Annotated in this window: 48 protein-coding genes and 1 pseudogene (1 of these 49 cut by a window edge); 25 read left to right on the top strand and 24 right to left on the bottom strand. The window is 69.0% G+C overall.

Going from position 1 to position 52773, the window contains the following annotated elements:
* Both ACNQQL_RS21410 and ACNQQL_RS21405 read right to left on the bottom strand, forming a co-directional pair.
* A pseudogene (locus tag ACNQQL_RS21410) lies at positions 1–878 on the bottom strand (DNA translocase FtsK); the annotation flags it as partial.
* Between the two features lie 170 nt (positions 879–1048).
* Positions 1049–1594, bottom strand: coding sequence for an META domain-containing protein (locus tag ACNQQL_RS21405; protein WP_072440796.1), 546 nt, complete (start codon positions 1592–1594; stop codon positions 1049–1051).
* A gap of 212 nt (positions 1595–1806) precedes the next feature.
* Between ACNQQL_RS21405 and purT the strand changes: the two genes are divergently transcribed.
* The 4 genes from purT to ACNQQL_RS21385 all read left to right on the top strand — a co-directional run bounded on the left by purT (position 1807) and on the right by ACNQQL_RS21385 (position 5616).
* The gene (purT, locus tag ACNQQL_RS21400; RefSeq protein WP_072440794.1) at positions 1807–3021 is read left to right on the top strand and encodes a formate-dependent phosphoribosylglycinamide formyltransferase; all 1215 of its coding nucleotides are present in this window, start codon (positions 1807–1809) and stop codon (positions 3019–3021) included.
* Between the two features lie 18 nt (positions 3022–3039).
* Positions 3040–3225 (top strand): DUF6726 family protein, encoded by a 186-nt coding sequence (locus tag ACNQQL_RS21395; RefSeq protein WP_072440792.1) that lies wholly within the window; start codon positions 3040–3042, stop codon positions 3223–3225.
* A gap of 79 nt (positions 3226–3304) precedes the next feature.
* Positions 3305–3685: an MliC family protein gene (locus tag ACNQQL_RS21390; RefSeq protein ID WP_072440790.1), complete on the top strand. Its 381-nt coding sequence runs from the start codon at positions 3305–3307 to the stop codon at positions 3683–3685.
* A 395-nt stretch (positions 3686–4080) separates the two neighbouring features.
* Positions 4081–5616 carry a DEAD/DEAH box helicase gene (locus tag ACNQQL_RS21385; RefSeq protein ID WP_347065487.1) on the top strand — a complete coding sequence of 512 codons (1536 nt, stop codon included), beginning with the start codon at positions 4081–4083 and terminating at the stop codon, positions 5614–5616.
* Between the two features lie 171 nt (positions 5617–5787).
* Here ACNQQL_RS21385 and gluQRS read toward each other — a convergent pair whose 3' ends face one another.
* Both gluQRS and ACNQQL_RS21375 read right to left on the bottom strand, forming a co-directional pair.
* Positions 5788–6681, bottom strand: a complete 894-nt coding sequence (gene gluQRS, locus ACNQQL_RS21380; protein ID WP_347065485.1) for a tRNA glutamyl-Q(34) synthetase GluQRS — start codon at positions 6679–6681, stop codon at positions 5788–5790.
* Between the two features lie 19 nt (positions 6682–6700).
* Positions 6701–7555 carry a sulfurtransferase gene (locus ACNQQL_RS21375; protein WP_347065482.1) on the bottom strand — a complete coding sequence of 285 codons (855 nt, stop codon included), beginning with the start codon at positions 7553–7555 and terminating at the stop codon, positions 6701–6703.
* A 216-nt stretch (positions 7556–7771) separates the two neighbouring features.
* Between ACNQQL_RS21375 and dnaE the strand changes: the two genes are divergently transcribed.
* The 3 genes from dnaE (at position 7772) to ACNQQL_RS21360 (ending at position 14023) form a co-directional block, all read left to right on the top strand.
* A complete protein-coding gene (gene dnaE, locus ACNQQL_RS21370; RefSeq protein WP_347065480.1) occupies positions 7772–11305 on the top strand; it encodes a DNA polymerase III subunit alpha in 3534 nt (1177 codons plus the stop codon).
* A 272-nt stretch (positions 11306–11577) separates the two neighbouring features.
* On the top strand, positions 11578–12666 hold the full coding sequence (locus ACNQQL_RS21365; protein ID WP_347065497.1) for a glycosyltransferase family 9 protein: 1089 nt from the start codon (positions 11578–11580) through the stop codon (positions 12664–12666).
* Positions 12667–12844: 178 nt separating this feature from the next.
* Positions 12845–14023: a glycosyltransferase family 9 protein gene (locus ACNQQL_RS21360; RefSeq protein ID WP_347065478.1), complete on the top strand. Its 1179-nt coding sequence runs from the start codon at positions 12845–12847 to the stop codon at positions 14021–14023.
* Between the two features lie 147 nt (positions 14024–14170).
* On the opposite strand, the gene ACNQQL_RS21355 is transcribed toward ACNQQL_RS21360, so the two are convergent.
* The 3 genes from ACNQQL_RS21355 to ACNQQL_RS21345 form a co-directional block, all read right to left on the bottom strand.
* On the bottom strand, positions 14171–15451 hold the full coding sequence (locus tag ACNQQL_RS21355; RefSeq protein WP_347065476.1) for an O-antigen ligase family protein: 1281 nt from the start codon (positions 15449–15451) through the stop codon (positions 14171–14173).
* Positions 15452–15583: 132 nt separating this feature from the next.
* On the bottom strand, positions 15584–16426 hold the full coding sequence (locus ACNQQL_RS21350; protein ID WP_072440777.1) for a glycosyltransferase family 2 protein: 843 nt from the start codon (positions 16424–16426) through the stop codon (positions 15584–15586).
* Positions 16427–16558: 132 nt separating this feature from the next.
* Entirely contained in the window at positions 16559–17311 is a 753-nt protein-coding gene (locus tag ACNQQL_RS21345; RefSeq protein WP_072440776.1) for a glycosyltransferase family 2 protein, read from the bottom strand.
* Positions 17312–17536: 225 nt separating this feature from the next.
* On the opposite strand from ACNQQL_RS21345, the gene msbA reads away from it, so the two are divergent.
* Entirely contained in the window at positions 17537–19288 is a 1752-nt protein-coding gene (gene msbA / locus ACNQQL_RS21340) for a lipid A export permease/ATP-binding protein MsbA (protein ID WP_347065495.1), read from the top strand.
* A gap of 92 nt (positions 19289–19380) precedes the next feature.
* A complete protein-coding gene (locus ACNQQL_RS21335; protein WP_347065473.1) occupies positions 19381–19755 on the top strand; it encodes an RcnB family protein in 375 nt (124 codons plus the stop codon).
* 48 nt (positions 19756–19803) lie between these two features.
* Here the strand turns inward: ACNQQL_RS21335 and ACNQQL_RS21330 are convergent, their stop codons facing one another.
* From ACNQQL_RS21330 to upp, 13 genes are all read right to left on the bottom strand, one after another.
* Positions 19804–20370: an FUSC family protein gene (locus ACNQQL_RS21330; RefSeq protein WP_034184836.1), complete on the bottom strand. Its 567-nt coding sequence runs from the start codon at positions 20368–20370 to the stop codon at positions 19804–19806.
* 41 nt (positions 20371–20411) lie between these two features.
* Positions 20412–21680: an MFS transporter gene (locus tag ACNQQL_RS21325; RefSeq protein ID WP_347065471.1), complete on the bottom strand. Its 1269-nt coding sequence runs from the start codon at positions 21678–21680 to the stop codon at positions 20412–20414.
* Positions 21677–22645: a PRC-barrel domain-containing protein gene (locus ACNQQL_RS21320; protein WP_347065469.1), complete on the bottom strand. Its 969-nt coding sequence runs from the start codon at positions 22643–22645 to the stop codon at positions 21677–21679. Before ACNQQL_RS21320 ends, ACNQQL_RS21325 begins: the two co-directional genes overlap by 4 nt.
* Before the next feature lie 398 nt (positions 22646–23043).
* Entirely contained in the window at positions 23044–23379 is a 336-nt protein-coding gene (locus tag ACNQQL_RS21315; RefSeq protein WP_034184839.1) for a YggL family protein, read from the bottom strand.
* 126 nt (positions 23380–23505) lie between these two features.
* Positions 23506–24975, bottom strand: a complete 1470-nt coding sequence (rng, locus tag ACNQQL_RS21310) for a ribonuclease G (protein ID WP_072440765.1) — start codon at positions 24973–24975, stop codon at positions 23506–23508.
* 8 nt (positions 24976–24983) lie between these two features.
* Entirely contained in the window at positions 24984–25616 is a 633-nt protein-coding gene (locus ACNQQL_RS21305) for a Maf family protein (protein WP_347065466.1), read from the bottom strand.
* 51 nt (positions 25617–25667) lie between these two features.
* Positions 25668–26138, bottom strand: coding sequence for a 23S rRNA (pseudouridine(1915)-N(3))-methyltransferase RlmH (rlmH, locus tag ACNQQL_RS21300; RefSeq protein ID WP_006484265.1), 471 nt, complete (start codon positions 26136–26138; stop codon positions 25668–25670).
* 19 nt (positions 26139–26157) lie between these two features.
* Entirely contained in the window at positions 26158–26607 is a 450-nt protein-coding gene (gene rsfS, locus ACNQQL_RS21295; RefSeq protein WP_034184843.1) for a ribosome silencing factor, read from the bottom strand.
* 4 nt (positions 26608–26611) lie between these two features.
* Entirely contained in the window at positions 26612–27340 is a 729-nt protein-coding gene (locus ACNQQL_RS21290) for a nicotinate-nucleotide adenylyltransferase (protein ID WP_347065493.1), read from the bottom strand.
* Positions 27341–27351: 11 nt separating this feature from the next.
* Positions 27352–28275 carry an oxygen-dependent coproporphyrinogen oxidase gene (gene hemF, locus ACNQQL_RS21285; protein ID WP_034184845.1) on the bottom strand — a complete coding sequence of 308 codons (924 nt, stop codon included), beginning with the start codon at positions 28273–28275 and terminating at the stop codon, positions 27352–27354.
* Positions 28276–28391: 116 nt separating this feature from the next.
* Entirely contained in the window at positions 28392–29672 is a 1281-nt protein-coding gene (gene purD / locus ACNQQL_RS21280) for a phosphoribosylamine--glycine ligase (protein WP_034184846.1), read from the bottom strand.
* 104 nt (positions 29673–29776) lie between these two features.
* A complete protein-coding gene (locus ACNQQL_RS21275) occupies positions 29777–30505 on the bottom strand; it encodes a YebC/PmpR family DNA-binding transcriptional regulator (RefSeq protein WP_034184847.1) in 729 nt (242 codons plus the stop codon).
* A gap of 221 nt (positions 30506–30726) precedes the next feature.
* A complete protein-coding gene (gene upp, locus ACNQQL_RS21270) occupies positions 30727–31377 on the bottom strand; it encodes a uracil phosphoribosyltransferase (RefSeq protein WP_034184848.1) in 651 nt (216 codons plus the stop codon).
* A 209-nt stretch (positions 31378–31586) separates the two neighbouring features.
* On the opposite strand from upp, the gene ACNQQL_RS21265 reads away from it, so the two are divergent.
* From ACNQQL_RS21265 to ACNQQL_RS21190, 16 genes are all read left to right on the top strand, one after another.
* Entirely contained in the window at positions 31587–32366 is a 780-nt protein-coding gene (locus tag ACNQQL_RS21265) for an SDR family oxidoreductase (protein WP_347065461.1), read from the top strand.
* Between the two features lie 55 nt (positions 32367–32421).
* On the top strand, positions 32422–32814 hold the full coding sequence (locus tag ACNQQL_RS21260) for a methylglyoxal synthase (protein WP_152856404.1): 393 nt from the start codon (positions 32422–32424) through the stop codon (positions 32812–32814).
* A 176-nt stretch (positions 32815–32990) separates the two neighbouring features.
* The gene (locus tag ACNQQL_RS21255) at positions 32991–33965 is read left to right on the top strand and encodes a quinone oxidoreductase (protein WP_347065459.1); all 975 of its coding nucleotides are present in this window, start codon (positions 32991–32993) and stop codon (positions 33963–33965) included.
* A 299-nt stretch (positions 33966–34264) separates the two neighbouring features.
* A complete protein-coding gene (kdpF, locus tag ACNQQL_RS21250) occupies positions 34265–34357 on the top strand; it encodes a K(+)-transporting ATPase subunit F (RefSeq protein ID WP_006752209.1) in 93 nt (30 codons plus the stop codon).
* Entirely contained in the window at positions 34354–36159 is a 1806-nt protein-coding gene (kdpA, locus tag ACNQQL_RS21245) for a potassium-transporting ATPase subunit KdpA (protein WP_347065457.1), read from the top strand. Before kdpF ends, kdpA begins: the two co-directional genes overlap by 4 nt.
* Positions 36160–36213: 54 nt before the next feature.
* Complete coding sequence (gene kdpB, locus ACNQQL_RS21240) at positions 36214–38298, top strand: potassium-transporting ATPase subunit KdpB (protein WP_347065454.1); 2085 nt, start codon at positions 36214–36216, stop codon at positions 38296–38298.
* Positions 38299–38316: 18 nt separating this feature from the next.
* On the top strand, positions 38317–38898 hold the full coding sequence (kdpC, locus tag ACNQQL_RS21235; protein WP_072440746.1) for a potassium-transporting ATPase subunit KdpC: 582 nt from the start codon (positions 38317–38319) through the stop codon (positions 38896–38898).
* Between the two features lie 164 nt (positions 38899–39062).
* The gene (locus ACNQQL_RS21230) at positions 39063–41918 is read left to right on the top strand and encodes a DUF4118 domain-containing protein (protein ID WP_072440743.1); all 2856 of its coding nucleotides are present in this window, start codon (positions 39063–39065) and stop codon (positions 41916–41918) included.
* Positions 41911–42609: a two-component system response regulator KdpE gene (kdpE, locus tag ACNQQL_RS21225; protein WP_072440742.1), complete on the top strand. Its 699-nt coding sequence runs from the start codon at positions 41911–41913 to the stop codon at positions 42607–42609. Before ACNQQL_RS21230 ends, kdpE begins: the two co-directional genes overlap by 8 nt.
* Positions 42610–42765: 156 nt before the next feature.
* On the top strand, positions 42766–43047 hold the full coding sequence (locus tag ACNQQL_RS21220) for a DUF333 domain-containing protein (protein ID WP_072440740.1): 282 nt from the start codon (positions 42766–42768) through the stop codon (positions 43045–43047).
* Between the two features lie 165 nt (positions 43048–43212).
* A complete protein-coding gene (gene sugE, locus ACNQQL_RS21215) occupies positions 43213–43533 on the top strand; it encodes a quaternary ammonium compound efflux SMR transporter SugE (protein ID WP_034184858.1) in 321 nt (106 codons plus the stop codon).
* Positions 43534–43744: 211 nt separating this feature from the next.
* Positions 43745–44362, top strand: a complete 618-nt coding sequence (locus ACNQQL_RS21210) for a DUF4126 domain-containing protein (protein WP_072440937.1) — start codon at positions 43745–43747, stop codon at positions 44360–44362.
* Positions 44359–46974 carry an ABC transporter permease gene (locus tag ACNQQL_RS21205; RefSeq protein ID WP_347065449.1) on the top strand — a complete coding sequence of 872 codons (2616 nt, stop codon included), beginning with the start codon at positions 44359–44361 and terminating at the stop codon, positions 46972–46974. Before ACNQQL_RS21210 ends, ACNQQL_RS21205 begins: the two co-directional genes overlap by 4 nt.
* A 43-nt stretch (positions 46975–47017) precedes the next feature.
* The gene (locus ACNQQL_RS21200; protein ID WP_017331548.1) at positions 47018–47428 is read left to right on the top strand and encodes a group II truncated hemoglobin; all 411 of its coding nucleotides are present in this window, start codon (positions 47018–47020) and stop codon (positions 47426–47428) included.
* A gap of 105 nt (positions 47429–47533) precedes the next feature.
* Positions 47534–48265, top strand: coding sequence for an alanyl-tRNA editing protein (locus tag ACNQQL_RS21195; RefSeq protein WP_347065446.1), 732 nt, complete (start codon positions 47534–47536; stop codon positions 48263–48265).
* On the top strand, positions 48262–48879 hold the full coding sequence (locus ACNQQL_RS21190) for a DUF924 family protein (protein WP_175962874.1): 618 nt from the start codon (positions 48262–48264) through the stop codon (positions 48877–48879). Before ACNQQL_RS21195 ends, ACNQQL_RS21190 begins: the two co-directional genes overlap by 4 nt.
* A gap of 162 nt (positions 48880–49041) precedes the next feature.
* On the opposite strand, the gene ACNQQL_RS21185 is transcribed toward ACNQQL_RS21190, so the two are convergent.
* From ACNQQL_RS21185 to ACNQQL_RS21170, 4 genes are all read right to left on the bottom strand, one after another.
* Complete coding sequence (locus ACNQQL_RS21185; protein ID WP_347065444.1) at positions 49042–50934, bottom strand: glycosyl transferase; 1893 nt, start codon at positions 50932–50934, stop codon at positions 49042–49044.
* A 229-nt stretch (positions 50935–51163) separates the two neighbouring features.
* On the bottom strand, positions 51164–51925 hold the full coding sequence (locus tag ACNQQL_RS21180; protein ID WP_034184864.1) for an SDR family oxidoreductase: 762 nt from the start codon (positions 51923–51925) through the stop codon (positions 51164–51166).
* Positions 51926–51947: 22 nt separating this feature from the next.
* The gene (locus ACNQQL_RS21175; protein ID WP_034184865.1) at positions 51948–52529 is read right to left on the bottom strand and encodes a TIGR00730 family Rossman fold protein; all 582 of its coding nucleotides are present in this window, start codon (positions 52527–52529) and stop codon (positions 51948–51950) included.
* On the bottom strand, positions 52526–52773 hold the 3' end of the coding sequence (locus ACNQQL_RS21170) for a TetR/AcrR family transcriptional regulator (RefSeq protein WP_072440730.1). 511 nt of this gene lie beyond the right edge of the window; 248 of the gene's 759 nt are visible here — the last part of the coding sequence; the start codon falls outside the window, past its right edge; its stop codon occupies positions 52526–52528. Before ACNQQL_RS21170 ends, ACNQQL_RS21175 begins: the two co-directional genes overlap by 4 nt.

Below are 52773 nucleotides of genomic sequence, written 5' to 3'. Positions count from 1 at the left end.
GGCGGGCGCGGCGGTAGTGCGCTGGCCGGCCGCGGCGTGACCGCGGTGTGCGGAGCGGCTTGTTTCAGCGCAGCGGTGGCCGGTCGTGCAGCCGTCGGCCGCGGCCGGACGGGTTCGAATCCGACCGGAAGCGGGGCGGGATCGGGGCGCGGCACTTGCGAGTTCGCCGCCGCACGCGCGAGGCTGGCGGTGCTGCCGGTCGTCGGGGGCGGCATCGCGCTGGCCGGCATCGGCGCGGGCGGCGCCGGCATGCTGCGACCGGTCGCGGTCGGCTTCAGCCAGCCCGACGGCGCGACGGGTTCCGTGTGCGGACGCGGAGGCGTCTTGCTGCGCGGCTTCGGCCGCGCCTGCGGGTCGGGTTTCCACAGCGTCGGGCGCGAATACCGGCCATTCTGGCGCGGCGCCATCGAGTTGACGGTATGCGCGGTGGTCGGCTGCACGACATCGTCGTCGCGATGCAGCGCGCTGCGCGGCAGGTCGGCGATACCGCGGGCATCGTCGTCGTCGCGCTCGCGCGACAGCTTGACGCCGAACGACGTGTCGACCCATGCGGCGAACTGGCGCCAGCCGATGCCGGTCAGCCAGGGCAACCCGGCGAAAAACAGCACGACCATCGCGACCGGCGTGCCGATCGGACCGAGCACATGGGCGAAGCCCGCGGAGAACGCGTGGCCGAGCGCGTTCGTGTCGGGGCCCGACAGCGCGCTCGTCAGCGTGCAGCTTGCGACGAACACCGCGGCGAAGCCGAGCCACAGGCGGATCGAGCCGCGGCCGGCGAGGCCGCCGCCGCCGGGCAGCATCGCCTGCACGAGACGCCAGAAGAGAAGGAGGAACCAGACGGCGGAGATGCCGAACCAGCCGAAGACAACCGTGTGCATGCTTTGAAACAGGAGTGGGGAGGGGCGCGCGGGGCGCGACCCGCCGAGTTTAACCGGCCGGCGAACAAGATTCTAAGGCGGCGTGAATTCGTTTCACGCCGTGCTGCGCGTGCGTCCGGCACGCGCGCGCAACGCGAAGGCGGTCGGCCGGCCTTCGCGTGCGCGGTGCATCAGGGGCTCCGGTGCGTGAAGGTCAGCGTTGCGCCGGCATTGGTCACGATCTGCAGTTGCTTGGGTTCGCGCATCTGCACGCCGGTCTTCTCGATATGGGCGAGCGCGTCGAGGTACGCGTGTTCGAGCTGGCCGCCGAGCGTATTCGGGCAGGCCATCCGCGTGCCGGCGAGCGGCCCGAAGCTCAGCAGGCCGTTCTTGATCGCGTAGGTGCCCATGTAGCGGTTGCAGCCCGAGAACCCGCTGGCGCGCCGGATGCCCGAATCGGTCGACAGCGCGAGCTTGATCGGCTCGCCGTTGTCGCCGTGCGGGATCGTGCGCTGCGTGCCGTCGGCGTTCAGCCAGCTGGTGAGCTCCCAGCTCGTGTCGTCGAGCAACTGGACGGCGGCCGGGTTGTACGGGTCGGGGGCGGGGGCGGCGGAATCGGGGTGGGTCGGCATCGCGCAGGCGGCGAGAAGCGTGGCAAGCGTCAACGCGCAGAGCGGCGCGCGCAACGGACGAAGCAGGCCGGTGCGGGCGCGTGCGGCTGCGAACAGGTGGGACATGAGCCTCGTTCCTCATCGGATTCTGATCAAGGCGTAAGAGTAACGCACCCGCCCCGCGGCAGGCGAGCCGACACTTCACGCGTGAAAACGTTCGCAGCCTGCCCGCGCGCGGCGCACGGCCGGGCAGCGGCACGGCGAAACCGCCAAACCGGCGTCGTGGCGCGTGTTAACATCGGAGCCGTTTTCGTCCTCCACCAGAAGCGGGAAATCACATGCAGATCGGTCAGCGGCTCGGTACGCCGCTTTCACCCTCGGCCACGCGCGTCATGCTGCTCGGCGCCGGCGAACTCGGCAAGGAAGTCATCATCGCGTTGCAGCGGCTCGGTGTAGAAGTCATCGCGGTCGACCGCTATCCGGACGCACCGGGCCATCAGGTCGCGCATCGCGCGCACGTGATCGACATGACGGACGCAGCCGCGCTGCGGGCGATCGTCGAGGCCGAGCGCCCGCACCTGATCGTGCCGGAGATCGAGGCGATCGCGACCGACGCGCTCGCGGCGATCGAGGCGGCCGGCCTCGCCGAGGTGATCCCGACCGCACGGGCGACGCAACTCACGATGAACCGCGAAGGGATCCGCCGGCTCGCGGCCGAGGAGCTCGGGCTGCCGACGTCGCCGTATGCGTTCGCGGAATCGTTCGAGGCCTTCAGCGCGGCGGTCGCGAAGATCGGCATGCCGTGCGTCGTGAAGCCGGTGATGTCGTCGTCGGGCAAGGGGCAGTCGGTCGTGAAGACCGAAGCCGACGTGAAGCCCGCGTGGGACTACGCGATGGCGGGCGGGCGCGTGAACCACGGCCGCGTGATCGTCGAGGGCTTCATCGATTTCGAATACGAGATCACGCAACTGACCGTGCGCGCGATCGACCCGGCGACGCTCGGCACGCGCACCTACTTCTGCGAACCGGTCGGCCACGTGCAGGTCGCGGGCGACTACGTCGAATCGTGGCAGCCGCAGCCGATGAGCGCGGTGGCGCTCGAGAAGTCGCGCGAGATCGCGCACAAGGTCACCGAGGCGCTCGGCGGGCGCGGGCTGTTCGGCGTCGAGCTGTTCGTGCGCGGCGACGACGTGTGGTTCTCCGAGGTGAGCCCGCGGCCGCACGATACGGGCCTCGTCACGCTCGCGTCGCAGCGTCAGTCGGAATTCGAGCTGCACGCGCGCGCGATTCTCGGGCTGCCGGTCGATCCGGCGCTCGGAACGCCGGCCGCGTCGGCCGTGATCTACGGCGGGCTCGACGAGCGCGGGATCGCGTTCGAAGGCGTGCGCGACGCGCTCGCGGTGCCGGGCGCCGACCTGCGCCTGTTCGGCAAGCCGGAAAGTTTTGCGAAGAGGCGCATGGGCGTCGCGCTGGCGACCGGCGCGACCGTCGACGAAGCCCGCGAACGCGCGAAGCGCGCCGCCGCGGCCGTCCGGCCCGTGTCGGCCCGCTGACGGAACGAGGAGAGGGCGATGGCGCCGATCTGGCTGCGTATCGGAAAGCTGGGTGCCGCGCTGGCGCTTGCCGCGAGTCTCGCGGGTTGCGGCCTCGCGGCCGCGCCGTGCCGGGTGGCATCGGCCGGGCTCAAGATCGTGCCGCTCGTCGGCCATGTCGCGGCCGCGCCGACCGACGCGTGCGCCGACGTCATCGATCCCTGACGACGATAACCGGTGCGATAACCAACAATAACCGCGCCCCGCGAGGGCGCGTTTCCACCCGTCTCGCGAGAGGACCTGCATGATTCGCCAAACCGTCGCCGCACTCGCGCTCGCCGGCACCGCCGTTTCCGTCGCGCATGCCGCGCAACTGACCGTCGAAGAGATCGACGCCGATTCGCGCCAGCAGACCTTCTACCAGTGCGCGAACCAGAAGCAGCCCGTGCGCGTGTCGTACTGGCTCGCGGGCAACGGCCAGAGCTTCGCGCTCGTGCCGGTCAACGGGCGGCAATTGCTGTTCGTCGATACCGTGTCGGCCTCGGGCGCGCGCTATCAGGCCGGCCGCTATACGTGGTGGACGAAGGGCAAGGAAGCGACGCTGCGCGACGAGATCGCCGACCCGAAGTCGCCGCCGCTGCTTGGCGACTGCGTGCAGGTCGAGAAGAAAAAGAAGAAGGGCTGAGCGCCGGGCGCGATCGTGGATCGTGTCCGCCAGGCGCCAGCGCCAGCCGGCTGCCGGACCTGAAGGTTCGGCGCTCAGGCCTGCCGCGGACGCCTGGGCAACGCCATTCTTGATCGGGCCCCTGATGTCGCTCGACGACCGATCGGGATAGCCCGACCGGGCCGTTCGCCGGCCGTGCGGCGCTGTCCGGGCTCGCCGCGCGAACTGCCGCTGCGGCCGTTCGCGGCGTTGTCGCGGACAGATGGCCGCGCAGTGCTACAATACGGCCCTTTCCGCCGGCATTCGCGCCGAACGGAGTCCGCACGGCCTGGTGTCCAGCGTTCGCATTGAACCGGTCCCAAGCGCCAGAGCGGCGCCGCGCGGCGCGCCGCGGCTCCGTCTATTTCCGAATTGTGATGAGCGCAGGCCCGGCTGGCCTGACGCACGATGTCCCCGCCGCGCCTTTTGAGCGAAACGCCACCATGTCCGATTCTGTCGCCAAGCCCGTCGACGCAACCTTCGACCAATTCGGCCTTGCCGCCGATATCCTGAAAGCCATTGTGGAGCAGGGCTATACGACGCCGACGCCGATCCAGGCGCAGGCCATTCCGGTCGTGCTCGCCGGCCGCGACGTCATGGGCGCCGCGCAAACAGGCACCGGCAAGACCGCGAGCTTCTCGCTGCCGATCATCCAGCGCCTGCTGCCCCAGGCCAACACGAGCGCATCGCCCGCACGCCACCCGGTGCGCGCGCTGATTCTGACGCCGACCCGCGAACTGGCCGACCAGGTCGCCGCGAACGTGCATGCGTACGGGAAGCACACGCCGCTGCGCAGCGCGGTCGTGTTCGGCGGCGTCGACATGAACCCGCAGATGGCCGAGTTGCGCCGCGGCGTCGAGATCCTGATCGCGACGCCGGGTCGCCTGCTCGACCATGTGCAGCAGAAGACCGCGAACCTCGGGCAGGTGCAGATGCTCGTGCTCGACGAGGCCGACCGGATGCTCGACATGGGCTTCCTGCCGGACCTGCAGCGGATCCTGAACCTGCTGCCGAAGGAGCGCCAGACGCTGTTGTTCTCGGCCACCTTCTCGCCGGAAATCAAGAAGCTCGCGTCGACCTACCTGCGCAACCCGCAGACGATCGAGGTCGCGCGCAGCAACTCGACGAACGCGAACGTCACGCAGATCGTCTACGACGTCGCCGAAGGCGACAAGCAGGCGGCCGTCGTGCAGTTGCTGCGCAGTCGCGGGCTCAAGCAGGTGCTCGTGTTCTGCAACAGCAAGATCGGCGCGAGCCGGCTCGCGCGCAACCTCGAGCGCGACGGTGTCGTCGCGTCGGCGATCCACGGCGACAAGACGCAGATCGAGCGGATGCAGGCGCTCGACGCGTTCAAGCGCGGCGAAATCGAGGCGCTGGTCGCGACCGACGTGGCCGCGCGCGGCCTCGACATCGCCGAACTGCCGGCCGTGATCAACTTCGACCTGCCGTTCAGCGCGGAAGACTACGTGCACCGGATCGGCCGTACGGGCCGCGCGGGCGCGACCGGCGACGCGCTGTCGCTGTGCAGCCCGAACGAGCGCAAGCAACTCGCCGATATCGAGAAGCTGATCAAGCGTCCGCTCGAAGTGCAGACGCTCGCGCTCGACAAGCCGGCGCGCCATCGTCAGGACGACCGTGGCGGCGACCGCAGCAGCGAACGCGGTGGCCGGCGCGAACGCGACGAGCATCGCGGTGCATCGGCGCGCCGCTCGGCCGGTTCCGAGCGTAGTGGTCATCACCGTCGCCACGAAGCGCCGGTCGACGATTTCTTCCTGAAGCCGTATGAGCCGTCGGCGGCGGCGAAGCAGTCGGACGACGCACAGCCCGCGCAGCAGCCCGAGAAGAAAGGGCCGAAGCGCCAGGTCGCCGCGCTGCTCGGCGGGTTCGGGATGCCGCGCAAGCCGTCGGCGTAAGCTCGACGGACGTGGCGGTGCGGCGCGTGAGCGCTGCCGGAAAAGCGGGTGCATGTGATGAGCATGTGCCCGTTTTTTATTGGAGCCGTGGTTGGACGGGGGCGGGACGTGGGTTGGCGGCGAGCGATGCAACCGGCACTTGATCGGCGCGAGACCGGCTTGCCGGGCGCTTCAGCCGGCCAGCGGCCCGAAGCGTTGCGCCCACACGGCCGTTGCGGCCGCATGGAACGCATCCAGCGTCGTGCCAGCGAGCGCGCCATCGGGCGCGAGGCCCAGATGCGCGGCCGCGGCCTGCAGTGCCGGCAGCGGATCGTCGCGCTCGAGCGCGGTCGCGCCTGTCTGCTTGCTGAGCTTCTCGCCGTTTGCATCGACGACGACGGGTACGTGCAGATACCGCGGCGTCGGTACGCCGAGGCAGTGTTGCAGATGGATCTGGCGCGCGGTCGAATCGAGCAGGTCGGCGCCGCGCACGACGTGCGTGATGCGCGCATCGGCATCGTCGACGACGACCGCGAGCTGATAGGCCCATTGCCCGTCCGCGCGCTTCAACACGAAATCGCCGACTTCGGTCGCAAGATTTTGCGATTGCGCGTGCTGCCAGCGGTCGTCGAACGTGACGATCGCCGCGTCGCCGTCCGGTACGCGCAGCCGCCATGCGCGCGCAGGCTTGCCATGCAGACCGGTGCGGCAGGTGCCCGGGTACGCGAGCGTCGTGTGGCGCTCGTGCGCGGCGCGCAGCGAATCGGCGATTTCCTTGCGCGTGCAGCCGCACGGATAGACGAGCCCCGCTGCGACGAGCTGCTCGAGCGCGGACGTATACGCGGCATCGCGCGTGCTTTGCCATACGGGCGGCTCGTCGGGCGTCATGCCGAAATGCGCGAGCGTCGCGAGGATGTCATCGGCCGCGCCGGGCACCGTGCGCGGGCCGTCGAGATCCTCGATTCGCACGAGCCATGCGCCGCCGTGCGCGCGCGCGTCGAGCCAGCTCGCGAGCGCGCCGACCAGCGAGCCGAAGTGCAGCGGCCCGGTGGGCGACGGCGCGAAGCGGCCGCGATAGCCGTTCATTTGAGCGCGGGGCGCGCGCTTACGCGGCGCTGGCTGCCTGCGCGCAGGCCGGGCACGACTTGCCGGGCACGTAGCCCGGCGACTGTTGCGCTTGCGGCGTGACGACCGCGCGGCACGCGAAGCACGTGACGTTCTCGGTAGGCTGGAGTTGCGGGTTCAGCGCGGTGCGGTAGTCGAACACGAAGCAGTCGCCGTGATAATGGGCGCCGCCGACTTCCTCGAAATACTTCAGGATCCCGCCTTCGAGCTGGTACACGTTCTCGATGCCGATTTCCTTCATGTGGATCGCGGCCTTCTCGCAGCGGATGCCGCCCGTGCAGAACGACACGACCGTCTTGCCGTCGAGATCGGCACGGTTTGCATCGATCACTTCCGGGAATTCGCTGAACTTGTCGATCCGGTAGTCGAGCGCATCGTCGAACGTGCCGACGTCGACCTCGAACGCATTGCGCGTGTCGAGCATCACGACCGGGCGGCCCGTGTCGTCATGGCCGCGGTCGAGCCATGCCTTCAGCGTGCGCGCGTCGACGGACGGCGCGCGGCCGAGCTCGGGCTTGATCGCCGGCTTCTTCATCGTGATGATCTCGCGCTTCAGGCGCACGAGCATGCGGCGGAACGGCTGCGAGTCGGACAGGCTTTCCTTGAACTGCAGCGTCGCGAACTTGCCCTCGAACAGCGGATCGTGGCGAAGATAGTCGACGAACGCGTCGGCCGCTTCGCGCGTGCCGGCGATGAACAGGTTGATGCCTTCCGGCGCGAGCAGGATCGTGCCGCGCAGGTCGAGTTCGTTGCAGCGGGCGGTGACGAGCGGGCGCCATTGCTCGTTCGCGTCGAGCGACACGAAGTGGTAGGCGGCGAGGTTGACGATGGTCATGATGGTCCGACGGGGAAACGGCCGCACGGCGGCTCGCAAAAAAGGGTGCGAAGCCGTGGCGATGATTCGAAAAACCGTATTATCCCGCAAACCGCGTGCGCTTCGGCATCTGGCCGTTGGGCAGGCAGCGCGACGCGGCGTCGCGTGCATCGGCCGAACGGCCAGTGCGGGGATTTTTTGGGCAGCCTGCGCGGCGACGCGGCTACAATAACGCCCATGTCAGATCCCCGCTTCGTTCATCTTCGCGTTCACTCCGAATTCTCGATTGCCGACGGCATCGTGCGTCTCGACGACATCGTCAAGGCGGCGGCCGCGGACGGCCAGGGCGCGCTCGCGCTCACCGATCTCGGCAACGCATTCGGCCTCGTCCGTTTCTACCAGGAAGCCCGCGGCAAGGGCATCAAGCCGATCGCCGGCTGCGACGTCTGGATCGCCAATCCGGACGATCGCGACAAGCCGTCGCGGCTGCTGCTGCTGGTGAAGGACAAGGTCGGTTACCTGAATCTCTGCGAGCTGCTGTCGAAGGCATGGCTCACGAACCAGTATCGCGGCCGCGCGGAACTCGACGCGAGCTGGCTCGACGGCGAGCTCGCGCAGGGGCTGCTCGCGCTGTCGGGCGCGCAGCAGGGCGATATCGGGCTCGCGCTCGCGGCCGGCAACGAAGAAGCAGCGCGCCGTCATGCCGAGCGCTGGGCGAAGGTGTTTCCGGGCGGCTTCTACATCGAGCTGCAGCGGTACGGCCAGCCGGGCGCCGAGGCATACATCCAGCAGGCCGCGACGCTCGCCGCGTCGCTGAAGCTGCCGGTCGTCGCGACGCACCCGACGCAGTTCATGACCGACGACGATTTCACCGCGCACGAGGCGCGCGTGTGCATCTCGGAAGGCGACATCCTCGCGAACCCGCGGCGCCAGAAGCGCTTCACGACCGACCAGTATTTCCGCACGCAGGACGACATGGTCGCGCTGTTTGCCGACCTGCCGTCGGCGGTCGCGAACACGGTCGAGATCGCGAAACGATGCAACCTGAAGCTCGAGCTCGGCAAGCCGAAGCTGCCGCTGTTCCCGACGCCGGACGGCATGTCGCTCGACGACTACCTGGTCCAGCTGTCGAAGGAAGGGCTCGAGACACGGCTCGTGCAGCTCTATCCGGCCGAAGCCGAACGCGACGCGCAGCGCGACACGTACTACAAGCGCCTCGAATTCGAGTGCGGGACCATCACGAAGATGGGCTTCCCCGGCTACTTCCTGATCGTCGCGGACTTCATCAACTGGGCGAAGAACAACGGCGTGCCGGTCGGCCCGGGCCGCGGCTCCGGCGCCGGTTCGCTGGTCGCGTACGCGCTCGGCATTACCGACCTCGACCCGCTGCGCTACAACCTGCTGTTCGAGCGCTTCCTGAACCCGGAACGCGTGTCGATGCCCGACTTCGACATCGACTTCTGCCAGCACGGCCGCGACCGCGTGATCCAGTACGTGAAGGAGAAGTACGGCGCGGACGCCGTGTCGCAGATCGCCACCTTCGGCACGATGGCTGCGAAGGCGGCCGTGCGCGACATCGGCCGCGTGCTCGACCTCGGCTACATGTTCACCGACGGCGTTGCGAAGCTGATCCCGTTCAAGCCGGGCAAGCACGTGACGATCGCCGACGCGATGAAGGAAGAGCCGCAGCTGCAGGAGCGCTACGACCACGAGGACGAAGTCCACCAGCTGCTCGATCTCGCGCAGCGCGTCGAGGGCCTCACGCGTAACGTCGGGATGCACGCGGGCGGCGTGCTGATCGCGCCCGGCAAGCTGACCGATTTCTGTCCGCTGTACACGCAGGGCGACGACGGCGGCGTCGTCAGCCAGTACGACAAGGACGACGTCGAAGCCGTCGGCCTCGTGAAGTTCGACTTTCTGGGCCTCACGACGCTGACGATCCTCGACTGGGCCGAGCGCTACATTCGCCGCCTCGATCCGTCGAAGGCCGACTGGTCGCTCGCGCAGGTGCCGCTCGACGATCCGGCTTCGTTCCAGATACTGAAGAAGGCCAACACGGTCGCGGTGTTCCAGCTGGAAAGCCGCGGGATGCAGGGCATGCTGAAGGATGCGCAGCCCGACCGCTTCGAGGACATCATCGCGCTGGTGTCGTTGTACCGCCCGGGCCCGATGGACCTGATCCCGAGCTTCTGCGCACGGAAACACGGCCGCGAGAAGGTCGACTATCCGGATCCGCGCGTCGAACCCGTCCTGAAAGAGACCTACGGCATCATGGTCTATCAGGAGCAGGTGATGCAGATGGCGCAGATCATCGGCGGCTACTCGCTCGGCGGCGCCGACTTGCTGCGTCGCGCGATGGGCAAGAAGAAGCCCGAGGAGATGGCCCAGCACCGCGAGATCTTCGCCGAGGGTGCGGCGAAGAACGGCCTCACGCGCGAGAAGTCCGACGAGATCTTCGACCTGATGGAGAAGTTCGCGGGCTACGGCTTCAACAAGTCGCACGCGGCCGCGTACGCACTGCTCGCGTATTACACCGCGTGGCTGAAGGCGCACCATCCGGCCGAATTCATGGCGGCCAACATGACGCTCGCGATGGACGACACCGACAAGGTGAAGATCCTGTTCGACGACTGCGTCGTGAACAACCTCGCCGTGTTGCCGCCCGACATCAACCAGTCGCATTACCGGTTCGAGCCCGTTGCCGAAGCCGACGGCAAGCGCTCGCGCACGATCCGCTACGGCCTCGGCGCGGTGAAGGGCAGCGGCCAGAACGCGATCGAGGAAATCCTGCGCGCCCGCGAGGAAAAGGCGTTCACCGACCTGTTCGACTTCTGCGAACGGATCGACAGGCGCGTCGTCAACCGCCGCACGGTCGAGGCGCTGATCCGCGCCGGCGCGTTCGATTCGCTGAACGCGAACCGCGCGCAGATGCTCGCGTCGGTACCGCTCGCGATGGAAGCGGCCGACCAGGCCGAGGCGAACGCGATGCAGGCCGGCCTGTTCGACATGGGCGCCGAGTCGCCGCACGCGCATGCGCTCGTCGATGAACCGGCGTGGGACGACAAGCGTCGCCTGCAGGAAGAAAAGGGCGCGCTCGGCTTCTACCTGTCCGGCCACCTGTTCGACGCGTATCGCGACGAGGTGCGCCGCTTCGTGCGGCAAAAGGTCGGCGACCTGAAGGAAGGGCGCGACAAGCTCGTCGCGGGCATCATCGCATCGCTGCGCACGCAGATGACCCAGCGCGGCAAGATGCTGATCGCGCTGCTCGACGACGGTTCGGGCCAGTGCGAGATCACGATCTTCAACGAGCAGTTCGAGGCGAACAAGGCGCTGTTCAAGGAAGACGAACTGCTGATCGTGCAGGGGCAGGCGCGCAACGACGCATTCACGGGCGGCATCCGTTTCACGACCGATACCGTGATGGATCTCGAACGCGCGCGCAGCCGCTATGCGCAGGCCGTGCGGCTGACGATGAACGGCAACGCCGACGCAGCGGCGCTGCGCCGCGTGCTCGAGCCGCACGTGTCGAAGGACGATCAGGCCGCCGCGCACGCGGTCGAAGCGCCCGCGCCGCGCGGCGGCGGGCGTGACGGCGGCCGTCGCCCGCAGGCGCCGTTGCCGAACGGCCTCGCGGTCCAGATCCACTACAGCAACGCGCGGGCGCAAGGCGAAATGCGTCTCGGCGACGCGTGGCGCGTGAAGCCGAGCGACATGCTGCTCGCGGAACTGCGCGCGGCGTTCGACGGCAGTGTCGTCGAAATCACGTACTGACCGCATCCCGACCACCGGGCGGCTGTCGCGATACGCGGCCCGTCGCATCGCCATCGTGCGGTGCGGCGGGCCGTTTTTACATCTTCGGGTACCCGGGTCTTGGGCCGGCCATCCGGACGCTATACAATCCGGCGCAGTCGCGCTCGCACGCGCGCACACAAACGGGGGCGGATCCATGCGGCGAGCGGCAACGCGCGACAGGGCCGTCTCTGAACAGGATACCGGGGCATCAGCCCGTCGCGACGATAAAAACTGACAGTCACCACATGACCATGGCCAACGGGAACCCGACGGGGCGAATCCTCGTGATCCGGATTGATTTTCTGGGCGACATGCTGTGCACGACCGCGTTCCTCGGTGCGCTGAAGGAGCGCTGGCCGGGCGCGGAACTGCATGTGGTCGCGAACCGCTACAACGCGGCCGCGCTGGCCGGCAACCCGGACGTGCACGCGGTTCACACGTACGTGTACAGCCGCCAATGCGAACGCAACGACCGTCCCGGGCGGATGCGCGCGTTCTTCGACCGGCTGCGGCTCGTGCGCCGCCTGCGTCGCCTGCGGTTCGACCTCGTGGTCGTGCCGAACGGCGGCATGCATCGCAGCAGCATGCAGTTCGCGCGCCAGCTCGGCGCGAAGGACTGCCGCTGGCACGATGCCGAGACCGAATTCGACGATCGCAAGCCCGAACACATCGCGCAGCGGTCGATGTGCCACGAGGCGCTGTCGGGGTTCCGGCTCGTGCCCGAACTCGGTCGTGTCGATCTCGACCGCCTCGAGCTGTCGGTTCATCCCGATCGCACGTTGCAGGACGCGTGGTATCGCCTGCTCGGCGAGCGTACGAAGCCGCGCGTCGGTTTGTTCGTGTCGAACAAGGCGGCCGAGCGCCGCTGGCCCGCGGATCGCTGGCGCGACCTCGGCGAGCGGCTCGCGCCGTTCGCCGACGTGATCGTGTTTCGCGATCCGGCCATCTGCAATACCGCCGAGGACGACGCGTGGCGCGACATGAGCGCGCGCCATGTCGCGCCGTCGTCGGTCGCCGATCTGGTGGCTGCCGCGAGCCTGCTCGATACGATCGTGTCGGCCGACAGCGCACCCGTGCATCTCGCGTCGGCGCTCGGCGTGCCGGTTGCGGCACTGTTCGAGGACCGTCCCGAGAAATACCTGCGCTGGCATCCGCTCGGCGTGCCGCATGTGATCCTGCGCGCCGGCGCGACCGTCGACGCGATCGGTGTCGACGCGGTCGAGCGCGCCGTGCGTCATCTGCTGCCGCAGGCCGGCCCTTGCGGCGAGCCGGTGGCGGATGCGGCACGCGCACGGCCGACGGCCGCCGCGACATCCGCGGTCCTGACCATCACTTCATAGCGCCGGAAGCACCGCACACGGTGCAAGTGCCGGCGCCTGCCGCACCGCGCCCGCAGGCAGGGTCGCATCAGGGGTCGCATCAGCGCGTCCTGCACGGCCGGTTCGCGATGCCGCGCCGGCTGCTGCAAAATCCTGTACATTGCCAGCCTTGTTCAGCCAGCTAGACAGACCGATCGCCGTGGCCCTGTTTTCCTCCGCCCGCCCGCCCAGAACCATCCTCGTTGCCGCGCCGCGCCGTATCGGCGACGTGCTGCTGACGACGCCGCTCGTGCGTTCGCTGAAGGCCCGCTGGCCCGATGCGCAGATCGACATGCTGGTGTTTCGCGGCACCGAGGGCGTGCTCGAGCACAATCCGGACGTGCGGCGCGTGATCGTCGTCGCGCAGCGCGCGGGATTCCGCGAGCGGCTGCGCGACGCGCTGTCGATGTGGCGCCGCTACGATCTCGCGTGCGCGGCGCTGAGTTCCGACCGGCCGCGCTTCTATAGCTGGTTCGCGGGTCGCAAACGGGTCGGCCTCGTCGATCCCGACCGCGTCACGTGGCTCACGCGGATGATGCTGAACGGCATCGCGATCAATCACCATGAATCCGCGCATACGGTCGTCAGCACGCTTGCGCTCGCACCCGTGATCGGCATCGAGCCGGTGTCCGAGGTCGTCGCACCCGGCATCGGCGACGATCCCGCGCGGCGCGCGCGCTTCGACGCATGGCTCGCGGAGTCGCCGGCGATCCGCGACGGCAAGCCGCTGGTCGTCCTGCATCCGTATCCGATGTTCCGCTACAAGCAATGGCGGCTCGAAGGCTGGGTCGATATGATCGGCTGGCTGCGCGAGCGCGGCTTTGCGGTCGCGTTGTCGGGCGGTCCAGCCGATCGCGAGCGCGAGTATGCGGAGCAGGTCGCGGCCGAAGCGGGCGGCGACGTGCTCAATCTGGTCGGCCGCCTCACGTTCGGCGAGAGCGCGGAGCTCGTGCGGCGCGCGCGGCTCTTCATCGGGCCCGACACCGGCGCGACGCACGTCGCGGCTGCGACGGGCACCGACACGATCGCGCTGTTCGGCCCGTCCGACCCCGTGCGCTGGGGGCCGTGGCCGCAGCACTGGCCCGCGACTGAGAATCCGTGGCCGCTGCGCGGCTCGGGGCGGCACGGGAACGTGTGGCTGCTGCAGGGGGAGGGCGATTGCGTGCCGTGCCGGCACGAGGGCTGCGAGCGCAAGGTCGACAGCCGCAGCGATTGCCTCGCCAATCTCGGCGCGCAGCGCGTGAAAGCCGCGGCGGCCGAGATGCTCGGGCTGAATCCGCCGGGCCCGGCCGAGGCCGCCGTCGATACGTCGCGACTGCATCGCGCCGGATCCGACTGACGACTGACGCGCGGGAGACGCGCGTTTTTGCTTCATTACAGGCGGCTTGTTTCGCGACGAGCCGCGCAGCCCGCTCGCTTTGACGGCGGGCCTCCGCTGCCGCCGAAGCCGGCTGGCGGCAGCGCGGATGCCGTTGCGCGTTGCGCGTTACGCGCTGCGCCGGACCGCCGACGTCTCGCGCGGCAGCGCCTCGCCGCGCTCGCCGCAACCGAGCAGGATGCCGGCCAGCAGCACGATCAGGTGACCTTCGGCGAAATCGAGCAGCAGCGAATTCGCAAGGCTGCCGATCGCGAAGATGGCGAGCCACGCGAGCAGCAAATGCTGCGAGCGCGGATCGAGCGTGCGGCTGCCGCGCGCGATCTGCACGATCAGGTTGATGAACAGCAGCAGGCCGAGTGAGCCGAGCTGCACGGCCATCAGCAGGTATTCGTTGTGCGGGTTCGACGTGAGCTGGCCTTCGGCGGCCGTCTTGCCGGCCGTGAGCTTCTCGAATTCGGATTCGAGGCCGCCCGCGCCGTAACCGATCACCGGGCGCTGACGAAACAGCTCGAGCCCCTTCTTGTACCACTCGAGGCGCAACCCGGTCGACGTGGCCGCGTCGCTCTGCCGGTATTGCTGCACTTCGGACACGACCTTCACGAGGCGGCCGTTGTGAACCGTGCAGGCGGCTACCACGAGCGCGACACCGGACAGGACGAGCACGCCGGCGGCGAGCCCCGCGCGCAGCGCCGATTGCCGGCGCAGCAGCAGCACGAAACGCGCGGCGACGACGAGGATCAGCAGCAGCGCGATGACCTGCCCCGTGCGTCCCTGCAGCATCACGAACACGTTAACGAGCGACCACGCGGCGACGCCCGCATACGCGGTGCGGGACAGCGCCGTGCGGGCGGCAAGCGCGAGATCGGCCGCCTGGTAGAACAGCAGCGCGCCGAACATGCCGGCGGCGATGTGGTTCTTGAACACCCAGGCGCGCGACAGCGGCAGTTGGGTCGCATACGCGGGCCCGATCGCGGTCAGCCCGAGATAGTTGGTCGTCGACAGCAGAAGGATCACGCACAACGTGCCGAACCAGCAGCGCCGCACGATCGGTGCCCAGTTCGAATGACGGAACGCGAGCACGGCGAAGGGCAGCAGCAGCAGCTTGTCGTACTTGGCGACCCAGTTCCACGCCTTGTTGTGCGGTGCGACCGTATACGCGACGCTGGCAGTCAGCGCGGCGAGGATCAGCAGCGCCGCGAGCGAAGCCGGGTCGGTCACGAACGAGCGCAGGTCGCGCCAGAATTCGGGGGAGATCACGAGCGCGGCGGCGAACAGCCCGCAGAAGACGTTGGTCAGCGCGGTCGAGACGGGCACCATGCAGAGCGCGGCGACGGCGAATGCACGGGCGGCGGTCAGGCGCCGCGTGGCGGGAGCGGAAAACGAAAGCATCGGAACCTGTCGAATGGACGAATGCGGCTTGCGGACATCGTGCTCGCGCCGCGCGTCCCGGCGGGAGCTCCGGGACGAACGGCGCAGTATACGCGAAGCAAGCAGCGTTTCTGTGCCGTTTTCGGGGCCCGATCAGCTGAACGCGCGCTTGATCCGCGAGCGCAGCAGCGCGCGCTTCAGGCGCCCAGCAACTGCCGGCGTATCGAGCGCGATGCGCGTGCCGGCCGGCTCGCCGCGATGCAGGTAGTAGCGGTCGAACGTCGCCTGGGTCATGCCCCATTTGTTCAGGAACTGGCGGCGGCCGTCGTTCTTGACGATCTTGCCCGTGCTCTTCTGCTGGAAGTGGTAGACGAGGCTGTCGCCGACACCGAGGAAGATCCGGCAGCCGGCGTCCCAGAATTTCATCGAGAAGTCGTTGTCGCTGCTCATGCCGGGCGACAGCTCGCTGCTGTAGCCGCCGATGCGGTTCCACCAGTCGCGGTGCACGAGCGTCGGCGGCCAGGTCGAGCCGAGCCAGTCCGCGCGCGCGAGCCGTGGGGTCGCATCGACGAGGCCCGCCGCGTCGAAATGTTCGGCGTCGCGGCCGAAATTGCTGACGACGACGCACGGGTTGCGCGTGTCGACCGGCTCGATCATCGTGCCCGACAGCATGAAAAGGTCGGTCGGCATCTGTTCGATGCGGCGCACGAGCGCCGCGTCCCAGCCGGGGCAGCAGAACATGTCGTCGTTCATGTAGACGACGTAGTCGCGCGTCGCGCGCGCGGCGGCCAGGTTCACCGCATGGCAGATGCCGATGTTGGTCGGCGACGCGGTGTGCTCGATTCCTTCGCTGCGCACCCAGTCGAGCGTGCCGTCCGAGCCGTCGTTCACGTGCACGATGATCTGGTGATCGTACGCGGAGTGGCGGCGCAGGCTGTCGACGACGAGCTTGAGGTACGGCAGGTTGTTCCAGGTCGGGATGATGATGGAGAACATGGAGGTCGGATTCGGTGGTCGTCGTGGCGGGCGGCACGCGGTGCAGCCGTCTGGGCGGGCACGCGCAGCGCGGGCAGCCTGGCATTGTAACGCCGGGCCGGCCGCTTGCCGGCGGCGCGCAGGGGCGGGCGCTCAGCGCACCGGTTCGTGGCCGAGTTTCAGGAAGCGGTAATACACGGTCTCCGCGTTGAACACGGCGATCATGAAGCCCGCGCGGCCGTCGAGGAACCCGCGCCGCAGCACGTAGGTGCGCACGAACGCCCAGGCGCCGCGCGCGAGCGCCTTGCCGAAGCCGCCGCGCTGGCCGGCCGCGCGGCGCTGGCGCGCGCCGGCCGTCGAATATGCGTCGAGCTTGCGCACGACGGTTTCGAAATCCTCGTACGAGTAGTGCATCAGCTTGCCGGGCAGGCGCTGCGCGGCGGTATCGAACACGAGGCGCTCGTGCACGAGATCGTCCGAGAAACGCGCGGCGCCGCGCCGGAACAGGCGCGGCACCCAGTCTGGATACCAGCCGCTGTGATGGATCCACTGGCCGCAGAAGCTCGACAGCCGGTCCAGCGCATAGACCTGCGCGGCCGGCGCGCGGATCGCGTCGCGGATCGACCGCGCGAGCTCAGGGCTGACGATTTCGTCGGTATCGAGCGATAGGATCCAGTCGGTGCCGAGCGCATCGAGCGCGCGGTTCTTCTGCGGGCCGAAGCCCGGCCAGTCGCGCTCGACGATCACGCGCGCGCCGTGCGCCTGCGCGATCGCGACGGTATCGTCGGTGCTGCCGCCGTCGATGACGACGACATCGTCGGCGAACGACAGCGCATCGAGGCACTGGGCGAGCCGCGCGGACGCGTTGAGGGCGATGAGGGCGACGCCGAGGGAGGGTTCAGCCATGAAATCGTCGGAAGGGCGGAGAAAACGGTGAGCGGCAGTATACCCGCGGCCCGGCCGCCGGCCGCATCGGCCATGACCGTGCCGGCGAGGGCGGTGCGGCTATAATGTTGAGCCCTTTTCGGCACCCGCCCGACAGGGGCGAAATCCCGGGCGGCCACGCGCCGGGCGCCGCATCGCGGCTCAAGAAGGATTGCCTTGGAAACCCAGAACACTCTTCGCAAACCGATGGACGGCACCGGCACCTCGCCGGTCACGGTCCTCAAGCGCCTGTGGCCGTACATCCGGCCGCTCATCGGCATCGTGGTGCTCGCCGTGATGACGATGGGCGTCGTCGCGGCCACCGAAGCCGGCATTCCTGCGCTGCTCAAGCCGCTCCTCGACCACGGTTTCGGCGTGCACGGCAGCGACCGCGCGAAATGGTACGTGCCGATCGCGGTGATCGGCCTCGCGCTCGTGCGCGGCGTATCGCAGTACGCATCGAATTACCTGCTCAACTACGTTTCGAACCGCATCCTGCTGCAACTGCGGCTCGAGATGTTCCAGCGGATGATCCATACCGGCGCGTCGTTCTTCCAGCGCGAAACCGCGAGCACGGTGATCAACGCGATCGTGTTCGAGGTCAACCAGATCCTGTCGGTGCTGACGGGCGTGATGGTCACGCTCGTGCGCGATTCGCTGACGGTGATCTTCCTGCTCGGCTACCTGTTCTACCTGAACTGGCGGCTCACGCTGATCGTCGCGGTGATCCTGCCCGGCATCGGCTGGCTCGTCAGCAAGATCAACCGCCGCCTGCGCCGCCTGAACCGTGAGCACCAGACGCTGACCAACGAGCTGTCGTACATCGTCGAGGAGACGGTCGGCGGCTACAAGGTCGTCAAGGTGCACAACGGCGAAGCGTACGAGATGGACCGCTTCGCGTCGATGAGCAAGCGCCTGCGCGGCTACGCGATGCGCATGACGATCTCGGGCGGTCTCGCGCAGCCGCTCACGCAGTTCCTCGCGTCGATCGCGCTCGCGGTCGTGATCACGATCGCGGTCGTGCAGTCGACCAACGACCAGACGACGGTCGGCGGCTTCGTCGCGTTCGTCACGTCGATGCTGCTGGTGATTTCTCCGCTCAAGCACCTGATCGACGTCAACCAGCCGCTGCAGCGCGGGATGACGGCCGCCGAGCTGATCTTCGGGCTGATCGACGAGCCGGCCGAGCCCCAGGGCGGCGGGCGGCTGCTGCCGCACGCGCGCGGCGAGATCGAGTTTCGCGGCGTGTCGTTCGACTACGGCGCGGCCGAGCGGCCGACGCTCGACCGCATTTCGTTCAAGGTCGCGCCGGGCGAGATGATTGCGCTCGCCGGCCCGTCCGGCAGCGGCAAGACGACGCTCGTGAACCTGCTGCCGCGCTTCTTCGACCCGACGGACGGCGCGATCCTGGTCGACGGCGTGCCGGTTGCCGACTATGACCTCCACGCGCTGCGCGGCCAGATGGCGATGGTCAGCCAGGACGTCGTGCTGTTCAACGACACGATCGCCGCGAACGTCGCATACGGGCAGACGCCCGACCGCGCGCGCGTGCAGGCCGCGCTCGAGGCCGCGAACCTCGCCGACGCGGTCGCCGCGATGCCCGACGGGCTCGACACGCTCGTCGGCGGCAACGGGATGCGGCTGTCCGGCGGCCAGCGCCAGCGGCTCGCGATCGCGCGCGCGATCTACAAGGACGCGCCGATCCTGATCCTCGACGAAGCGACGTCGGCGCTCGATTCGGAATCGGAGCGCCACGTGCAGGCCGCGCTCGAACGGCTGATGGAAGGCCGTTCGACGCTCGTGATCGCGCACCGGCTGTCGACGATCGAGCGCGCGGATCGCATCCTCGTGCTCGAGGCCGGCAAGATCGTCGAAGAGGGCAGCCACGACGAACTGCTGCGCCACGGCGGCCTCTATGCGCACCTGCACCGGATCCAGTACCAGCAGCAGGCGGCGTGACGCGCGTTCCGTTCGCGTCAAACCGGTGTGCTAGTCTTGATTGGGCAGGCCCGGTCGTTTGCTACGACGTGACAACACGGAGGGAAGGCACGATGAAGAAGATGCACTGCATGATGCTGGCCGCGCTGATCGCGGCGGGTTTTGCCGCGCCGGCCGCGATGGCGCAGGATCACGGCAACCACGACAACCACGGCATGCATCGCGGCCATGGCCCGAAACACATGCCGCCCGGCCAGGCGATGCACCGCGAGGACGACGTACCGCCGCGCTGGGCCGACCAGCCGCGCCGCGACTGGCACAAGGGCGACCGGCTGCCCAGCGAATTCCGCGACCGCCAGTACGTGATCGACGACTGGCGCGGCTACCACCTGAGCCCGCCGCCGCGCGGCTATCACTGGGTCGGCGTGGGTGGCGATCACCTGCTCGTGCAGATCGGCTCGGGCATCGTGCTGCAGATCGGCGAGTAACGTTTCCCGCCGTTCATCCGGTTGCCGGGCGCGGGCCCGGCAGCCGCGTCATTTTGCCGCCGCACGGCGGAACCAGCGCCGCTCGATTCTCGACATCCCCCAGCACACGCCCAGCGCACACACGGTGCCGAGCGTCACCTCGCCGAGCCGCATCAGCGGAATGTCCCACAGCGGGCCGTTGCCCGGAAACAGCAGCACGATCGTCGCGGTCACGCCGCCGAGCCGTGCCGCGCTGCCGACGTTCAGACACCAGCAGCAGACGATCGTGAGCGCGACCGCGAGCGCATAGGCGACGAGGCGATCGCCGCCGAGCGCGGCGCCCGCGAAGCCGAGCACGCCGCCGATCATCGCGCCGACGAACTGGTCGCGCGACAGCGACATCGTGTCCGAGTAGTTGTGCTGCGTGACGGCGATCGCGGTGACCGCTGCCCACACGGCCTGCTCGGTGTGCAGCGCACGTCCGATCGTGTACGCGAGGCACGCGCCGCAGACGGCCTGGATGGCCATCAGCACGCCTTGCACGAAACGCTCGCCGAAGGTCAGCCCCTTGAACAGATCGAAGACCGACTGCTGGATCTGCTGACGGGCTTCGTTGAGTGTCCTGATCGTATCCATCATGAGTTGGCCAAGAAGCGGGTAACGGCGGCGCGCCGCTCTCAGTGCGCCTGTTCGGGCGATGCGGCGGCCGGCTCGTCGGCCGCTGCATCGCCGTTCTCGACGCGCGTTTCGGGCATCACGAGCCAGACCAGCAGCACCGCGAGCGCACCCGCGCCCGCGAGCCCGAAGAAGCTGACCGTGTTGCCGAAGTGATCGGCGACGTAGCCGGCCGCGGCCGTGCTGAGCGTCGCGCCGATCCCGGCCGCGAGCCCGAAGAGCCCGATGCACAGGTTATAGCGGCCCTTGCCGCCCGCGACGTCGGCCGCGATCAGCGGCAGCATCACGCCGAACACGGCCGCGCTGATGCCGTCGAGCATCTGCACGGGCACGAGCAGGTACGGGCTGCTCACGCCGGCGAACAGCAGCGCGCGCACCGGCAGCGCGGAGAAGCCGAGCAGCAGGATCGGCCGGCGTCCCCAGCGTTGCGCGGAGCGGCCGACCCACGGCGACAGCATCGCGACGATCGCCTGCGGCACGATGATGCACGCGGCGATCACGAGCTGCACGTTCTCGCCCATCCCGGCTGTGACTTCGCCGGCCGCGAGGTTCAGCATCGCCGCGTTCGACAGGTGGAACAGCACGACGCACGCCGCGAAGATCAGCATCCGGCGGTCGCGCAACAGTTCGAGCAGCGTTTCGCGCTCGCCGGCTTCGTCGTGATCGCCGTGGTCGTCGGGCTTCGACGACTGCGGAATCACCTCGTGCGTCGGCTGGATCATCGCGAGCGCGAACAGCGCGGGCAGCGCCAGCACCGCGGTCAACCAGAACACCGCGCGCGCGGAGAAGTATTCGCCGGTGAGCCCCATCAGGCCCGCCGCGACCGCGCTGCCGATCGACGCCCAGCGCGCATTGCGGCCGAGCCGGTCGCCGAGATCGGCGCGGCCGACGAGCGAGAACGAGATCGCGGCCATCGCCGGCACGAGCATGCAGCTCGCGAAACCGTGGAACACCTCGGCGGCGATCACCGGCACGATCGTCGGGCTCGACGCGAGCAGCACCGCGGACAGGATGATGGCCGCGATCGCCCACGCGGCCGCGCCTTTCTTGTTCTTCAGCGCATCGACGGCCGCGCCGCCCGGCACCTGGCTGACCATCGCGCTGATCGTGCCGATCGACAGCACCATGCCGATCTCGCCCTGTGTCCACTTGTGCGACGCGAGGTAGGACGCAATGAACGGACCGAACCCGGTTTGAACGTTTGCAACGAAAAAGTTGAGCCAGTCGAGAGACCGCAGACTGCGAACGCTGACGGAATGCTTGATCGTCATCGGGTGGCACTCGCAGACGAAGCCGGCGCGGGGGCGGCAGGGGGCGGCGGCGAGACCGCGACGATCGGCTTGTCGGCCGCGTAGGGCGGCGACGCCTTGATCTGCGCGTCGTTCAGGTCGAGCTGCGGATGCAGCGCCTTGTCGCGCGTGACGAAGCGCAGCGCGGCCCAGTTCGCGGCGATCGAGCGGCGGTCGGTATTGACGAGCCCGCCGAGGTCGAGCACGACGGCCTGCGGTTGCGCGGCGCGGTCGATCAGCACGTCGACGATGCGGCCGATCTTCGTGCCGTTCGGGCGCTCGACATCGCTGTCGAGCATCGGCAGCCGCGTCGCGGGCGATGCCGCGGCGGAGCCCGTCAGCGGCACGGCCTTCGGCCGCGCGGCCGGCGGCAGGTCGCCCGACGGCACGTCGAGCACGATCGGCTCCTGTTTGCCGCCAGGCGTGAAGCGGAACACGTTCCACGGGAAGATGACCTTACGGTCGCCGACGCCCATGAAGCCCTGCAGGTTGACGATCATCTCGCGCGGCTTGCCGCTCGCGTCGGTGACCATGTCGACCGCGCGGCCGATCACCTTGCCGTTGCGGCGCGCGACTTCGCTGTCGAGCAGCGCATGGATCTGGGTGCGGTCGAGCGCGCGCGTTGCGACGAGCGGCGCGGGCGGCGGAGGCGGCGGCGTCGGCGATTCGGGGCGCTGTACCGGCTTCGGCCGCGTCACCTCGCGGTGAGGCTTCTTCGGCGCTTCCGGTTCCTCCGGCTGCGTCGGCGCCGGTACGGGCGGCATCGTCAGCGGCTCGCCGGCGGTTTCCTCGACGGGCTCGACGAGCGCCTCGCTGATCGGCGCGGGCGGATTCTGGGTCGGCAGCAGCCCGCAGCCGGACAGCAGCACGGCGGCAGCGAGAATCAGGAAGACCGTCGATGACGGAAACGACTTGCGGGATGCGGGAAACGGAAATCCGCCGCTCATTGACACTCACTCCATGGGTCGGGGGCGGCCCGAGGGCACGCGGCTGGCGATGGATGGCGGGTGCGGGCGGCGCACCACGCGAGGTGAGAGTTTAACGTGTCTTGCTTTCAGGACCGATTTCGATGGCCGATTGGAGGCGGACTGTCGGGAAAAGGAAGGGATCGAGGGCGGGGCGGGGGACGCCGAATAACGGTTGAGGTCGAGGTTGCGGCGCCCGATTAGGGGTATTCACGGTCGACGCGGCGCGAATCGTGTGAGTCGGTGCCGGTCGAGCGAGTGTCGGGCGACGGGGGAAGGGAGGGGACCGAAAGAGGAGGCGGTACACACAGGCGCCGGCCCGGCCCGCCGTCATGGCGGGCAGGCGCGGGCGCTGCCCGATGCAGGGCGAAACCGGAAAGTCAGGCGTCCGGATACCACGCATCGGTGAATTCGCTGACCTTGACGTCGGTCAGTTCCGGCCGTGCGGCCAGCCAGCCGCGCACGATCTCGCGATCGGCGTCGGTCGTCGTGCCGCGCGGCGCGCCGGAGATCACGTAGGCGCCGATGCCTTCGTCCGCGGACGCAACGGTCAGCAGGCCGTTCGCTTCGACGAAGTCGATGAATGCGTCGATCAGTTCGCCGCGCTCGAGGTCGGTCATCTCGTTGCGGTAATGCGCGGTCGCGTTGAACGCGAGTTCCTGGAATTCGCCGATGTGGAGTTTCTTGCGCTGACGGCGGTTGTGGCCTTGGCTCATGGTGCGTGATGAATGCGAAAAGGGTAAGTGAAAGGGCGGCGGCGGGCGCTGGCGCGGGATGCGCGAGCGGCCCGGGCGCCGCATCGAAGCGCCGCGCGGCGATGCCGGCGGCGGATGGGCGGAACCTTACATCAGCACGATATCGTACTGCTCCTGGCTCAGGTTCGATTCGACCTGCAGCGACACCGGTTTGCCGATGAAGTCGATCAGCATCGCGAGATGCTGCGACTCCTCGTCGAGGAACAAATCGATCACCTGCTGCGCGGCGATCACGCGGAATTCGCGCGGATTGAACTGCCGCGATTCGCGCAGGATCTCGCGCAGGATGTCGTAGCACACGGTGCGCGAGGTCTTTACCTGCCCCTTGCCCTGGCAGGTCGGGCACGGCTCGCACAGCACGTGCGCGAGCGATTCGCGCGTACGCTTGCGCGTCATCTCGACGAGCCCGAGCTGCGAGAAAGTATTGACCGTCACGCGCGTGCGGTCGCGCGACAGCGCCTTCTTCAGCTCGGACAGCACCGCGTCGCGATGCTCGGCGTTCTCCATGTCGATGAAGTCGATGATGATGATCCCGCCGAGGTTGCGCAGCCGCAGTTGCCGCGCGATCGTGTGCGCGGCCTCGAGGTTGGTCTTGAAGATCGTGTCGTCGAAGTTGCGCGCGCCGACATAACCGCCGGTGTTCACGTCGATCGTCGTCATCGCCTCGGTCTGGTCGATCATCAGGTAGCCGCCCGACTTCAGGTCGACGCGGCGCGACAGCGCGCGCTGGATCTCCGTCTCGATGTTGTACAGGTCGAACAGCGGCCGCTCGCCCGTGTAGTGGTGCAGCTTCGGGCTCACGGCCGGCGTGAACTCGGCTGCGAATTCCGCGAGGCGCTGGTACGTCTCGCGCGAATCTACCTGGATGCGCGTCGTGTCGTCGTTCGCGAAATCGCGCAGCACGCGTTGTGCGAGATCGAGATCCTGGTACAGCAGGCTCGTCGCCGGCAGCCGCTGCGCCTGCGCGACGATCGTCGCCCATGTCTTGCGCAGGTAGGCGACGTCGCCGGCGAGCTCGTCGGAGGTCGCATCCTCGGCGATCGTGCGCACGATGTAGCCGCCTTTCTCGTCCGGCGGGATCACGGCCGTCAGGCGCGCGCGCACGGCCTCGCGCTCGGCCTCGCTCTCGATCTTCTGCGAGATGCCGATATGCGGTTCCTGCGGCAGGTAGACGAGCGTGCGGCCCGCGATGCTGACTTGCGTCGACAGCCGCGCGCCCTTCGTGCCGATCGGATCCTTGATCACCTGGACCATCAGCGTCTGGCCTTCGAACACGGTCTTCTCGATCGGCTGGTGCGGCGTGTTCGACTGCGGCTCGCCCGCGAGGCGCGGATGCCAGATGTCGGCCACATGCAGGAACGCCGCGCGCTCGAGGCCGATGTCGATGAACGCCGACTGCATGCCGGGCAGCACGCGCACGACCTTGCCGAGATAGATGTTGCCGACCCGCCCGCGCGACAGCGTGCGCTCGACGTGAAGCTCCTGCACCGCGCCTTGCTGGACGAGTGCGACCCGCGTTTCCTGCGGCGTGAGGTTGATCAGGATTTCTTCGTTCATGGTGGGATTCAGAAGGCGACACGCGCGGCACGCAACAGCGCCGCGGTCTCAAAAAGGGGCAGACCCATGATACCCGAATGGGAACCGTCGATCCGCTCGATGAATTCGGCCGCGCGCCCCTGGATCGCGTACGCGCCGGCCTTGCCGAACGGCTCGCCCGTTTCGACGTAGCGCGCATATGCGTCGCGCGATGCCGCCGCGAAGCGCACCGACGAGCGCGACAGCGCGGGCGGCAGCAGTTCGCCGCGCGCGTCGATCACGGCGACGGCGGTCAGGACTTCGTGTTCGCGGCCCGCGAGGCGCGTCAGCATCGCGAGCGCGTCATCGGCGCCGGCCGGCTTGCCGAGGATCGCGCCGTCGATCGTGACGGTCGTATCGGCAACCAGCACCGGCGCGGCCGGCTTGCCGCTCGCGACGAGACGCGCACGCGCGGCTTCGGCCTTCGCGACGGTCACGCGCCGCACGTACGCATCGGCGGCTTCGCCGGGCAGTTCGGCTTCGAGCGCCTCGGCGTCCTCGTCGGGGCGCGGCAGCAGCAGCTCGAAGCGTACGCCGATCTGCTGCAGCAGCTCCTGGCGGCGCGGGCTTTGCGAAGCGAGGTAAAGGATCGGGAAAAGCGCGGGGGACGTGCTGGACGGCATGGTGTCGTTATCTCGGTGGGCGCGCGCGGCGCGCGTCTCGAGGACGACACGTCATGCGCGGTGGTAGGGGTGATTCTGCGTGATGCTCCACGCCCGGTAAAGCTGTTCGGCGAGCAGCACGCGCACCATCCCGTGCGGCAGCGTCATGCTCGAGATGCGCAGCAGCACGTCGGCGCGTGCTTTCAGTTCCGGATCGAGCCCGTCTGCGCCGCCGATCACGAACGCGACGTCGCGGCCGTCCTGCTGCCAGCCGGGCAGCGCCTGCGCGAGCTGCATCGTGGTCCAGTCGCGGCCGCGCTCGTCGAGCGCGACGAGGCGTGCGCCCTTCGGCAGTGCGGCCTCGATCTTCTGCCGCTCGGCCGCCATCACGCTTTCGGCGCTACGGCCGCCCGAACGCAGTTCGGGCTTGATCTCGCGCAGCTCGATGCGCAGCTCGGGCGGCATCCGCTTCGTGTATTCGTCGAAGCCGGATGCGATCCAGCCCGGCATCTTGTGGCCGACCGCGAGGATGAAAAGCTTCATCGGGACGATTCGTAACGACTTAACGGCGGCGTGCGGCCGTCTTGCGTGCCGGGCGGGCCGGCGCGGCTTCTTCCTCGTCTTCGTCGTCTTCGCTGGCCGTCGCGAAGCCATTCTGGCCCTTGCCGCCGCCGAGCTTCATCCGCACGGGCTTGTCGCCCCAGATTTCCTCGAGGTTGTAGTACTGGCGCAGGGCCGGCTGCAGGATGTGCACGACGGCGTCGCCGCAGTCGACGAGCACCCATTCGCCGGTTTCCTCGCCCTCGGAGCTGACGATGTCGCCGCCGGCTTCCTTGACCTTGTCGCGCACGCTCGATGCGAGGGCCTTGGTCTGGCGGTTGGAGGTGCCCGATGCGACGACCACGCGGTCGAACAGTTCGGTCAGGTGGCTGGTGTTGAACACCTTGATGTCTTGCGCCTTGACGTCTTCGAGGGCGTCGACGATCACGCGCTGCAGTTTGCGAATATCCATGGAATCAGGTGTGGTAGAGGCGATGTTGAAGAATATAGGCCCATACGGCGGCCGGTACATGCTCGGCCGACGCATCAGGCATTTGCGCATGGCGCGCGATGCATTCGCGCAGGTGCGCGCGGATGTCGGTCGCGGCGATGTCGAACGCGAGGGTCGTGTCGATCAGCAGGCGGCCGGCCGGCGTGGCCTTCAGCACGTCGGCGCCGGCCTGCCGCGCGGCGATTTCCCGCGTAACCTCCGGCGGCGCCGCGCCGAGCTCGAAGCCCGGGCGCGTCGACGCGCAGATGTGCGCGTAGTCGAACAGCTTGCGCCAGTCGCGCCACGTATCGAGGCGCACGAGCTGGTCGGCGCCGATCAGCAGCGACAGCGACGCGTCGGGGCCGATCCGCTCGCGCCAGCGCGCGAGCGTGTCGACCGTGTAGGTCGGGCCGGCGTGCTCGATCTCGTCGGTCGCGACGGTCACGGTCACGCCCGGCAGCACGAGCGAATCCGCGGCCGCGCGCGTCATCGCGAGCCGATGCTCGGCGGCCGACACGTCGCGCTTCTGGTACGGCTGCCCGGCGGGCAGCAGCACGAGCTCGGTCAGGCCGAGCAGCTCGGCGAACCGGCGCGCGAGCGCGAGATGGCCGTCGTGGATCGGGTCGAAAGTGCCGCCCAGCAAGCCGATACGACGCGGCAGCGGGGCGGGGCGGGCGGTGGTGTCCAGAAACGCGTCCTTTTCTTGGGGCAGCAGGGCGCGCGGGCTCAGACCCAGTCGCGCGGCACGATGAAGTCGCTGTACAGGCGCGCCTCAGGCGTTCCCGGTTCGGGCTGCCAGTTGTAGCGCCAGTTCGCGACCGGCGGCATCGACATCAGGATCGACTCGGTCCGGCCGCCGCTTTGCAGGCCGAACAGCGTGCCACGGTCGAACACGAGGTTGAATTCGACGTAACGGCCGCGGCGGTAGGCCTGGAAGTCGCGCTCGCGCTCGCCGTACGGCAGGTCGGCGCGGCGCTCGACGATCGGCAGGTAGGCTTGCAGGAACGCATCGCCGACGCTTTGCATCATGTCAAACGAACGTTCGAAACCGGGTTCGGAGAAATCGTCGAAGAAGATCCCGCCGATGCCGCGCATCTCGTTGCGGTGCTTCAGGAAGAAATACTCGTCGCACCATTTCTTGAAGCGCGGGTAGAGCTCGGCCCCGAACGGGTCGAGCGCATCCTTGCAGGTCTGGTGGAAATGGCGCGCGTCGTCCTCGAAACCGTAAACCGGTGTCAGATCCATGCCGCCGCCGAACCAGAACACGGGATCCTCGCCCGGTTTCGTCGCGATCAGCATCCGCACGTTCATGTGCACGGTCGGGCAGTACGGATTGCGCGGGTGCAGCACGAGCGACACGCCGAGCGCCTCGAAGCCGCGGCCCGCGAGCTGTGGGCGCGCCGCGCTCGCCGACGGCGGCAGTGCGTCGCCGGCGACGTCGGAAAAGCCGATTCCCGCGCGTTCGAACACGCGACCGCCTTCGAGAATCCGCGTGCAGCCGCCGCCGCGCAGGCGCTCGGCCGGCCCGCGCTGCCAGGCGTCGGTCGCGAGCGGCGTGCCGTCGAGCGCGCCGAGCGCGTCGGCGATGCGTGCCTGCAGGCCCTGGAGGTACGTGCGCACGCGCGCCACGTCGTAGGTCGAATCGGTCATGTCTGGACTGGGTGCCCCCGCCCGAAGCGGGGGCCGTAAAAAAGGCATCTGCCGGGCATTCTATCGAACCCCGGCAGAGAGGCCGCCGCGCGAGGGCGGGGCGGCGGTTGCGATCGTCACACGCTCTTGCGGTTGAGTGCGCGGAAACCGATGTCGCGGCGGTACTGCATGCCTTCGAAATTGATCTGGTTGATCGTGTCGTACGCATGCTGCTGCGCTTCGCGCACCGAATCGGCGAGGCCGACCACGCACAGCACGCGGCCGCCGGACGTCACGAGCTTGTCGCCGTCGCCGAGCGTCGTGCCCGCATGGAACGTGACGGCCTGTTCGGTCTCGGCCGGGATCCCGTTGATGCGGTCGCCCTTGCGCGGCGCGTCCGGGTAGCCGTGCGCGGCCAGCACGACGCCGAGCGCGGTGCGGCGGTCCCAGTCGAGCTCGACCGTGTCGAGCGTGCCCGCGATCGCCTGCTCGACGACCTTCGAGAAATCGCTCTTCAGGCGCGCCATGATCGGCTGCGTTTCCGGGTCGCCCATCCGGCAGTTGAACTCGAGCGTGCGCGGATTGCCTTCCTTGTCGATCATCAGGCCCGCATACAGGAAGCCCGTGAAGCGGATGCCGTCCTTCTCCATCCCGCGCACGGTCGGCATGATGATTTCGCGCATCACGCGTGCGTGCATCTGCGGCGTGACGATCGGCGCGGGCGAATACGCGCCCATGCCGCCGGTGTTCGGGCCGCGGTCCTCGTCGAGCAGGCGCTTGTGGTCCTGGCTGGAAGCCAGCGCCAGCGCATGCTTGCCGTCGACCATCACGATGAAGCTCGCTTCCTCGCCGTCGAGGAATTCCTCGATCACGACGCGCGCGCCGGCGTCTCCAAGCTTGTTGCCCGACAGCATCATGTCGACGGCGGCGTGTGCCTCTTCGAGCGTCATCGCGACGACGACACCCTTGCCGGCCGCGAGGCCGTCGGCCTTCACGACGATCGGCGCACCCTTCGCGTCGATGTACGCATGTGCTGCTGCGGCATCGGAGAAGGTTTCGTAGTCGGCCGTCGGGATGCCGTGACGCTTCATGAACGCCTTCGCGAAATCCTTCGAGCTTTCGAGCTGCGCGGCTTCCCGGGTCGGGCCGAACACCTTCAGGCCGCGCGCGCGGAACAGGTTGACGATGCCGGCCGCGAGCGGCGCTTCCGGCCCGACGAGCGTGAACGCGACGCCTTCGCTTTCCGCGAAATCGGCGAGTTCGTCGAGCGACGTGATGTCGACGTTCTTCAGACGCTCGTCCTGCGCCGTGCCGCCATTGCCGGGTGCGACGTAGACCATCTGGACGCGCGGCGACTGCGCGAGCTTCCACGCCAGCGCATGTTCGCGGCCGCCGGAACCGACGACGAGTAGTTTCATGGGATTCCCCGCAGACTAGAAAACAGGGCGGCCGGCACGCTCAGGCGCGCCGGCCGCGGATTCGGTCAGGCCGCCGCCGCGACAGGAGCACGGCGGCCGGCATCTCATTCCTCGACGATGACGGCGTTCGTATACACGTCCTGCACGTCGTCGAGGTTCTCGAGCGCGTCCAGGAGCTTTTGCATCTTCGCCGCGTCGTCGCCGGTGAATTCGACTTCGTTCTGCGGCTTCATCGTCACTTCGGCGAGTTCGGCCTTGAAGCCGGCGGCTTCGAGCGCGTCCTTCACCTTCGAGAATTCCTGCCAGTCGCACAGCACTTCGATCGAGCCGTCGTCGTTCGTGTTCACGTCGTTCGCGCCGGCTTCGAGCGCGGCTTCCATCAGCGCGTCTTCCGACGTGCCGGGCGCGAACAGGAACTGGCCGACGTGATCGAACATGAACGCGACCGAGCCGTCGGTGCCCATGTTGCCGCCGAACTTCGAGAACGCGTGGCGGACTTCCGCGACCGTGCGGGTGCGGTTGTCGGTCAGCGTATCGACGATGATCGCCGCGCCGCTGATGCCGTAGCCTTCGTAACGGATTTCCTCGTAGTTCGCGCCGTCCGCGCCGCCGACGCCGCGGTCGATCGCGCGCTTGACGTTGTCCTTCGGCATGTTCGCGTCGGCCGCCTTGTCGACCGCGAGACGCAGGCGCGGGTTCGAGTTGACGTCGCCGCCGCCGAGGCGGGCCGCGACCTGGATTTCCTTGATCAGGCGGGTCCAGATCTTGCCGCGCTTCGCGTCGGCCGCTGCCTTTTTATGCTTGATGTTGGCCCATTTCGAATGACCAGCCATACCTTTCTCCGTGCCCGGGCGCGCTGCGCGGGCGATTGTGCCAATGTGTCGTTGAATCGGCGGCCGTTTCGGCGGGCATGAAGCCGCGGGGCCGCGCGTGTCGAGTGGATCGAGATTTTATCACGCGGCGACCGTCGGATCGGGGCCGCCGCGCATGGCCGAACGGCCGGGCAGGCTGCCGCGGGACACCCGACGGCGCGCCGCGCGGCCGCGCAGGCACGTCAGTTCTTGGTGCCGAACAGGCGGTCGCCCGCGTCGCCGAGGCCCGGCACGATGTACGCGTGCTCGTTCAGGTGCGAATCGAGCGAAGCCACATACAGCTTCACGTCCGGGTGCGCGTCCTGGAACACCTGCACGCCCTCGGGCGCGGCGACGAGCGCGACGAACATGATGTTCGCGGCCGGCACGTTGCGGCGCTTGAGCACGTCGACCGCATGCACGGCCGAATAGCCGGTCGCGACCATCGGGTCGCACAGGATGAAGATGCGGTCCTCGAGGTCGGGCAGGCGCACGAGGTATTCGACCGGGCGGTGGTCTTCGGCGCGGTACACGCCGATGTGGCCGACGCGCGCGGACGGGACCAGGTCGAGCAGGCCGTCCGACATCCCGATGCCCGCGCGCAGCACGGGCACGATCGCGAGCTTCTTGCCCGCGATCACGGGCGCGTCGACCTCGACGAGCGGGGTTTCGACCCGTCTGGTCGTGATCGGCAGGTTGCGGGTGATCTCATAGCCCATCAGCAGCGTGATCTCGCGCAGCAGCTCGCGGAACGTGCGCGTCGACGTGTCCTTGTCGCGCATGTGGGTGAGCTTGTGCTGGATCAGCGGGTGATCGAGGATGAAGAGATTCGGGAAACGGCTGTCCTGTTTCATGACGGGGGTGCCCTGGCGGCAAAAGGGGATCGGTGCGGTGGCGGGCGCAAGCCGGCCGCCGCTTATGGCCGCAATTTTACCAAGGCGCGTCGCATGATCCGGATATTATCGACGTCTCACGACAATCCGCGTGCCGCGCACGCCCGTTCGCCCGCCCGCCGGCGCGACTCGGGGCCGCATCGGCGCGCGTCGCCACCAGGGAATCGACGATGGATCTCGGCATCGCAGGAAAGACCGCGCTCGTGTGCGCGGCAAGCAAGGGCCTCGGGCGCGGCTGCGCGGAAGCGCTGGCCGCCGAGGGCGTGAACCTCGTGATCGTCGCGCGCACGCGCGACACGCTCGAAGCTACCGCCGACGCGATCCGCGCGGCGTCGGGCGTGTCGGTCACGGCGGTCGCGTGCGACATCACGACGCCGGACGGACGCGCGGCCGCGCTCGCCGCGTGCCCGCAGCCGGACATTCTCGTGACGAATGCCGGCGGCCCGCCGCCCGGCGACTTCCGCGACTTCTCGCACGACGACTGGATCCGCGCGCTCGAGTCGAACATGCTGACGCCGATCGAGCTGATCCGCGCGACCGTCGACGGGATGATCGCGCGCGGCTTCGGCCGGATCGTCAACATCACGAGTTCGGCCGTGAAGGCGCCGATTGACGTGCTGGCGCTGTCGAACGGTGCGCGCTCGGGTCTGACCGGCTTCGTCGCGGGGCTGTCGCGCAAGGTCGCGGGGCAGGGCGTCACCATCAACAACCTGCTGCCGGGGCTGTTCGACACCGACCGGATCGCGACGACGCTCGCGGCGTCGGCGCGGGCGCAGGGTGTGACGGTCGACGAAATGCGCGCGCGGCGCACGAAGGACATCCCGGCCGGCCGCCTCGGCACGCGCGAGGAATTCGGCGCGGCGTGCGCGTTCCTGTGCAGCGTACATGCCGGCTATATCACCGGGCAGAACTGGCTGCTCGACGGCGGCGCGTATCCGGGCACGTTCTGACGCGAGCCCGCCGAATCACGATCACGACAAAAACCAAACGACAAAGGAACCGGAGATGAGCAAACCCCGCATCGCACTGATTGCGCACGACGCGAAGAAGGACGAGATCGTCGCGCTCGCGGGTCAATTTCGCGAGACGCTGGCGCAATGCCGGCTGGTCGCGACGGGCACGACGGGCGGCCGCATCGCGGCCGCGCACGGGCTGGAGGTCGAGCGCAAGCTGTCGGGGCCGCTCGGCGGCGACCTGCAGATCGGCGCGGAGCTGGCCGACGGCCGCATCGACATCGTCGTGTTCCTGCGCGACCCGATGACCGCTCAGCCGCACGATCCCGACATCACCGCGCTCGTGCGCGCATGCGACGTGCACGACGTGCCGGTCGCGACCAACGTCGCGACCGCGCGGATGCTGCTCGACGATCTGGCGCGGAACATGCAGGACGTTTGCTAGGCGCTTGCTGCGCCCGATTGCCCCTGCCGGCGGCAGGGCCATGCATGGACGGCGGCGACGCGCGAGAATCGTGCGTCGCGACGCGCACCTGCCGCCCGGTTCCCGCATGAATCGGCCGACCCGCGCATCGGCGACCCGGATTTTTCCTGACCGATTGACAGACGAGGAGCGAAACGATGCCGAAAGCAATCCGATACGACCAGCCGGGCGGCCCCGACGTGATGAAGTGGGTCGATGTCGAGGTCGGCGCGCCGAAGGCGGGCGAAGTCCGCATCCGGCAGCACGCGGTCGGGCTCAACTACATCGACGTGTATTTCCGCACGGGCCTCTATCCGCAGCCGCTGCCCGGCGGCCTCGGGATGGAGGCCGCGGGCGAGGTGACGGCCGTCGGCGACGGCGTGACCGCGCTCAAGGTCGGCGACCGCGTCGCCTATGTCGGGCAGCTGCCGGGCGCGTATGCGCAGGAGCGCGTGATGCCGGCCGAGCGGCTCGTGAAGCTGCCGGACGGCATCAGCTACGACGACGCGGCGTCGGTGATGCTGCAAGGCCTGACCGCGCACTACCTGCTACGCCGCACCTATCCGGTGAAGGCCGGCGACACGATCCTGATCCACGCGGCGGCCGGCGGCGTCGGCCTGCTCGTGTGCCAGTGGGCGAAGGCGCTCGGCGCGACCGTGATCGGCACGGTCGGCTCCGACGAGAAAGCCGCGCTGGCGAAGGCGCACGGCTGCGACCACCCGGTCGTCTACACGCGCGAGAACTTCACGCAGCGCGTGAAGGAGATCACGAACGGCGCGGGTGTGCCGGTCGTCTACGATTCGATCGGCAAGGACACCTACATCGGCTCGCTCGACAGCCTCGCGCCGCTCGGGCTGTTCGTCAGCTTCGGCAACGCGTCGGGCCCGCTGCCGCCGATCGACTCGAAGGAGTTCTCGTCGCGCGGCTCGCTGTTCTTCACGCGGCCGACGCTGTTCTCGTACATCGCGAAGCGCGCCGATCTCGAAGCCGCGGCCGCCGAGCTGTTCGACGTGATCCTGTCGGGCAAGGTGAAGACGAGCATCAACCAGCGCTATCCGCTCGCGGAAGTCGGCCGCGCGCATGAAGATCTCGAAGCGCGCAAGACCACCGGCTCGACGATCCTCGTTCCCTGACCGTTCCTTTCGTGCCGGCGCCACGCCGGCACGCGCCTTCGCGGGCGGCGCTGCGGCGCCGCCCGTCCCGCGTCCGTTTTTCTCCCGCCTCGCGTTTACACGTTTTTTATATCCGCCCCGATACCTTTGACCCGTCCTTTACGTGCGTTCCCATAAGGTTCTAGTCGTCTGATTTCGACGACGGAGAACACAAAAATGGATGGGGTATTCATCGGCGCCCTGGTGCTTTTCACCGTGCTGATCCTCGGTTTGGTTGCCGGTTGCGAGAAGCTCGTGCAATACGGTCGCGGGGGGCGAGCATGACCTGGATGCTTTGGCTGGCGGGCGCATCGACAGCCCTGCTGTTCGCGTATCTCGTCTTTGCGCTGCTGCGCGCGGAGGACATCGAATGAACGCGAACAACCTGTTGCAGATGCTGCTGTTCATCGTCGTGCTGCTGGCGGCGGCCGTACCGGTCGCGCGCTACCTGACGGCCGTGATGGACGGCAGCTCGCGCGTCGTGCGCGTGTTCGGGCCGCTCGAACGCGCGCTGTACCGCATCGCCGGCGTTGACGCCGGCAGCGAGATGAGCTGGAAGCAGTACGCGATCGCGACGATCGCATTCAACGCGCTCGGCGCATTGTTCCTCTACGGCCTGCTGCGCCTGCAGGGCTTCCTGCCCGGCAACCCGCAGCAGTTCGGCGCGATGACGGTCGACGGCGCGTTCAACACGGCCGTCAGCTTCGTCACCAACACGAACTGGCAGGACTACACGCCGGAGCAGACCGTCAGCTACCTGACGCAGATGCTCGGCCTGACCGTGCAGAACTTCCTGTCGGCGGCGACCGGCATCGTCGTTGTGATCGCGCTGGTCCGCGGCTTCGCGCGCCACACCGCGCAGACCATCGGCAACTTCTGGGTCGACCTCACGCGCGTGACGATGTACGTGCTCGTGCCGATGTCGATGATCGTCGCCGCGCTGCTGATGAGCCAGGGCGTGATCCAGAACATGAAGGCGTACCAGGACGTGCCGGTGCTGCAGGCGAGCACCTATGCGGCGCCGAAGCTCGACGCGCAGGGCAACCCGGTGAAGGACGACAAGGGCGCTCCGGTGACGGTGCCGACCCCGCTCACGAAGCAGACGCTCGCGATGGGCCCGGTTGCGTCGCAGGAAGCGATCAAGATGCTCGGCACCAACGGCGGCGGCTTCTTCAACGCGAACTCCGCGCACCCGTACGAGAATCCGACGCCGTTCGCGAACTTCATCCAGATCTTCGCGATCCTGATCATCCCGGCCGCGCTGTGCCTCGTGTTCGGCCGCGTGATCGGCGACCGCCGGCAGGGCATCGCCGTGCTCGCGGCGATGACGGTCGCGTTCGCGGTCGCGGTCGGCGTCGAGGTGAGCGCCGAGCAGGGCGGCAACCCGACGCTCGCCGCGCTGCACGTCGACCAGTCGGCGAGCGCGCTGCAGTCGGGCGGCAACATGGAAGGCAAGGAAACCCGCTTCGGGATCGCGCAGACCGGCATCTTCACGGTCGCGACGACGGCCGCGTCGTGCGGCGCGGTCGACACGATGCACGATTCGCTGACGCCGCTCGGCGGCCTCGTGCCGATGCTGCTGATGCAGCTCGGCGAGGTGGTCTACGGCGGGGTCGGCTCGGGCCTCTACGGGATGCTCGTGTTCGCGCTGCTCGCGGTGTTCGTCGCCGGCCTGATGATCGGCCGCACGCCGGAATACGTCGGCAAGAAGATCGAGTCGTACGAGATGAAGATGGTGTCGATCGTCGTGCTGCTCACGCCGCTGCTGGTGCTGGTCGGCACGTCGATCGCCGTGCTCGCCGATGCAGGCAAGGCCGGCATCGCGAACCCGGGCCCGCACGGCTTCTCGGAAATCCTGTACGCGTTCAGCTCGGCCGCGAACAACAACGGCAGCGCGTTCGCGGGCCTGACGGTCGGCACGCCGTTCTATAACTGGATGACCGCGATCGCGATGTGGTTCGGCCGCTTCGGCACGATCGTGCCGGTGCTGGCGATCGCCGGCTCGCTCGCCGCGAAGAAGCGCATCGCGGTGACGAGCGGCACGCTGCCGACACACGGTCCGCTGTTCGTCGTGCTGCTGCTCGGCACCGTGCTGCTGGTGGGCGCGCTGACCTACGTGCCGGCGCTTGCGCTCGGCCCTGGCGTCGAGCACCTGATGATGTGGCTGGGCGCGTGACGCGCGCCCGCATGGTCACACATTGAAAAGACTGAAGAGATTGAAGAGATCGCAATGACTCAACATTCCGCAACACGGTCCATGTTCGATCCGGCGCTGCTGCGCCCGGCGATCGTGGATTCGTTCAAGAAACTCACGCCGCGCACGCAGTTCCGCAACCCGGTGATGTTCTGCGTATACGTCGGCAGCATCCTGACCACGATTCTGTGGATCGCGGCGCTTGCCGGCCAGGCCGAGGCGCCCGCGGGCTTCATCCTCGCGATCGCGCTGTGGCTGTGGTTCACGGTGCTGTTCGCGAACTTCGCCGAAGCGCTCGCCGAAGGGCGCTCGAAGGCGCAGGCCGCATCGCTGCGCAGCGCGAAGAAGGACGTGATGGCGAAGAAGCTCAACGAGCCGCATCCGAAGTCGCCGATCCGCGTCACGACCGCATCCGACCTGCGCCGTGGCGACATCGTGCTCGTCGAGACCGGCGACGTGATCCCGGCCGACGGCGAGGTCGTCGACGGCGTTGCGTCGGTCGACGAATCGGCGATCACCGGCGAATCCGCGCCGGTGATCCGCGAATCGGGCGGCGACTTCTCGTCGGTAACGGGCGGCACGCGCGTGCTGTCCGACTGGATCGTCGTGAAGGTCACGGCGAACCCCGGCGAGGCGTTCCTCGACCGGATGATCGCGATGGTCGAAGGCGCGAAGCGCAAGAAGACGCCGAACGAGATCGCGCTGACGATCCTGCTCGTCGCGCTGACGATCGTGATGCTGCTCGCGACCGCGACGCTGCTGCCGTTCTCGACGTTCGCGGTCGACGCGATGAAGGCCGGCCACGTGGTGACGATCACCGCGCTCGTCGCGCTGCTCGTGTGCCTGATCCCGACGACGATCGGCGGGCTGCTGTCCGCGATCGGCGTGGCAGGGATGAGCCGGATGATGCAGGCGAACGTGATCGCGACGTCGGGCCGCGCGGTGGAAGCGGCCGGCGACGTCGACGTGCTGCTGCTCGACAAGACCGGCACGATCACGCTCGGCAACCGCCAGGCGTCGATGTTCGTGCCCGCGCCGGGCGTGACCGAGGAAGCGCTGGCCGACGCCGCGCAACTGTCGTCGCTCGCCGACGAAACGCCGGAAGGCCGCAGCATCGTCGTGCTCGCGAAGGAGCGCTTCAACATTCGCCAGCGCGACATGGGGCAACTCCATGCGACGTTCCTCGGCTTCTCCGCGCAGACGCGGATGAGCGGCGTCGACCTGCCCGGCCGCGAGATCCGCAAGGGCGCGGCCGACGCGATCCGCCGCTATGTCGAGACGCACGGCAGCCGCTTCCCGGAAGAAGTGCGCCGCGCGGTCGACGACGTCGCGCGCCGCGGCAGCACGCCGCTCGTCGTGGCCGACCTGCATGAAGGGGCGGCGCGCGTGCTCGGCGTGATCGAGCTGAAGGACATCGTGAAGGGCGGCATCAAGGAGCGCTTCGCGGAACTGCGCAAGATGGGCATCAAGACCGTGATGGTGACGGGCGACAACCGGCTGACGGCCGCGGCGATCGCGGCGGAAGCGGGCGTCGACGATTTCCTCGCGGAAGCGACGCCGGAAACCAAGCTCGCGACGATCCGCGAGCATCAGGCGGCGGGGCGCCTCGTCGCGATGACGGGCGACGGCACCAACGACGCGCCGGCGCTCGCGCAGGCCGACGTGGCGGTCGCGATGAACACGGGCACGCAGGCCGCGAAGGAAGCGGGCAACATGGTCGACCTCGATTCCAACCCGACGAAGCTGATCGAGATCGTCGAGATCGGCAAGCAGATGCTGATGACGCGCGGCTCGCTGACGACGTTCTCGATCGCGAACGACATCGCGAAGTACTTCGCGATCATCCCGGCCGCGTTCGTGACCACGTACCCGCAGTTGCGCGTGCTCGACATCATGCACTTGACGTCGCCGGCATCCGCGATCCTGTCGGCGGTGATCTTCAACGCGCTGATCATCGTCGCGCTGATCCCGCTCGCGCTGAAGGGCGTCACGTACCGGCCGCTCGGCGCCGCATCGCTGCTGCGCCGCAACCTGCTGGTCTACGGCCTCGGCGGCGTGCTGCTGCCGTTCCCGTTCATCAAGCTGATCGACATGACGCTCGCCGCACTCGGCTGGGCCTGAGGTCTTGAAGGAAACATCATGAAAACGTTGATTCGTCCGCTCGTCGTGCTCTTTGTCGTGCTTGCCGCGGTGACGGGGCTCGCGTATCCGGCCGTGATGACCGTGTTCGGCCAGGCCGTGTTCCCGTCGCAGGCGAACGGCAGCCTGATCGAGAAGGACGGCAAGGCGGTCGGCTCCGCGCTGATCGGCCAGCCGTTCGATGCGCCGAAGTACTTCTGGGGCCGGCTGTCGGCCACGGCGCCGATGCCGTACAACGCGACCGGTTCCGGCGGCTCGAACCTCGGCCCGCTGAATCCGTCGCTCGCCGACCAGGTGAAGGGGCGCATCGCCGCGCTGCGCGATGCCGGCACCGACATGTCGAAGCCCGTGCCGGTCGATCTCGTGACGGCGTCGGCGAGCGGCCTCGATCCGGAGATCACGCCGGCCGCCGCCGCATACCAGGTCGAGCGGGTCGCAAAGGCGCGCAACCTGGCGCCCGACGCGGTCGCGCAGCTCGTTGCCGCGAACACGAAGGGCCGCCAGTTCGGCGTGCTCGGCGAGCCGCGCGTGAACGTGCTGAAGCTTAACCTCGCGCTCGACGCGGCGCAGGCCGCGCACTGATCGTGCATCCGGGCTTCAGGCCCGGCAACCGGTGCCCGGCACGGCTCGAGCCGCGCCGGACGCGCATTTTCCCGACGGCGCATGCGCCGTCTTTGCCTTTTGCGGCGATTTGGAACAACAATGCTCGTACTCGCGCGCATCCGGGCGCTCCGCTTTCCTGACGCATGAACCGTCCCGATCCAGACCAACTCCTCGACAAGCTGCAGCGAGACGAAGAAAAGCAGCGGCGCGGCCAGCTCAAGATCTTCTTCGGCGCATCGGCCGGCGTCGGCAAGACCTACGCGATGCTGCAGGCCGCGCGCCAGCGCCTGCAGGACGGCGTCGACGTCGTCGTCGGCATCGTCGAAACCCACGGCCGAGGCGAAACCGCCGCACTGCTCGACGGCCTCGACGTGCTGCCGCTCGCGCGCATCGACTATCGCGGCCGCACGCTCGCCGAATTCGATCTCGATGGCGCGCTCGCGCGCCAGCCGCAACTGATCCTGGTCGACGAACTCGCGCATTCGAACGTGCAGGGCGCACGGCACCTGAAGCGCTGGCAGGACGTCTACGAACTGCTCGACGCGGGCATCGACGTCTATACGACCGTCAATGTCCAGCACCTCGAAAGCCTGAACGACGTGGTCGGCGCGATCACCGGCATCCGCGTGTGGGAGACGGTGCCCGACCGCGTGTTCGACGCGGCCGACGAAGTCACGCTCGTCGACCTGCCGGCCGAGGAACTGCTCGAGCGGATGCGCGACGGCAAGGTCTATCTCGCGCAGCAGGCCGAGCGCGCGGTGCGCAACTTCTTCCGCAAGGGCAACCTGATCGCGTTGCGCGAACTGGCGCTGCGGCGCACGGCCGATCGCGTCGATGCGCAGATGCGCGAATACCGCGCCGACCGTTCGATCCAGCGCATCTGGCAGGCGCGCGAGCGGCTGCTCGTGTGCGTCGGCCCGGGCGCCGAAGCGCCGACGCTCGTGCGCGCGGCCGCGCGGCTCGCCGCGAGCCTGAAGGCCGACTGGATCGCCGTGTATGTCGAGACGCCGCGCCTGCAGCGGCTGCCCGACGCGCAGCGGCAGCGCACGCTCGACGCGCTGAAGCTCGCGGCCGAACTCGGCGCGGAAACGGCCACGCTCGCCGGCGGCGACGCGGTCGCCGCGCTGATCGGCTATGCGAAGGTGCGCAACGTGTCGAAGATCGTCGCGGGCGGCTCGCCGAAGGTCGGGCTCATGCGCCGCTTCGCGCGGCCGTTCGGCGAGCAGCTCGCCGAACGCGCGGGCGACGTCGACCTGATGCTGATCCGCGCGTCCGCGAGCGACGAGGCGCGCGCGGCGCCGCTCGACCCGCGTGCGCGCGACTGGCGCGATGCGTTCGCGAAGTTCGGCACGCACCGTTCGCCGCCGCGGCACTACGTGTACGCGGCCGCGATCTGCGCGGCGATCACCGTCGTCGCAAACGTCGTGTCCGAGCGGCTCGACCTCACGAACCTCGTGATGCTGTACCTGCTCGGCGTCGTGTTCTCGGCCGTGCGGCTCGGGCGCGGCCCGGGCGTGCTGCAGTCGTTCCTGTCGGTGGCCGCATTCGATTTCTTCTTCGTGCCGCCGCGCATGTCGTTCTCGGTCAGCGATACGCAATACCTGCTGACCTTCTTCGGGATGCTGCTGACGTCGCTCGTGATCAGCCACCTGACGTCGACGCTGACGCGCGAGGCGAGCATCGCGCAGCGCCGCGAGCGCCGCACCGGCGCGATCTACGCGATGGCGCGCGAGCTGGGCGCGGCGCTGACGACCGAGCAGATCGTCGAGATCGGCAGCCGCCACGTGGGCGAGGTGTTCCGCGCGCGTGTCGCGTTCCTGCTGCCCGACAGCGCGGACAAGGTGCGCCAGAAGATCGAGGAGCCCGACGCGGCCGTCACGCTGACGGGCGCCGATCTCGACAGCGACGTCGGCCAGTGGGTGTACGACCAGCAGAAGCCGGCCGGCCGCGGCACCGACACGCTGCCCGCGACGGCCGCGCTGTACCTGCCGCTGAAGGCGCCGATGCGCACGCGCGGCGTGCTCGCGGTCGTGTCGCGCGAGCCGCGCGAGCTCGAGGTGCCCGAACAGCTGCGGATGCTCGACGCATTCGCCGCGCAGATCGCGCTCGCGCTGGAACGCGTGCACTACGTCGAGATCGCGCGCGACGCGCTCGTCAATATGGAATCCGAGCGGCTGCGCAACTCGCTGCTGTCGGCGATCTCGCACGACCTGCGCACGCCGCTCACGACGATCGTCGGCTTCTCGTCGATGCTCGCGAACGGGCGCGCGGCCGCGCAGGGCGGCGACGCCGCGGCGGCCGAACGCTTCGCGCAGCGCGAGGGAGAGCTCGTCGACGCGATCCACGACGAGGCGCTGCGGATGACGGGCATCGTCACGAACCTGCTCGACATGGCGCGGCTGCAGGCCGGCAGCCTGCAGCTCAAGCGCCAGTGGTCGCTGCTCGAGGAAACCGTCGGCGCCGCGCTCGCCGCGTGCAAGCGCGTGCTCGCGCGCCATCCCGCGCGCGTGTCGCTGCCGGCCGACCTGCCGCTGCTGCAGATGGACGCGGTGCTGATGGAACGCCTGTTCACCAACCTGTTCGAGAACGCGGCGAAGTACACGCCGCCCGACACGCCGCTCGATATCGGCGCGGAGCGCGTGACCGACGATGGGCTGCCCTACGGGAACCCGTTCGTGCGCGTGCACGTCGACGATTACGGCCCGGGCCTGCCGGCCGGCATGGAAACGCGGATCTTCGACAAGTTCACGCGCGGCGAGAAGGAATCGGCGACGCCGGGCATCGGGCTCGGCCTCGCGATCTGCCGTGCGATCGTCGAGGCGCACGGCGGTAGAATCGGCGCGCTCAACCGCACCGCGCCCGACGGCCGCGTGACGGGCGCGCGCTTCTGGTTCACGCTGCCGGTCGAGACGCCGCCGGCCGCGCCCGCCGTGCCCGACGACGAATCCGACGTGCCGGGCGCATCGTCCCCATCCGAGCCATTGCCAGATCATGAGTGAACCCAGCCTGACCGTTGTCCTGATCGAGGACGAAAAGCAGATCCGCCGCTTCGTGCGTGCCGCGCTCGAGGAGGAGGACATCGCCGTGTTCGAGGCCGAGACGGGCAAGCAGGGGCTGATCGACGCGGCGACGCGCAAGCCCGATCTCGTGATCGTTGACCTCGGCCTGCCCGATACCGATGGCCTCGACGTGATCCGCGAGCTGCGCGGCTGGTCCGAGGTGCCGGTGATCGTGCTGTCCGCGCGCACGCAGGAAGAGGAGAAGGTCGCGGCGCTCGACGCGGGCGCCGACGACTACCTGACCAAGCCGTTCGGCGTGTCCGAACTGCGCGCGCGGATTCGCGCGCAACTGCGCCGGCGCAACCAGGGCGGCGCGAACGAGACGCCGAAGGTGAGCTTCGGCACCGTGACCGTCGATCTCGCGCTGCGCCAGGTGTGGCGCGACGGCGAGATCGTGCATCTGACGCCGCTCGAATACCGGCTGCTTGCGACGCTCGTGCGGCACGCGGGGCGCGTGCTTACGCACCGCCAGTTGCTGCGCGACGTGTGGGGGCCGTCGCACGTCGAGAGCCATCACTACCTGCGCATCTACATGGCGCACCTGCGCCAGAAGCTCGAGCGCGACCCGGCACAGCCCGAGTACATCGTCACCGAGACGGGCGTCGGCTACCGGCTGGTCGGCGCCGCGTGACGGGCATCGCACGGCGGCGGCAGCCCGGGCCGGCGTGACGCCGCGCGGGCAGGGTTGCGCCGGCGCGACAGTCGTGCGGCCGGCGCCGGCCTTGCACACCGGCCGCGGATTCCCCGTTATGCTGACCGTTCCGCGAACAAAAACGAGGAGCGTGCAATGTCCGTCCGTCTGGCCGTCATCTGTGCGCTGGCGCTGACTGCGCCCGGCGCGTTCGCCCAACCGCTGCCGCCGGGGCAACAGCCGCCCGCGCAGGCAGCGCTCGCCAATCCCGCGTCGGTCAACTGCGAGAAGCTCGGCGGTCGCCACGTGATCCGCAGCCTGCCGAGCGGACAGGTCGGGATGTGCATGTTCAAGGATGGCCGCGTGTGCGAGGAGTGGGCGCTGTACCGCGACGACCGCTGCGTCGGCGGCGTCGCGCCGAAGCGTGTGTCGAATTGATGCCGAACTGACCGGGCCCGGCCGATCCTGCCCCGGATCGGCCGCCGGCCGTGCGCCGCGTCCGGCGTGTCCGTAAGCCTCTTGTTATACTCGGCGCCGCCCGGGGACGACCCCGGGTCATTCGCTTCAACGGGGACGGCCCCATCCGATCCGGAGTACGTCGCGATGGCGTGGGTATTGTTGTTGATTGCCGGTTTGCTGGAAGTGGCCTGGGCGGCCGGCATGAAATCGTCGGACGGCTTCACGAAGCTCGGCCCGTCGGTGTTTACGATCGTGACGGCGCTGGCCAGCTTCGGGCTGCTCGCGGTCGCGATGCGCCAGTTGCCGCTCGGCACCGCGTACGCGGTGTGGACGGGCATCGGCGCGGTCGGCGCGTTCGTGTTCGGCATCGTGATGATGGGCGAGGCGCTGACCGTCGCGCGCGTCGCGAGCGCCGCGCTGATCGTCGCCGGGCTGATCGGCCTCAAGCTGTCGTCGGCCGCCTGACGATGGAGTCCCGGACGCGCTGCGCCCGGGCACTGCACTGCGGAATTGCGCCGGCTGCCCGGTTAGCCTGTCTATAATGGAACGCATTCGGGCCTGAATGTCGTTGTGCCGTTCGCGGCCTGCGGCGCCGGTCGCCACGCGCCGCGCGGCCGGTCTGACCGACCCGATCCGATCGATCGGCAAAGCGCACGGAAAGTGCAAGGAGAGGGCCATGATCGAAGCCATTTCGCTCGGCGCGGGGCTCGCGTGGGCGAGCGGGCTGCGCCTGTACCTGACGGTGCTGATCGCCGGCGTGCTGGCGCGGGTCGGCTGGCTCCACCTGCCCGACACGCTGGCCGTCCTGATGTCGCCGTGGGTCATCGGCGCCGCCGCCGTGCTCACCGTCACCGAATTCCTTGCCGACAAGATCCCCGCGTTCGACTCGCTGTGGGATGCCGTGCATACCTTCATCCGCATCCCGGCCGGCGCCGTGCTCGCAGCCGGCGCGCTCGGCCATGCCGATCCGACCGTGCTCGCCGTCGCGGGCCTTGCAGGCGGTTCGCTCGCCGGCGCCGCGCACGTGGCGAAGGCCGGTACGCGCGCGCTGATCAACCTGTCTCCCGAACCGATTTCGAACTGGGTTGCGTCGTCGACCGAGGACGGCCTCGTGGTCGGCGGGCTCGCGCTCGCATTCTTCGTCCCGCTCGCGTTCCTCGTGCTGCTCGCGGCCTTCGTCGCCGCTTCGGCCTGGGCGCTGCCGCGCCTGTGGCGCGGCGTGTCGGGCGGTTTTCGCGGGATGGCGAACCACATGGTGTCGCGGCTCAACTCGATCGGGGGTAAGCGCGATTGAAGGGGCGGCAACACGCGGCGCAGCCGCCGGCCGGACAACCCGGCCATGACACGCCCGCGCATGCCGGCCGCTTCGGCCTGCGCGACCTGATCCGCCAGGCCGCACGGATGACCGCGCGCGACTGGCGCGCGGGCGAGTTGACGCTGCTCGTACTCGCACTGGTGCTCGCGGTCGCGGCACTGACGAGCGTCGGCTTTCTCGCCGACCGGCTGCGCCAGGGGCTCGAGCGCGACGCGCGCCAGATGCTCGGCGCGGATTTCGTCGTGCGCGCCGACCGTCCCGTCGATCCGTCGTTCGACCGTCAGGCCCGCGCGCTCGGCCTGCGTACCGCGACGACCGCGATTTTCCCGAGCATGATCGCGTCCGCCGCGGGCGGGCAGACGGCCGACGCAGCGCCCGCGCGCCTCGCGGCCGTGAAGGCCGTGTCGCCCGGATATCCGCTGCGCGGTGCGGTCGAGATCCTGCCGGCCGGCGCCGCCGCCGCGCACAAGGCGACAGCGATTCCCGCACCCGGCACCGTGTGGGCCGACCCCGCGCTGCTCGACGCGCTGCACCTGAAGGCGGGCGATACGGTGCGTGTCGGGCTGCGCACGTTCACGGTCGCAGCGTCGATCTCCCGCGAACTCGATCGCGGCTTTTCGTTCGTCAATTTTTCGCCGCGGCTGATGATGCGCGCGGACGAACTCGCCGCGACGGGGCTCACGGGTTACGGCAGCCGCGTCACGTACCGGCTGCTGGTCGCCGGCGATGCGCAGGCCGTCGCGCGCTTCGAAACCTATGCGCACGAGCGCGTCGATGGCGGGAAGCTGCGCGGCGTCGGGCTCGAGTCGTTGCAGGAAGGCCAGCCGCAGGTGCGGCAGACGCTGGATCGCGCGCGCCATTTCCTGACGCTCGTCGCGCTGCTGACCGCGCTGCTCGCGGCGGTCGCGATCGCGATGGCCGCGCAGCGCTACATGCGGCGCCATCTCGACGGCTGTGCGACGATGCGCTGCCTCGGCGTGAGCCGCCGCACGCTCGGCGCACTGTTCGCGCTCGAATTCGTCGGCATCGGGATCGTGTCGGGCGCCGCGGGCGCGGTGCTCGGCTACGCCGGCCACTGGGCGTTGCTGGCCGCGCTCGGCGGCCTGATCGAAGTCGTGCTGCCGCCGCCCACGCTGTGGCCGGCGCTCATCGGCGTGGGTGCCGCGCTCGTGCTGCTGCTCGGCTTCGCGCTGCCGCCGCTCGTGCCGCTCACGCGCGTGCCGCCGGTGCGCGTGCTGCGCCGCGAGTGGGGCGATGCGTCGCGCACCGCGTGGGCCGCGTATGCGGTCGGCGTCGTGCTGTTCGCAGGGCTGCTGATCGCGGCCGCCGGCGACCTGAAGCTCGGCCTGATCGTCGCGGGCGGCTTCGCCGGCGCGCTGGTCGGTTTCGCGCTGATCGCGCGGCTCGTGCTGTTCGCCGCCGCGCGCGCGGTGCGCAACGCGCGCGTGGCCGCGGGCGTCGGCTGGCGCTATGCGCTCGCGTCGCTGCACCGGCGCGGCACGGCCAGCGCGCTGCAGATCACCGCGCTCGCGCTCGGCCTGATGTGCCTGCTGCTGATCGCGATCACGCGCAACGACCTCGTCGCGGGCTGGCGGCAATCGACGCCGCCCGATGCGCCGAACCAGTTCCTGATCGACATTCAGCCCGACCAGCGCGACGACGTCGCGGCCTATCTGGCCGCGCACGGCGTGCGCGACGCGGTGCCCGCGCCGATGGTGCGCGGCCGCCTCGTCGCGATCAACGGCAAGCCGGTGAATCCGGACGCGTACCCGTCCGACGAGGCGCGTCGGCTCGTCGACCGCGAGTTCAACCTGTCGTATACGACCGAGCTGCCGTCCGACAACCGGATCGTCGCAGGCGACTGGTTCGGCACCGCGGCCGCGCCGCAGATCTCGATCGAGGCCGGCCTCGCGAAGATGCTGAACGTGAAGCCGGGCGACACGCTGCGCTTCGACGTGACGGGGCTGACGGTCGACGCGCCGATCACGAGCGTGCGCAAGCTCGACTGGGGCACGTTTCGCGTCAACTTCTTCGTGCTGATGCCGCCGCGGGTGCTGAAGGATTTCCCGGCCGTCTACCTCACGAGCTTCCATCTGCCTGCATCAGACGCCGCGTTGCTCGATCCGCTGATCGCGCGCTACCCGAACCTGACCGCGATCGACGTCGCGCCGATCCTCGCGCAACTGCAGCGGATGATGCTGCAGGTGGTCGGCGCGGTGCAGTTCCTGTTCGCGTTCACGCTGGCGGCCGGCGTGCTCGTGCTGTACACGGCGCTCGCCGGCTCGCGCGACGAGCGGGTGCGCGAAGCCGCGCTGCTGCGCGCGCTCGGCGCGTCGCGCGCGCAGGTCAATGCGGTGCAGCGCGCGGAATTCGTCGTGGTCGGCGCGCTGTCCGGCGCGCTGGCGTCGGCGGGCGCGATCGCGGTCGGCTGGGTGCTCGCGTCGCGCGTGTTCGATTTCCGGCTCGCCGTCGATCCGTGGCTCGTGCCGGCCGGCATCGCGGCCGGCGTCGCGTGCGCCGGTGCGGCCGGCTGGCTGAGCCTGCATAATGTGTTGCGGCGCCCCGCGCTGCAGTCGCTGCGCGACGCATGAGTGTCGCCGGCGGCCCCGAAGATCCCGTTTTCCGACTATCCGTATGACCGATGTGAATGACGATGCGCCGTCGCAGCCGACGGCGTTCGAGCTCGTGGGCGGCGAAGCCCGCGTGCGCGAAATGGTGGACCGCTTCTACGACCTGATGGACCTCGAGCCCGAGTTCGCGCAGATTCGCGCGCTGCACCCGGCATCGCTCGACGGTTCGCGCGACAAGCTGTTCTGGTTCCTGTGCGGCTGGCTCGGCGGGCCCGACCACTACATCGACCGGTTCGGCCATCCGCGGCTGCGCGCGCGGCACCTGCCGTTCCCGATCGCATCGGTCGAGCGCGACCAGTGGCTGCGCTGCATGGCGTGGGCGATGGAGGATGTCGGACTGCCCGAGCCGCTGCGCGAGCGGCTCATGCATTCGTTCTACGACACGGCCGACTGGATGCGCAACCGGCCCGGTTGATTGACCGGTACGCCGCTGCCCGCGCGCGGGACGATCTGCGTCTGGGCGCGCGCGCCGCGCGGCGCGACACTGGCCGTTTCCCGCAATCGATACGAGGCTCGCCCGATGACGACACAAGCGCTGTTTCGCGAAGACGCGTACCTCACGCGGTGCGACGCGATCGTTCAGGCCATCGGCGACGACGGCATCCGGCTCGACCGCACCGTGTTTTATCCGCTCGGTGGCGGCCAGGCCGGCGACACCGGCACGCTGACCCTGCCCGACGGCAGCACGCTCGGGATCGCCGATACGCGCAAGGCAAGGTTCGACGGCGCGACGCCCGACGACGCCTTGCACGTGCCGGCACCGGGGCAGGAGGCGCGCGTCGCGACGCTCGTGCCCGGCACGCGCGTGGTCGCGGAGATCGACTGGCTGCGCCGCTACCGGCACATGCGCCTGCATACGGCCGCGCACCTGATGTGCGCGGTGCTGCCGTACGCGGTCGACGGCTGCAGCGTGACGGCCGACTATGTGCGGCTCGATTTCGCGACGTCCGAAGCGATCGACCGCGACGACGTCGAGCGGCGCCTCGCCGGCCTGGTCGCCGGCGCGCATCCGGTCACGACCGAATGGATTACCGACGACGAGATGGCCGAGCGGCCCGAACTCGTGCGCACGATGAGCGTGAAGCCGCCGATGGGCCTTGGCCGCGTGCGGCTGCTGCGCATCGAGCAGGTCGACCTGCAGCCGTGCGGCGGCACGCATGTGCGCAACACGTCGGAAATCGGCGACCTGCGCGTCGCGAAACTTGAAAAGAAGAGCGCGCGCACGCGGCGCCTCGTACTGGAGTTTGCATGACGATCGACACCGGGGCGGCGGGCGCGGCGGCGCTGGATCCGCAAGCGCGCGAGATTCTGGATTTCTGGTTCGGCGAACCGGGCTCGGCCGAATTCGGGCAGGAGCGCAAGATCTGGTTCAACGGCGGCGCGGCGTTCGACGACGTACTGCGCACGCGCTACGGCGCGCTGCTCGACGCCGCGTGCGACGGCGCATGCGATCACTGGGCCGGTTCGCCGGAGGGTGCGCTTGCGTTGATCGTCGTGCTCGACCAGTTCTCGCGCAACATCCATCGCGGCACGCCGCGCGCGTTTGCCGCCGATCCGAAGGCGCTCGCGCTCGCACGCCGCGTCGTCGCGGCCGGCTGGGATGCGCAACTGCCGAGCGGCCATCACCGCGCGTTCGCGTATCTGCCGTTCGAGCACGACGAGTCGATCGAGAGCCAGCGCGAGGCCGTGCGCCTGTGCGCGGGCATTCGCGGCGAGGCAGGGTGCGAGAGTTATCACCGCTTCGCGTTGCGGCATGCGGCCGTGGTCGAGCGCTTCGGCCGCTTTCCGCACCGGAACGCGATTCTCGGCCGTGAGTCGACCGATGAGGAGACGGCGTTTCTTCGCGAACCCGGTTCGTCGTTCTGATGATCCGGACGGTCGCGTGAGTGACGAGGAGGGGGCAAGCCCGCAGATTCGCGCGGTTGCGTTGGCGATCGGCGAAACTGGCCGGCGGTGCTGCTCAGGCGGCCGGTCTCAACCTTTTTGCCGGAGATGAAAGCAGGCAAGACGGCGTCGCGCCGTCCTGCGTCACTGCAGGTGCTGTTCGGGCGTGCGCACGTAGACGCGCAGCAGTTCTTCGTTGTCGCCCGGGCGCGCGCCCGTCCAGAACAGTTTCCATTCGCTGCCTGGCGCCGGATCGACGGCCCGCACGCCCTGGACGATCATCCACGTGCAGCGCGTCGTCTTCGCGTCGTCGATCGGCGTGTGCTGGATGCCGGAGAAGTAGTACAGCATCGGCGCTTCCGATTCGCCGAGCCCGTGCAGGCTCGCCATGCAGTCGCCGTCGTTCCATTCGAGCGCGAGATGCGCATTCAGGTCGTCGAACACCGAGCGGTAGCTCTTCGCGACGTCGAGCCACGGCAGCAGCAGCGTATAGATGAGCCCCCACGCGACGACTGCGCCGGCGCCCCACGACAGCGCGCCGCGCCAGAGGCCCGTCGTGCGCAGCTTCGGCAGCAGCGTCAGCCAGCCGACCGTCAGCGCGAGCGCACCGACTACAAGCGCGGGCTCGATCGGCATCGTCCAGTCGAGCGGCAGCCAGCGGCCGAGCAGCGCGAGATCCGCGCGCGACGCGGCCGGATCGGCCATTACTGCCCAGATGCCCCAGGCGAGTGCGGCGGCCGTACCGAACAGCACGCGGCTGAAGTAATCCCACGCGAGATGCAGCGTGCGCGGAATGCGTTCGATCGCCTGCGCGGCGACCAGCGCGAGCGGCGCGAAGAACGGCAGGATGTAGAGCTGGCGCGACGTTGCGGACACCTGCAGCACCACGAGCCCGACGCCGGCGAACAGCACGGGCAGCGCGATGCGCGGCATGCGCCAGTCGCGCCACGCACCGCGCGCGAGCGCGACGATCGCGAGCGGCGCGACCGGGAAGCCGACGAGCAGGAATGCACGCAGGATGAAGAAGGGCTTGTCGTTTTCCGCGCCGAGTTCGGGGACGGAGAAGCCGAAGAAGCGGCCGACGTTGTTGTCCCAGAACCACGTCATGAACAGCGTCTCGGAACGCAGGAACAGCGCGGTCGGCCAGATCAGCGCGAACGGCGCGAACACGAGCGCGGCGACGCCGAGTGCGCGCGCGAACGAGCGGGTGCGGCAGGCCGGGTACAGCACCAGCGCGCCGACGAGCGTGGCCGCGAACACGAGCGGCACGAACAGCCCCTTCGCCATCAGAGCGATGCCGACGCCCGCGCCGAAGATCGGCGCGGCCCAGCGGCCCGACGGCCGGACCGGCAGCCCGTGCCGCATCTGCTGCGCGTGCGCGACGTGCCGCATCACGAGTTCGAGCAGCCCGCAGAAGCCCATTGCCGTGCCGGCGAACAGCGCGACGTCCGTCATCATGTCGTGCATGTGCTTGATGACGACGAGCGTGCCCGCGCTCAGCACGACGGGACCGATCACACGCAGGTCGAACCAGTTGTCCGCGCGGTTGGCGATGCGCGCCGCGCGCGCGATGAAGCCGAACGCGAGTACGGCGAACAGCGCGCTCGCGAGCCGTGCCGCGTCGTGCAGCGGCATCACGCGCTGCAGCAGCCACGCGAGGCTGGTCGCGACCCACGCGTAAAGCGGCGGTTTTTCCATGAACGGCAGGCCGGCATTGGTCGGCACGACGAAATCGCCGGTCTCGAGCATGTGCTGGATGATGCCGAACGTGTAGGTTTCGTCCTGTTTCCACGGATCGTGGCCGAGCACGCCGGGCAGCACATACGCGCAGACCAGCGCAGCGGCGAGCAGCCACGCGCGCCAGCCGAGCAGGAGCGAGCGGTCGCGCGCGGTGCTGGTCGAGGCGGTCACGGCCATGACGGGCGTGCCGGCGGCTTCAAGCGTCGCGGTAAGGTCGGCGTCGGCGGTTGAGCGGGTGTGCGGGGCCGGAGCGGGCACCGACGTGCGTCGCCGGCCGGGCGCTGCGGTTCCAGGCATGGAAAAGATCTCGGGTCGAGTCGAGCCGGTTCGGCGACATGGGCCGGACCGATAAGGGCCACATCATGGTGGCAAGAAAACAGGCGTTTACGGCGCCTGTCTGGCTGGCCGCTAGTAAATCACGGAACTGTTACGAATGTTTACTGAAACCGTCACGAAATTGTGGAGATTTGTGGCGCCGTGACGACAGGTCGCTTCGGGTGACGGTTTTGACGTGCCGCGCGTGCGGTTACCGGCCGCCGCCGACGTCGAGCAGGGCGCCCGTCGTGTAGGACGCTGCGTCGCCGAGCAGCCAGACGATCGCTTCGGCGATCTCGTGCGCTTCGCCCGCGCGGCCGAGCGGCGTCTGCGCGCCGAGGCGGGCAGCACGGCCCGGCTGGCCGCCGCTCGCGTGGATTTCGGTCTCGATCAGGCCGGGGCGCACCGCGTTGACGCGCACGCCGTGCGGGCCGAGTTCCTTTGCAAGACCGATCGTCAGCGAATCGACCGCGCCTTTCGAGCCCGCGTAGTCGACGTATTCGTTCGGCGAGCCGAGCCGCGAGGCGATCGACGAGACGTTGACGATCGCGCCGCCCTGGCCGCCGCGGTCGGTGGACAGCCGGCGCGCGGCTTCGCGCGCGCACAGGTACGCGCCGAGCACGTTGGTGTCGAACATCCGCCGCAGCCGGTCGGCCGGCATGTCGGCGAGCGGCATCGACGGCGCAACGATGCCCGCGTTGTTGACGAGCGCGTCGAGGCGTCCGAACGCGGCCGCGACGGTGTCGAACATCGCGACGACGTCGGCTTCGTTCGCGACGTCGCCCGCGACGACGCACGCACGGCCGCCCGCATCGCGGACGGCCTGCGCGGTGCGTTCGGCTGCCGCCGCGTCGCGCGCGTAGTTGATGCCGACGTCCCAGCCGCGTTCGGCCGCGAGCACGGCGGTCGCGCGGCCGATGCCGCGGCTCGCGCCGGTGACGAGGACGGCCTTGCGGCCGGACGGTGCGGTCATCGCGTGCGGCTCCCGGGGACGGTTACTTCGCTGCGTCGGGCGCCCACTTGTCGCGGGCGGGCGGTTGATAGCGGCGCAGCCGTTCGATCAGTTCGACCGGTTCCGAATCGACGCACAGCGCGTCGAAATAGGCCGGGCGCATGAAACCCTCATCGACCGTATGACGCAGCAGCGCGATCAGCGGATCGTAGAACGAATCGATGTTGTAGAGCGCGACGGGCTTGCGGTGATAGCCGAGCTGCGCCCACGTGTAGACCTCGAAGAGCTCCTCGAGCGTGCCGGCGCCGCCGGGCATCGCGACGAACGCGTCCGAGAGGTCGGCCATCATTTTCTTGCGGTGGTGCATGTCGGGCACGACGTGCAGTTCCGACAGCCCCGTATGGCCGACTTCCTTGTCGACGAGCAGTTCGGGGATCACGCCGACCGCACGGCCGCCGGCCGCCATCACTTCGTCGGCGATCACGCCCATCAGGCCGACACGGCCGCCGCCGTACACGAGCGTCAGGCCCGCACCGACGAGCGCGCGGCCGAATGCGCGCGCGGCGTCGGCATAGACGGGCCGCACGCCGGACGACGAGCCGCAGTAAACGCAGACTGCCTTCATTGCTTGGAATCCTTGGCGGGGGCCTGCCCAACGGCGACCGGCCCGCCGGCGGGGCGCGGCGACCCGTCGCGCGGCGGCAGGTAGTCGGTGAACTGGCGCTTGGGCAGCTTGCCGGAGACCAGGTCGTCGAACAGCTGGCGCGAACGGCCGCGCAGGTACGGCGCCATCACGGAGATCACGTGCATGCTGACCTGGTGCAGTTCCTCGCGAATCGCGTCCTGGTCGTTGTACTTGCGCGGATGCA

The organism is Burkholderia sp. LFS061, from assembly GCF_047978125.1.
Classification (GTDB): Bacteria; Pseudomonadota; Gammaproteobacteria; order Burkholderiales; family Burkholderiaceae; genus Burkholderia; species Burkholderia pyrrocinia_C.
This window is presented reverse-complemented; position numbering and strand designations above follow the sequence as displayed.

What these genes read in the sequence shown, in the direction of transcription:
- ACNQQL_RS21405 (WP_072440796.1), bottom strand. Translation starts at nt 1,594, where the DNA reads ATGTCCCACCTGTTCGCAGCCGCACGCGCCCGCACCGGCCTGCTTCGT.
- purT (WP_072440794.1), top strand. Translation starts at nt 1,807, where the DNA reads ATGCAGATCGGTCAGCGGCTCGGTACGCCGCTTTCACCCTCGGCCACG.
- ACNQQL_RS21395 (WP_072440792.1), top strand. Translation starts at nt 3,040, where the DNA reads ATGGCGCCGATCTGGCTGCGTATCGGAAAGCTGGGTGCCGCGCTGGCG.
- ACNQQL_RS21390 (WP_072440790.1), top strand. Translation starts at nt 3,305, where the DNA reads ATGATTCGCCAAACCGTCGCCGCACTCGCGCTCGCCGGCACCGCCGTT.
- ACNQQL_RS21385 (WP_347065487.1), top strand. Translation starts at nt 4,081, where the DNA reads ATGAGCGCAGGCCCGGCTGGCCTGACGCACGATGTCCCCGCCGCGCCT.
- gluQRS (WP_347065485.1), bottom strand. Translation starts at nt 6,681, where the DNA reads ATGAACGGCTATCGCGGCCGCTTCGCGCCGTCGCCCACCGGGCCGCTG.
- ACNQQL_RS21375 (WP_347065482.1), bottom strand. Translation starts at nt 7,555, where the DNA reads ATGACCATCGTCAACCTCGCCGCCTACCACTTCGTGTCGCTCGACGCG.
- dnaE (WP_347065480.1), top strand. Translation starts at nt 7,772, where the DNA reads ATGTCAGATCCCCGCTTCGTTCATCTTCGCGTTCACTCCGAATTCTCG.
- ACNQQL_RS21365 (WP_347065497.1), top strand. Translation starts at nt 11,578, where the DNA reads ATGGCCAACGGGAACCCGACGGGGCGAATCCTCGTGATCCGGATTGAT.
- ACNQQL_RS21355 (WP_347065476.1), bottom strand. Translation starts at nt 15,451, where the DNA reads ATGCTTTCGTTTTCCGCTCCCGCCACGCGGCGCCTGACCGCCGCCCGT.
- ACNQQL_RS21350 (WP_072440777.1), bottom strand. Translation starts at nt 16,426, where the DNA reads ATGTTCTCCATCATCATCCCGACCTGGAACAACCTGCCGTACCTCAAG.
- ACNQQL_RS21345 (WP_072440776.1), bottom strand. Translation starts at nt 17,311, where the DNA reads ATGGCTGAACCCTCCCTCGGCGTCGCCCTCATCGCCCTCAACGCGTCC.
- msbA (WP_347065495.1), top strand. Translation starts at nt 17,537, where the DNA reads ATGGACGGCACCGGCACCTCGCCGGTCACGGTCCTCAAGCGCCTGTGG.
- ACNQQL_RS21335 (WP_347065473.1), top strand. Translation starts at nt 19,381, where the DNA reads ATGAAGAAGATGCACTGCATGATGCTGGCCGCGCTGATCGCGGCGGGT.
- ACNQQL_RS21330 (WP_034184836.1), bottom strand. Translation starts at nt 20,370, where the DNA reads ATGGATACGATCAGGACACTCAACGAAGCCCGTCAGCAGATCCAGCAG.
- ACNQQL_RS21325 (WP_347065471.1), bottom strand. Translation starts at nt 21,680, where the DNA reads ATGACGATCAAGCATTCCGTCAGCGTTCGCAGTCTGCGGTCTCTCGAC.
- ACNQQL_RS21320 (WP_347065469.1), bottom strand. Translation starts at nt 22,645, where the DNA reads ATGAGCGGCGGATTTCCGTTTCCCGCATCCCGCAAGTCGTTTCCGTCA.
- ACNQQL_RS21315 (WP_034184839.1), bottom strand. Translation starts at nt 23,379, where the DNA reads ATGAGCCAAGGCCACAACCGCCGTCAGCGCAAGAAACTCCACATCGGC.
- rng (WP_072440765.1), bottom strand. Translation starts at nt 24,975, where the DNA reads ATGAACGAAGAAATCCTGATCAACCTCACGCCGCAGGAAACGCGGGTC.
- ACNQQL_RS21305 (WP_347065466.1), bottom strand. Translation starts at nt 25,616, where the DNA reads ATGCCGTCCAGCACGTCCCCCGCGCTTTTCCCGATCCTTTACCTCGCT.
- rlmH (WP_006484265.1), bottom strand. Translation starts at nt 26,138, where the DNA reads ATGAAGCTTTTCATCCTCGCGGTCGGCCACAAGATGCCGGGCTGGATC.
- rsfS (WP_034184843.1), bottom strand. Translation starts at nt 26,607, where the DNA reads ATGGATATTCGCAAACTGCAGCGCGTGATCGTCGACGCCCTCGAAGAC.
- hemF (WP_034184845.1), bottom strand. Translation starts at nt 28,275, where the DNA reads ATGACCGATTCGACCTACGACGTGGCGCGCGTGCGCACGTACCTCCAG.
- purD (WP_034184846.1), bottom strand. Translation starts at nt 29,672, where the DNA reads ATGAAACTACTCGTCGTCGGTTCCGGCGGCCGCGAACATGCGCTGGCG.
- ACNQQL_RS21275 (WP_034184847.1), bottom strand. Translation starts at nt 30,505, where the DNA reads ATGGCTGGTCATTCGAAATGGGCCAACATCAAGCATAAAAAGGCAGCG.
- upp (WP_034184848.1), bottom strand. Translation starts at nt 31,377, where the DNA reads ATGAAACAGGACAGCCGTTTCCCGAATCTCTTCATCCTCGATCACCCG.
- ACNQQL_RS21265 (WP_347065461.1), top strand. Translation starts at nt 31,587, where the DNA reads ATGGATCTCGGCATCGCAGGAAAGACCGCGCTCGTGTGCGCGGCAAGC.
- ACNQQL_RS21260 (WP_152856404.1), top strand. Translation starts at nt 32,422, where the DNA reads ATGAGCAAACCCCGCATCGCACTGATTGCGCACGACGCGAAGAAGGAC.
- ACNQQL_RS21255 (WP_347065459.1), top strand. Translation starts at nt 32,991, where the DNA reads ATGCCGAAAGCAATCCGATACGACCAGCCGGGCGGCCCCGACGTGATG.
- kdpF (WP_006752209.1), top strand. Translation starts at nt 34,265, where the DNA reads ATGACCTGGATGCTTTGGCTGGCGGGCGCATCGACAGCCCTGCTGTTC.
- kdpA (WP_347065457.1), top strand. Translation starts at nt 34,354, where the DNA reads ATGAACGCGAACAACCTGTTGCAGATGCTGCTGTTCATCGTCGTGCTG.
- kdpB (WP_347065454.1), top strand. Translation starts at nt 36,214, where the DNA reads ATGACTCAACATTCCGCAACACGGTCCATGTTCGATCCGGCGCTGCTG.
- kdpC (WP_072440746.1), top strand. Translation starts at nt 38,317, where the DNA reads ATGAAAACGTTGATTCGTCCGCTCGTCGTGCTCTTTGTCGTGCTTGCC.
- ACNQQL_RS21230 (WP_072440743.1), top strand. Translation starts at nt 39,063, where the DNA reads ATGAACCGTCCCGATCCAGACCAACTCCTCGACAAGCTGCAGCGAGAC.
- kdpE (WP_072440742.1), top strand. Translation starts at nt 41,911, where the DNA reads ATGAGTGAACCCAGCCTGACCGTTGTCCTGATCGAGGACGAAAAGCAG.
- ACNQQL_RS21220 (WP_072440740.1), top strand. Translation starts at nt 42,766, where the DNA reads ATGTCCGTCCGTCTGGCCGTCATCTGTGCGCTGGCGCTGACTGCGCCC.
- sugE (WP_034184858.1), top strand. Translation starts at nt 43,213, where the DNA reads ATGGCGTGGGTATTGTTGTTGATTGCCGGTTTGCTGGAAGTGGCCTGG.
- ACNQQL_RS21210 (WP_072440937.1), top strand. Translation starts at nt 43,745, where the DNA reads ATGATCGAAGCCATTTCGCTCGGCGCGGGGCTCGCGTGGGCGAGCGGG.
- ACNQQL_RS21200 (WP_017331548.1), top strand. Translation starts at nt 47,018, where the DNA reads ATGACCGATGTGAATGACGATGCGCCGTCGCAGCCGACGGCGTTCGAG.
- ACNQQL_RS21195 (WP_347065446.1), top strand. Translation starts at nt 47,534, where the DNA reads ATGACGACACAAGCGCTGTTTCGCGAAGACGCGTACCTCACGCGGTGC.
- ACNQQL_RS21190 (WP_175962874.1), top strand. Translation starts at nt 48,262, where the DNA reads ATGACGATCGACACCGGGGCGGCGGGCGCGGCGGCGCTGGATCCGCAA.
- ACNQQL_RS21185 (WP_347065444.1), bottom strand. Translation starts at nt 50,934, where the DNA reads ATGCCTGGAACCGCAGCGCCCGGCCGGCGACGCACGTCGGTGCCCGCT.
- ACNQQL_RS21180 (WP_034184864.1), bottom strand. Translation starts at nt 51,925, where the DNA reads ATGACCGCACCGTCCGGCCGCAAGGCCGTCCTCGTCACCGGCGCGAGC.
- ACNQQL_RS21175 (WP_034184865.1), bottom strand. Translation starts at nt 52,529, where the DNA reads ATGAAGGCAGTCTGCGTTTACTGCGGCTCGTCGTCCGGCGTGCGGCCC.